A 57,671-nucleotide genomic window follows, 5' to 3' on the forward strand; every position below is an offset into this window, starting at 1 on the left:
CAATAACAGCCTCAGCAAGTTCAAAATAAACTCAGTGCGATAACGGGCTTCCCCGAACTGGCTTTTATCCAGTCAACTCACAGGTGTGATTCAGAAGTTGCCGCCACCTGCTTCTCATCACCGCAGGCTTTCTGTTGACGTAGGCTTCCTACTAGTCTGTTCTAAGTTTTTCTTTGTTGTTCTGTATATTAGACTCTTCCAAGCCAAGTGTCAATAAATTTGTCTGAAAAAATTATGATTTTTTCACTTATTCTGGCAAATCTTTGATTTCATCCAATTTACGCAAATGCCGAGCTTCAATTTCCTTAACCTTCTTAACGCGGCGAACGTATTTTTCCTGGTTTAAAAAGTCAGTCGTCATCCAAGTTTTCACGATTTCTTGTGCAATCGCTGAGCCAATAATTTTTCCGCCCAAACATAGCACGTTTGAATCATTGTGTTGACGTGATAGCTTAGCACAAAATGGATCTTGGCAAACACAAGCATCAATGCCATAAACCCGGTTGGCGATCATGGCTGAACCATAGCCAACCCCATCAATGAAAATTCCCCGGTCGGCTTCGCCGCGCGCAACCTTCAAGCTAGCTGGGTAAACAAAATCGGATAAATCAACGGAATCGCTGCTATAAGGACCCGCATCGATCACTTCATGACCCATTTCTTCCAATTCTTCTTTAATTTCTTTTTTCAATTCATAACCGGCATGATCGCCAGCAAGTACAATTTTCATTTTTTCTCTCGCTTTCCTTTTGCAACTAAGTCTTAGTCTACCACGATGCTAATGAATGCCCAACAGCAATTTAGCCTCGCGGCTCATCCGGTCAGTGGACCAAGCTGGATACCAGACTAGGTTAATATCAACGTGTTTAATTTCAGGAACGGTCAATAAGGCTTTGGTGATCGCCTTATTCAGGTAGTCCGACAAGGGGCAGCCCATGATGGTCAGAGTCATCGTTACCAAACAAATCCCGTCCTCATCTAAGTCAACATCATAAATTAACCCCAAATTGACAATATCAACTTGCAGCTCCGGATCAATTACGCTTCCTAAAGCAGCCATAATATCTGCTTGGATTTCTTTATTGTCGCGCATTAGTCCATCTCCTTGCCAAAAATTTTCATCCTGATTGCTTGCCCCGTTGGGGTTCCGGCTAGTCCGCCCAAACCAGTTTCGCGCAATTCGCGTGGCAAATTGCGTCCCACCTTATCCATTGCCGAAATGACTTCATCTGGTGGGATAATGCTAGTGCAGCCGGCTAAAGCCATGTCAGCCGCCACTAGCGCATTGGCGCTGCCAACCGCATTGCGATTGACACAAGGCACTTCCACTAATCCGGCAATCGGGTCACAAACCAGTCCTAATAAATTGCTGATGGCAAAAGCCATGGCGGTAGCACTTTGGCGGGGGCTGCCGCCAGCTGCTTCCACTGCAGCCGCTGCTCCCATGCCACTGGCACTGCCTACTTCAGCTTGACAGCCTCCAGAAGCACCGGCAATGCCGGCATTATTGGCAATAATCATGCCAAAACCGCCAGCCGTAAATAGAAACCGTACCATTTGCTCTTCATTCATTTTTAGACGTTTTTCCAACATGAATAAAACACCAGGCAAGGTTCCTGAAGAACCCGCAGTCGGCGTTGCACAAATCACGCCCATTGCTGCATTTACCTCATTGGTCGCAACTGCGTTTTGCACCGCCTGCATCATTATATCGCCTGACAAGGTATGTCCTTGCTCGCGGTAAGCCTTTATTTTAACAGCCTGTCCACCAGTCAGCCCCGTCATTGACTTAACGCCCTTTTCTCCGCGTTCAACCGCTGCTCGCATCGTTTCCAGGTTATGTTTCATCTTGTTCCAAACGTCCTCGCGGCTCATGCCGCTGGTTTGAACTTCATGTTCAATTACCAACTCTGAGATGGCTTTTCCGCTTTTCTCGGCGTCCTGGACTAATTCTTCAATTCGCTCATACATAGTTAGATACAAATAATTCCCGGGTAATTCCCCAATAAGTGCTTCTTGGTACCGGCATGCAAATAATTAATCAAATCAAATTCAAAAATCCGCCATGCCTGGTTTTCCACAACAACATTTTGCTTAAAAGGAGCATGCATTCGCAAGAATTCAGTTAGCTGCAAGCCCTTAATCTCTCGCCGTTCATCAGTCGTTTTAACTGGATATAAAATTATCGGCAATGGCCCTGTCGGCTTAATCGTTAAGTCGTAAAGCTTAATCTGACGGACTTCAATCACGCCTCCGCCAACGGAGCAGGCTGCTACTTCGACTTGCTGCTGGCCATCGGAGAGATTCAAAACAGCAGTGTTGGGATGACCAATTGGACTAGGTCCTGCTTCTTCCACAAAGCGGATGTCAATCCCCGCTTCTTTTGCCAGCTGGCGCGCAATCGGAACCCGGTCATCATCAGCAGGAAAATTCATAATGCCGGCCGCTATCGCATAATCTGTCCCATGTCCTTGGTGGGTCTGGGCAAAAGATTCATAATAGTGCACGACTACTCGCTTGGGTTGACCATTAAAAATCGTTCGCCCTGCTTTGCCAATAGCTACTGCTCCCGCAGTATGAGAGCTCGACGGTCCAATCATGATCGGACCGATAATATCAAATACGCTGCGATAATTCCCTGCCATTTTTCTCCTCCAACCTTTGCCATGTCGTAAGTATAAGCCAGAAGACCAAAATATCAAAGTGGTTCAAACGCTTTTTTGAAAAAACGTAACATAAAAAAACCTCATAGATAAGTCTATGAGGTTTTTTATTAGTTGGTTGAATTATTTGGTAATGTTTTTGGTCTGGCCCACAAAGAACTCGATCCGGCGGTGCAGGTTCGTAAATTCAACTGGGCAATAACCGCCAATTTCGCCATCCAGGTTAACTGGCAAAGGCTTATCAGCACTTTCACCGATCAATTCAACTTTCAAATTTTTCGTTTTGGTATAGATGATATTTGGATCATCAACGTGCCGGCCGTTTAATGCTAGGGCCATAAGTCGCAGCAGGTTGGCTGGGTCAGCTGGCTTAACAACAATTAATTGGAATAAACCATCCGACAATTGGGCATCTGGCATGATTTGTTCAAAGCCCCCAATGGAATTGGTCATTCCCAGCAGGAACATGGACAGCTTGCCTTCATAAACCCCTTCATCATAGGTCAACCGCATATGATTTTCGGTCAAATGTGGCAGCATCTCAGCTCCCTTGATTAAGTAGGCACTGTAACCCAAAGCAGACTTAATTTCCGATGGAACTCCGTAGGTAAGTTCAGTTAAAGAACCACCCGCTGCAATGTTGACAAAGTAATTGTCATGATCCTGAAAAGCAGCTTTACCAATATCCATCTTCAAAGTGTGCTGATCTAAAACTACGCGCGCCGCCTTAACGGGATCATCGCGCGGAATGCCCAAGGCCCGAGCGAAGTCATTGGTCGTGCCGGCCGGAATAATCGCTACTTTAGGCGGATTTTCTAAAAAGGCCAAGCCATTAACCACTTCGTTAATGGTCCCATCCCCACCAGCAGCAACAACTAGTTCAAAACCAGCTTCCGCAACCCGCGTGGCTTCATTTTTCGCACTATTTTCTTCAGGCGTGGTTCTAAAAGCACTAGCTTCATAGCCTGCTTGTTCTAACACATCCAAGATGTCAGCCACTGCTTTAGGCATTTGTTCGTGGCCGGATACAGGATTATAAATTAATCTTGCCTTGCGCGTCATTATCTTAACCTCTAACGACTTTGTAATTCCTTGTTGAGCAACTTGTTAACTACAACTGGGTTGGCCTTGCCGCGAGTTTGCTTCATAATTTGGCCAACTAAGAAACCGATTGCCCGGTCCTTACCATTCTTGAAGTCTTCAACAGATTGTGGATTATTGTCAACAACTTCTTTAACCATTGGTGCCAAAACAGATTCATCTGATAATTGAACCATGCCTTTAGCTTCAACAAATTCCTTTGGATCCGTGCCGTTTTCTACGGTTTCAGCAAAGACCTTCTTGGCAATCTTGGATGAAATCGTCCCATCCTTGATCAACTTGATCATCTTGGCCAAGTTTTCAGGAGTCAGCTTGATATCAGCAAGTTCAACCCGGTGATCGTTCAAGTAACCATTAACTTGCGTGTTCATCCAGTTGGCAGCCAAAGTTGGGTCAGCCCCAGCGGCTACTGCTCGGTCAAAGAAGTCGCTGCTTTCCTTGGTTTGCAGCAAAACGTTTGCGTCATATGGCTTAATGCCAAATTCGTTAACGTATTGGTCAAACCGTGCTTCGGCACTCTTTGGCAGACCAGCAGCAATTTCATCAATCCATTCCTGCTTAATGTGGTATGGCGCAATGTCTGGTTCTGGGAAGTAACGATAATCGGCATCGCCTTCCTTAACCCGTTCCAAGACCGTCTTACCAGTCGCTTCATCAAACCGTCTGGTTGACATTTGAACCCGGCCACCTGAGAGCAGGACTTGTTCTTGTCGCTTTTCTTCATAGGCCAAAGAACGACGAACGTGGTCAAATGAGTTCAAGTTCTTCATTTCGACCTTGGTTCCTAATTCTTTTTGACCGGCTGGGCGAATGGAAATGTTGGTGTCAACCCGCATTGACCCCTCTTCCATCTTAACGTCAGAAGCGCCCGTGAATTGAACGATCTTCCGCAATTTTTCGAGGTAGGCGTAACCTTCTTCAGGAGTTTCGATATCTGGTTCAGAAACTACTTCCAGTAGGGGAACGCCTTGCCGGTTCAAGTCGACATAGGAGAAACCATTGGTGCCGTGAGTGTTCTTACCGGCATCTTCTTCGATGTGCATTTCGTGGATTCCGATCCGCTTTTTCTTGCCACCGACTTCAATTTCAACATAACCATCATGAGCTAATGGTTGGAAGAATTGGGTAATCTGGTAAGCCTTTGGTGAGTCTGGGTAGTAGTAGTTCTTCCGGTCAAAGTGCGTAACTGGCGAAACCGTTGAGTGGGTAGCTAAAGCTACCATGATGCCCAAACGATAAACTTCCTTGTTAACCGTTGGCAAAACGCCAGGATAACCCCAGTCAATAACATTGGTTGCAGTGTTTGGCTTAGCCCCGTAAGTTACTGGTGATGGAGAGAAAATTTTACTCTTAGTCTTCAACTCAAAGTGGACTTCGAAGCCAATCGTTGATTTAAAATTCATTCAGTTAGTCCTCCATTCCAGCTGGTTTTTGTTCATAAAACTTGTTATTGCGTTCAACAAAGTCAGCAACCTTGAAGACGTTGCCTTCATCAAAACGCTTAGCCATAATTTGCAAACCGACTGGCATGCCATCTGACAAGCCGGCAGGAACGCTGGCTGCTGGCAAACCGGCCAAGTTAGCGGAAATGGTCAAAATGTCGTTGTTGTACATCTTAATTGGGTCAGAAATTTCTTCGCCAATTCCGAAGGCCGTTGTCGTCGTAGTTGGCCCAACAACCACGTCATTTTCTTCCCAAATCTTGTCAAAGTCTTGGCAAATCAAGGTTCTAACCTTGGAAGCTTGTCTGAAGTAAGCATCATATGAACCAGCTGACAAAGTAAATGAACCTAGCATGATCCGCCGCTTTACTTCATCGCCAAAGCCTTCTGACCGACTCTTTAGGTAGACATCCAACAAGTTCTTGGCATCCTTAGCCCGATAACCATAACGAATCCCATCAAACCGTTGCAAGTTAGATGAAGCTTCACTGGAAGCGATGATGTAGTAAGTAGGTACCACGTATTTGGTATGTGGCAAGGAAACTTCGTTGATAATTGCTCCAGCTGCCTTTAAAGCGTCAATTTGGCTTTGAACCGCAGCCTTGACGCCTTCATCAACGGCATCGCTCATGTATTCCTTTGGCACCGCTACGCGCAAGCCCTTGACGTCTTGGCCTAAAAACTTGGTGTAGTCAGGTACGGCCTTTTCGGAAACAGTTGAGTCGCGTTCGTCGTAACCAGCAATTACGTTCAACACTTCAGCTGAGTCCTTAACCCGCTTGCTCATAACGCCAATTTGGTCTAAGGAAGAACCAAAGGCAATCAAGCCCCACCGTGATACGCGGCCAAAAGTAGGCTTAATGCCAAAAATTCCGTTAAAAGCTGCTGGCTGACGAATTGAACCACCGGTATCAGAACCAAGGGCAGCAACTACTTGACCGCTGGCAACGGCAGCAGCAGAACCACCGGATGAACCACCAGGTACTTTGTCCAGATTCCATGGGTTGTGGGTTGCACCATAGTATGAGTGTTCAGTTGAAGAACCCATGGCAAATTCATCCATGTTCGTCTTACCCACAAAAACTGCTTGCGCCGCCTTTAATTTTTCAATAACTGTCGCGTCATAAACTGGCACAAAGTTGTCCAAAATGTGGCTGGCAGCGGTCGTCAACATCCCGTCGATCACAATATTATCCTTGATCCCAATCGGAATCCCGGCTAATTTGCTCTTCTTAAAGTCCAAATCAGCTGCTGGTTTAGCATCTTCATCCACCGTAATCCAGGCATTCAGCTTTTGGTCGGTTTGCTTGATGTTGGCAATGGTTTCTTTGGTTAAGTCCGTTGCTGACAATTCGCCAGCAGCAAGCTTTTTATTTAATGAGTCAATCGTTTCGTTTAAGTAATTCATTAATCGTTATCGTCCTTATCAATAATTACTGGAACCTTGATGAAGCCGTTAGCCTTTTCAGGTACATTCTTCATCATTACATCACGGTCAGTTGGCTTGGCAGGTACGTCTTCTCTGAAAGTCGTATCACGGTCAACAACTTGTACAGTTTCAGGCACGCCTTCAGTATCAACTTCCGCCAATTGGTGGGCCATATTGATAATGTCACCCATTTGACTGGTGAATTTGCTTAATTCTGCGTCATCGAATTCAAGCCGTGACAGATTTGCTACGTGCTTGATCATGTCTTCTGTGACTTTTTCCACTCTGTAATCCTCCTATTCGCCGCCATAAATATGAACATGGTAGGTACTGCTTGATGAATTTTTATAAACTACCGCCTCAGTATCATTGGCTGTGGCGATGGTGATTTCAACTGCCGGAGCAGCCGAAAGATACTTCTTGGCATCTTGCTGTACCAGCTGGGCAAAACTCTTAACTTGTTCATAGCCATAGAACTGAGTTGTAATTTGGATATTTTCTTGGACCAGCTTCTTATCTTCATACCGCAGTTTGCCAATGATCCCTGAAACATTCGGGAAGTAATTTTGGACGGCTGATTTGAAATTAGAAAAACTAGTCTCATCACTGCTGTTATAAGCTGATTCATCATCAACTGTCGGCAAAACTTGCCATTTTTGCGAAACAGTAGTCCATTTAGTTATTTTACTACTATTAGCACTTGCTGTCCCGTAAGCAATGAAAGTTCCTCCAACTAAGGAGTTTTTATCGGTCTTGGAGAAAATACCAATCGTGATTGGGATATTCTTCAATTTCTTCTTGGCCCGCAAACGCTTAACAATCGTGTTGGCATACTGCTTGCCGTAAGACAATTGTTCTGCCTTCGAAATCGACGTTTCATAAGTTGCGCCGTTAGTGGTCTTTTGGTAGTAGTCGGTTGAATTCATTGCTAACCCTAATGACATGCCGGCTAATTTATAGCTTTGACCCGATCCGGTCAGAAAGTCATTTTCTTCGATTTCTTCAAGTCTTACTGGGTTACGGGTGTTGGTTCCGGTTTTCCCATTATTTTTCGGATTCAAACCCGTCTTGTTGCTCTTGGAATAGCGTCCTAACCAATTGCCCACCGTCGTTGAATCCAGATATTGTCCTTCTTGGAAAACATAATTCTTAGGTGAGAATACCTTCTCGGAAATCTCAACCAGCCCCCGCTGGAATTCCCGTTCATCCACGGAGTTGTCATTATCGGTAGCCGTTAGACCTGAAATCTCACTAGTTAAATACTTGCCATTTTTCAAAAGGACAGTATAACCATTGGAATCCGTTCCCGTCGTTTGATAACGCTTGGTTTTGGTAGTTGTCGTGGTGGAATTGGAAGACAAGTCAGAATTTTTCAAATTCCCACAGGCGCTTAAAGTCAGCATAGCCCCTGCAATTGCTAAGATTTTGATGTATTTTTTCACGATCATGATCCCTTTTTACTCTATTTCGGCGATTGCCTCTTCCTCGGTCAAAAGCGGTATGCCCAGGCTTTGGGCTTTGGCATACTTTGACCCAGCATCGGCGCCATACACAACATAGTCGGTTTTCTTCGACACAGACCCCGTAACCTTAGCTCCCAAAGCTTGCAACTTCTTGGTAAATTCACTGCGGCTGTAATGTTCCAACTTGCCAGTCAAAACCACCGTTTTATCTTTAAAGAAATTATCAGGAGCTTCTGCCGGTTCCGGTTCACCCAAATATTCCATATTGACCCCAGCATCGACCAATTCTTGGATCAATTTCTGTGCTTCAGGCTGACTAAAGTAAGCGGTCAAGCTTTCAGCAATCGTTGTTCCTATTGTATCGATCGCAGCGATTTCTTGCACGCCTTGATCCATAATCTTAGGGAGATTTTTAAATTTCTGACTAATCAGCCGCGCAGCTTTAGCCCCAACGTGATCGATTCCTAAGCCGGTCAAAAGCAATTCTACCGAATTACCCTTGGACCGTTCAATTGCATTCAGCAAGTTGGAAATTGCCTTATCTTTGAAGTGATCAAGTTGGGCTAAATCATCGCTGGTCAAATAGTACAAATCAGCCACGTTATGAACCAGGTCCTTGGCAATCAGCTGCCGGACGATTTTAGGTCCTAAGCCCGCAATATTCATCGCCGGCCGAGAGGCAAAGTGAGTAATGCCTTCCTCAACCTGGGCAGGACAAGAAGGATTAATGCAGCGCAGGGCAACTTCGCCGTCGAGGTGGACCAGCTTTTGCCCACAAGATGGGCAGGTGGTAGGAATTTCATAAGGCACTGAACTAGCAGGCCGTTTAGCTAACACCACTTCTGAAATTTCAGGAATAATGTCACCAGCTTTATGCAATTTAACCGTATCGCCAAGCCGAACGTCCTTTTGTTTAAGCAGGTCGGGGTTATGCAAAACCGCCCGAGCCACAGTCGTGCCGGCTAATTCGACCGGATCCATGACGGCCGTTGGCGTTACCGCACCAGTTCGGCCGACCGTCCACACGATGTCTCTGACAATGGTTTCTTGTTCTTCTGGTGGGAATTTGTAAGCAATCTCCCAGCGCGGAACTTTGACCGTCGCCCCTAGCTGATTCTGCAGGGCCAAGTCGTCTACTTTGAGCACAATACCATCAATGCCATAAGGCAAACTGTTGCGCTTTTCAGTGTATTCATCGATAAAGGCGAAAATCTCCTCCATCGTCGCCAAGCGCCGACCGGTTTCATTAGTATGAAAGCCCAGTTTGGCCATAGCAGCAATTGCCTGGTGCTGACTGGTAATATCTTCTGGAGGATTGACCCAAGTGTAGATAAAGGTACTTAAAGAACGTTTTTTGGTTACTTTGGGATCTAATTGACGCAAACTTCCGGCAGCCGCATTTCGCGGATTGGCAAAATTGCTTAGTCCTTGTTCATCCCGTTCACGGTTCAATTTTAAAAAGGCATCCTTGCCCATGTAGCACTCGCCCCGAACCTCTGTAGTCAAAGGCTGCGGCAAAGTTTGGGGCACATCCTTAATGTATTTGACGTTAGCCGTGACGTCTTCGCCCACGGTTCCGTTGCCACGCGTCGAAGCGCGCACTAGCTTGCCTTCACGATATTCCAGCGAGAGCGATAAACCGTCAATTTTTAGCTCTACATTGTAAACCACCGGTTGACCAGCGAGCTTTTGCATCCGTTCGTCAAACTCACGCAATTCCGCTTTTGAGAAGACATCCCCCATTGAAAGCATCGGAATCTCATGCGTAACCTTGGTGAGTTCCGTATTTAAATCGCCCCCAACTCGCTGAGTAATGGAGTCAGGCGTAACTAATTGCGGAAATTGTTTTTCAAGTTCAACCAAACGCTGATAAGCTTGGTCATAAACATTATCTTCTACTTCTGGGCTGTCTTTCGTGTAATAAGCATCGGCCCATTCATCCAGCTGCTTGCGGAGCTTTTCAACCTCGCTTTGAGCTTGCTCTAGAGTTACGATTGCCATATTATTCCTCCCAAGATTGGGTTAAATCTTAGTAATTGGAGCAAAAGCTGCCAGAAGCCGCTTAATGCCCTTTTCTTTAAATGCAATATCCAGCTCCATATCTTCACCAGTGCCGCTAACCTTGGTAACTACGCCAACGCCCCAGGCCTTATGCTGAACCTGGTCGCCCACATGCCAGCCGTGTTTTTCGGCCCCCACGGCACCTTTGGCCTTTTTAGGCGTAAAGACTTCAGCCCGCGCCCGCTCTTCGCGTCGCGCAAACGGTGCATTCGTCCGTTTAAAGGCTGGGCCTAAAACGTTGCCGGCATTCGGATTGATCTGCTCTAAGTCATCAGGTGAAATTTCATCCAAGAAACGGGAAGGCGGATTATTTTGCATGCGCCCAAACATCATTCTCGAGTAGGCATTGGTCAAATATAGCTGCTCGCGGGCCCGAGTAATGCCCACGTAAGCTAACCGCCGTTCTTCTTCAAGCTGGTCTTCATCCATCATCGCCCGAGAAAGCGGGAAGAGGCCATCTTCCATGCCCACTAAAAAGACTACCGGAAATTCTAGACCTTTAGCAGCGTGCAGGGTCATCAAGGCCACTTGATTGCCATCGTCATTCAGATCATCTTGGTCGCTTAACAAAGAGACCTCTGCTAAAAAGTCACTCAAGGCAGAACTGGTTTCATCTTCAGGCTCATAATGGTCATCAAAGCGCTTAGTAACCGATAAGAATTCGTCCAGGTTTTCCAAACGGGTATCGGCTTCAATAGTATGTTCATTTTTCAGCGCCTCGGTGTAGCCGAAATCTTCCAAGATTTTTTCCGTTAAGCCCGTTACCGAATGGTCACGCGCAAAATCAATCGCATCGCCCAAATTATGACCGAACTCGCTCATTTTGGCGCCAGCTCGGGCATTGACGTTAGAAGAAGCCACATTCTTCAAGGCATCGAGCATGCTGAAGTGGTTTAAATCTGCAAACTGCAGCAAGCGTTCAACACTGGCAGCCCCAATTCCGCGTTTAGGCGTATTGATAATGCGGTTTAGGCTCATCGTATCGTTGGGATTAGCTACCAGTTTCAAATAGGCCATAATGTCCTTAATTTCTTTCCGGTCGTAGAACTTATGACCACCCACAATTTGGTAAGGGACATTAGCTTTAACAAAGCCTTCTTCGACGGTTCGGGACTGGGCATTAGTCCGGTAAAGAACCGCAAAATCGCGATATTGGCGTTGACCTTTTTCCACCGCTTCTTGGACTTTAGAAATAATAAAGTGGGCTTCATCATCGCCGCTTTGCGCTTGGTAATACACAATCTTCTGGCCATCGCCTTGGTCGGTCCACAAGTTTTTCGCCTTGCGGTTTTGATTGTTTTTAATTACCGAATTGGCCGCATTCAAAATATGGCCGGTCGAGCGGTAATTTTGTTCCAATTTAACCGTCTTGACCCCATCATGCTGGTAGTCGTTTTCAAAGTTCATGATATTTTCCATGTTGGCACCGCGCCAGCCGTAAATTGACTGGTCGGCATCCCCAACCACGCAAATATTCTTATGCTTATCAGCTAAAAGATGGGTTAATTCGTACTGGGCCTGGTTAGTATCCTGGTATTCGTCAACGAGGATATATTTGAACTTATCTTGATAGTAGTCTAAAACCTCGGCCTTAGTTTTCAACAAATGGAGGGCTTGCATGATGAGATCGTCAAAGTCCATAATCTCATCTCGTTTTAAGCGTCTTTGGTATTCATGATAAATTTCTGCTGCTTTTTTCTCATATGGAGAACTCGCACTAGCACTATATTCATCTGGATCCATCAAGTCGTTTTTGGCATTTGAGATGGCACTCAACATTCCCCGCGGATCAAACATCTTAGGGTTGATATTCAATTCTTTTTCGATATGTTTGACCAAAGTCAATTGTTCAGCTGAGTCCGCAATGGAAAAGTTGCGGCTGTAGCCGATCAAATCACCATTGCGCCGCAAAATCCGCACGCACAAAGCATGGAAAGTCGACATCCAGATATTGTCCGCACTCATTCCGAGTAATTGGTGTTCCCGTTCACGCATTTCGCTGGCAGCTTTATTGGTAAAAGTAATTGCCAAAATATTCCACGGAGCTACGCCGTTTTCTTCCACTAAGTAAGCAATTCTCCGCGTTAAAACCGAAGTCTTCCCACTTCCGGCTCCTGCTACCACTAAAAGCGGACCTTCAGTAGTTTGGACGGCTTCTTTTTGCTGGGGATTCAACCCAGATAAGATCGATTCTGTAGTCATTTAGCTTCCCTTCAAAAGTTTTTTTATAAAAAATACAGCGCTACTATTATAACAAATCGCACCCATCATCTACAGAAATGAGGGGTGCGAAAAATGTTATTTATCGTACTTGGATAAATTGTATTGTTCGATCAAATTAATCAGCTTGGTAGCATAGCTCGGGTCGGTGGCGTAGCTGTCCGTCACCAAAGCCTTGGCCTGCTGCTTGTAGGTTTTAGCTGCTAGCACATCCTTATATTGATCCTTGTTCCAACTAGTTCCTTGTTCAAATAAGCGAGCATGCGCCCTGATCGCTGCTTCATAAGAATCATATATTTGGAACCGGGCCTTGACGGTTACCCACTTGCCATTGGTGTATTCTTTGGTCGACATAACCGCGGAAGTATTGGGATTGGTGCCCTTTACGCCAAACAGGTTATTGTATTTTTGGGCTAACTGGCTTTGCCCATAATTGGATTCTAGGCAAGCTTGAGCAATCGTAATACTTGGCAGCAAACTATAAGACTTATCCACCTTTTGCGCGATTGGCCCAATTTTCTTAATAAAGGCCTTACGTTGCTTAATCCGTTTAATTTCAGCATCCCTTTTGGCTTCTTGGGCCTCGCGGATGGCCTCTTGCTGAAGAGCATATCGCCGGTAATAGTGAAAGCCGACAAAAGCAATTAAGCACACAAATAAGATGACAAAAACCTTGATTACCGTTTGCGTACTTTTGGGGATCTTCATGCGACGCTTTGCCATAAAAAACTTCTTTCTTTCGTTTCTAGTCAATCTAAATTTGAAAATAGCAGACTAGCCCGAGACTGTCAATGACATTTGAAAATGCTTACTAGTCCTTAAGCTTTTCCTTTACTCGGATAGTTAACGGCGGCAATACCAAACCGCTGACCAGGCCGCTAAAAATCGATTCAAGAATGCAGTTAAAGCCTAAAGCCACCAGCAAGATCCAAATCAAGGGCAAGTTAGAATCACTATATCCTAATGCCTGCAGCAATTTGGGATTGCCTGTAAAAAAGAGCGAGGTCGTGATAATTACCAACAAGGTGTTGACCAGCGAGGCGCTTACCCCCGTCAGCCAATAAAACTTTTTGGAGACTCGCTGCCCCACCCAGCCACTAATCCAGCCGGCAGCCAGCCGTGGCAAGAGGGCAATAACGGGATTTTGAAACAGCAACAAACTGACCAGGCTGCTGGGTCTGGTATAAGCATTGATCAAACTTAAAATTCCCCACACAAGGCCAAAACCGCACCCGGCCTTAGGCCCCATCAAGGTTGCATAGACAGCCACCGTTAACGGGATCGTGGTCACTTGCGGCAAGCCTGGCAGAATTTGAATATTGCCAATATTAGGGACTAAATCTTGCAGCAGCAAAATCCCTAAAAAGATGGCCGTAATGGTCAGGTTCAAGGTCTTATTACGTGTCATTATTTTCCTCTTCTGATTGATTTAAATAAAAAAAGAAGCCGCTGATGCGACTTCCTTGCTTAGTGCGGGCGAGAAGACTCGAACTTCCACGATCTAAAAGCGATCACAAGATCCTTAGTCTTGCGCGTCTGCCATTCCGCCACGCCCGCGCGACATTAATTATAATACCGCAGCTAGTATGCTTTAGCAAGCAATTTTTCTGCAAAATATTTTTGGATAAAAATATGAAACTTCACAAAATAGTCATACTTTGTTGATAGTATAATAAAGTCATTAGATTAATTATTGATAAATTCATGATCTAGTGCAAAAGTTTATGTGTGAGGATGAATTAGAATGAGAGTTAAAAATACGGAGTTGCAAAATCGCCGCATGCGCCAATATTTTGTTGACGCTGGTCGCGACGTCATTCGTGAAGATGGTATTAGCAATTTTACGATTCGTGCGGTAGCCAGAAAGGCAGGTTACAACAGTGCGACTAGCTATAACTATTTCAGGGATGCCAAACAATTATTAGCTGTCAGTCTGCTCCATTGCGTCCGGGATTACTTCAATGAGTATCTCAAAATTATTTCAGATACTTCAGTTTCGCGGGCTGCAATTTGGCTGCGGGCTTGGAAGTGTTTCGTTTCGCGAGCATTTAATGATCAAGAGGTGTACGAATATGTTTTCTATTCACCTGAATCAGATAATGTTCTTGCTGAGCTGCCTTTTTACTACAACATTTTCCCAGACGATGAGCTGCAACAAAATCCATTAGCAGATCGGGTTATGGGAACCACTGTTGAAAGCAGAAAGAAACTCGTTTTCCAAAGCATCATGGATGATTCCGAAGTTACTCCTGAACAAAAGCAAATTATCACTACCTTCTCTTATGCGCTTGAAATGGGTATGGGACGACAAGTGATCGTTGCAAAGAAGGATCCAGATGCAATGGCTAGAGAATTCTTGCAATTTATTCTTGAATTTGGTCTCGAACACTCCAACGTCAAAGAAAGCCACCAAGAAATTTGGAACCAAGCCTTTCCTGACGATCCTGACAACTATGATAATAAATAACTATAGTTTATAAAATACCCCATAGCATTTTGTCGGGTTGTGGGGTATTTTTATGAAAAAAACTCTTGTATGTAAAGGAGAACAGAGACATGAGAGGAAAGAATTCAGATCTGCAAAATCAACGCATTCGGCAGTATTTTCTGGATGCTGGTAAGGAAGTCATTGAGAAAAAAGGAATCACTGACTTTTCAACGCGGACTGTTGCCCAATTAGCTGGTTATACTAGTGCAACCACCTATAATTACTTTAGGGATGCCAAGCAATTATTATCACTGAGCTTGGTGCACGCGGTTGCGCCCTACTTTAAATCGGTCCAACAAACCCTTCGGGCGGATGAGCCGTCACATCTTACCTGGCTTAAGGTTTGGCGTAAGTATGCCGCCATTTCTTTCAAAGAACCTGAGATTTATCAATATGTATTCTTTTCTGAACACACCCACGAAGTTTTGCAAGAAACCAGCACCTACTACACGATATTCAATGATGACGCATTAGTTTCTGATCCTAATGCTGACAAGATTTTTGCCGATACGATTGAAGCTAGAGACGCTATTTGGAAAGGGCTCTTAGCTGACGCCAAAGTAGTAGCATCCGAAGAAGATTTAGATCATTTAATGATTTTCGTGCATGCGCTAGTTACCGGCATGGGGCAACAGATTATCGCCGAAGATAGTATCAAATATCAAGACCAGTTAAACTTATTCATGAACTACCTGATCGATTATCTGTTAGCTCACACCTCTATTAAAGAGTCTAAAGAAGAACTATTAAAACTTGCCATGGCTGACTAAGCAGGCATTTACTAAAAAAATTAATCCTACGAATAAAAGCGTTGAACCAACATTATTAAATGGGGCTCAACGCTTTTATGTTTGTTTTTATTTATGTTCAACTAAACGGAGTTTTCCCCGACATTGTCCACAAACATACTTGCGCACATTAAGGCGACGAACTCGTGGATAAACTTTTCCACAATTTGTGCAGCGATAAAGATAGTGGATGCTTTTTTTCTGTCTTAAGCCAATATCTGGGGCATAACGACTGCCTCCCACCTGGGCTAATAATAGCTTGAAATCGCGATCACGATGCTGGTAACCGCCACCGGTCAGGTGCAAATGATAGTGACACAATTCATGTTTGATAATGCCCAATAAATCCTCTGGGCGCTTCAAAAAATGAGCATTAATTTCAATATTGTGGTTGTCCATCCGATAACGGCCACCGGTAGTTCTCAGGCGCTTGTTAATAATTGCCCGATGCACAAACGGCCGGTGGAAATATTCTAACGAAACCTGCTCAATTAAGGCCTGCAGCTCTTTTTGGGTCATCGGCGAATCAGCTTTTCATAGCGAGCCGCACCTTGAGGAGTTGAAATTTGGCGCTTCAGCCAAACTACTAGATTATGTTTCCAGGACTTTTTACCGTTCATCCAAGTACCGGTAAATAAGTGGATCGTCTTTGATTGGGCACTGGGATTACACAATACCCCATCTGGATAAACATGCAGCCCATATTCCAGGTGTTGCTCAAAGTTGCCCTTTTTTAAGCCATACTTTTCCACAATTTCAGTGACCGACAAACTGTTGACCCCGGCCATTTGATTTTGACTATCAAATTTAAAATCAAGATTCTGATAGTAGTTCAGAATATCTTTCATGAACTGACTCCCAGCTTCGGCACCAAAAATGGCAGCAGATAAATAGTCGGCATTTTCAAAACCGATAAAAGCGGAATCCTGCAATAAATCATCGAGCTTATCCAACACGCGCACATCGGTATCTAAATAGATGCCGCCTTGTTCATACAACACTTTGGCTCTGACATAATCTGAGACAAAGGCCCATTTTTTAGCAGCATAAGCCTGTTCGATATAGCGATTTTCGTGCATATCAAAATTATCTTCATTCCATTCGATAATTTCATAGTCGGGCAATTTTTGTCGCCAGGTTGCCAGGCACTCTTTGATGACCTTGGATTTGGGATTATGACCTACCCAAATATAATGAATTTTCTTAGGAATCATGATGAACCCTTCCCTTTGCTTTTTGCAATAACACTTTTAAATCTTGATTCAAATCGAGTTTAAAGACAAACATCAGGCCGGTGTATACCGCAATCATGACCAGCGATTTAACCGTCATGTTGAAAAAGGCTGAAGGAATAAAGTTCGGCCAAATCAAGCCCACGATGAGGGTAAGCGCCGCAATCAAGACGTAGTATGGCACATCGTGGAAAGTGTAACGGAAATCAAAATATTGGCGCACAACGGCAACCCGCAATACTAAAACCACTACTTCGGTAACTAGAATGGCCACCATGGCACCACTGGCCCCAAAATCACGGTCTAAGAACCAGGATAAGGCAATTTCAATGATGGCCCCGACAACTACGGGGATGGCATATTCGCGATCTTTGCCGTTGGCCAGGGCAAACTGATTGGCAAACACCCCGCCGGTTGGGATCAAAACGATGGTTAGGGTGAACCAGAACATGAGCGAAGTCATGGGAAGATACTTTTCACCAAAGAAAAACGGCACAAACTGCTTGGTATTAGCCATGACGACTACCATAAACAATAGTCCCAACATGACCGTTGCTTCCAGGGATTTTTTCAGTACCGTTTTTTGCTCTTTGGCGCCTTGCGCTGCCATCTTGGGCATAATCACCAAAGAAATACTTGTAATGACCCCTAACAGCATGTTGGATATCCGCTGCGAATTGTCATAAAAAGAAACCTGGGTGGAAGTCGAAAGCCAGCCCAAAATTGGCTTATCCAGCGAGGTATAAATCTGGGTCGCAATCTGGGGAATCATTAAGGTCGCCATCGCCTTGGAAGTAGTTTTGAACTGATAAAAATGCCAAGTTGGCCGGCCCACGTAACGATGAATATCTAGCCAAAAAGCCAGCGAACCTAGCATGGTCGTAATTGACATGATTAAGAGATATTTCCACAAATCAGCTGGACTCTTAATCATGAGCAAAATTAAGACGATGCTGGTAAGCTTGACCAAGGTATTTTTTAAGACTACCCGGCCAAAATCAGCCAGCCCTTGGAAAAACCAAGAAATATCAAATTGGGATGAGATTAAAAACGGCACCATCAAAAGCAGCTGACTCCAATATTGGACTTTGAAGGCAACACAGACAAAAATCGTTAGTGCAATCGTGATGCAACCGGCAATTGCTTGATAGTACCACAAGCCCCAAAAGGCTTCCGTCAACTCTTGATCGGTCCCGAAGGTCCGCACTCGGGAAATAGTTCTTGAACCGATATAGGAAGTGGCCAAAATACACATCACCATTAAAAACTGCGTAGTATTGTTAACACTGGAGTAGATCCCATAAGTTTTTGGCCCCAATACCCGTGACAAATAAGGGACGGTAATCAAGGGGACGAGGACAATAAAAACTTGGTAGATCGCATTATAGAAAATATTTAAGAGCGTTCGCTTCACATTAAGGCCTCATCATATAATCGAATAAATTCTGGCAGTAGTCCCCCTCCACTTGTTGGGTTAACTGGCGCCAGCGCTTTCTTTCTGCCTGCCAATGGGCGGAATCCGGTTGATTAATTGCTGCCAGCACCTCAGCTTGGGAACCGGCTTTGATTCCTGGGGTAATCTCTGCGTATGGTCCCATTAATAGTCCTCGAGTTTTCTCGTACTGGTCCAAATAGTTATCAATAAAAATAATTGGCCGATCCAAGAGCAGATAATCAAAGTAAATCGAGGAGAAATCAGTCATCAAGAAATCAGTATCGCCCAAGAGTTCGTACAAGTCATAATCATGCTCATTTAGATAATCATTATTCAAAAAAGCAATATTGCTGTAATGACTGGCCAAATTATCAAATAGGCGCATCTCCCACGGATGCAGTTTGACAATCAAATAAGTGTTTTGCTCCTTGAGGGCCTGATTCAAAGCTGCTCCATCGAAATCAGCAAAAGCAAAGAAATTCCCAGCCTTAATCTGCTCCATAATATCTGCACTTTCCATCTCATAACGAAAAGTGGGCATATAAATGCCAATTTTGGCTTTAGGATCAACATTTTCTGCCTTAAACAAATCTTTTAAGAGCTCGTCTCTGCTAATAATTGGGTGTTTAAGGGCATCCAGACGAGGAAAACCAATTTTGCGGTATTTTCGGCTTTCGATTCCCATGCAGCTGGACATGAGAGTTTCATACCAGTCGCTCGACGAAGCTACACAGTCGGCCGTCGTATGCCACAGCTTTTCATTGCGTTGATTATCGCGCCGTTTAGTGTTATTGGCCATGGTCCCCATCCGCTTGAGCGGGACGCCATGCCATAATTGAATGTTGATTTGGTGTTTCTTGACCTTAAATGGTTGGTGGGTCGTAATAATCCAACGGGCGGAGGCAATCTCCTGCCAAGTAGCCCATGAAAGGTGTGAAGATGGCCATGGTTCTACTAAAACCGTCTTCATTTCAGGGTGGTTGAGCAGCATCCACTTGTAAAAGACATAGCCATTGGAGCCAGAACGACCGGCACCATTCAAAATAACTACTTTACTATCGACCATTCCGGTAAAAACACACAGGAATTTCATCCACCTTAAATAGCAGCGGAACAAGAAATTCTTCATCTAATCCCTCACATTCGTCTTATTATTTAGTCTATCTATATAGAATAACAAAAAAAGCCTGAGAGAACTCAGGCTTTAACGGGAAATTTATAAAATTTACTTTTTAACAGCTCGTTGGACTGCCTTAACAATTTCAACAATGATAATTAAGGAAACGCCAGCGGCTAAGACAACTAACCATTGTTCCCCATTCAATTCAGTGACATCGAAGAAACTAGTCATAAATGGCAATTCAACCGCAGCCATAATTAGGGCTGAAAGGACAATCGCACCATTAAACCATTTGTTGCTAAAGGTATGACTGCCGAAAATCGACCGGTGGATGTACTTGGAGTTGATCGCATGGAACAATTGAATCAAACCAAGGGTTAAGAAGGCCATCGTTAAGGCATCAGCATGTTGGAGTTTAGGACTGCCAACGTGCGGACCTACGTGCAAGCCAATCGTGTAAGCTCCCAATACCAAAGCACTTTCTAAAATCCCTTGGTAGATAATGCTGCTGGCAACGCCGCCACTAAAGAAGTTGGATTTCTTCCCCCGTGGCCGGCGCTTCATCACGCCATCTTCAACTGGTTCAACCCCCAAGGCAATTGCGGGCAGCGTATCAGTTACCAGGTTAATCCATAAAAGCTGAACTGGTTCCAAAATATCCCAGCCTAGCATAGTCATGACAAAGACGGTTAACACTTCACCGACGTTACAGCTCATCAGGTAGAGGATAGCTTTTTGAATGTTGGCAAAGACCTTCCGGCCTTGCTTGACGGCTTCAACAATCGTTGCGAAGTTGTCATCTGCTAAGACCATATCACTGGCCCCTTTGGAAACTTCCGTACCGGTAATTCCCATGCCGATTCCGATATCGGCTTGTTTCAAACTTGGAGCATCGTTCACTCCGTCACCAGTCATGGCCACAATCTTGTCATTGGCCTGCCAAGCCTTCACAATCCGAACCTTGTGTTCAGGTGAAACTCTGGCATAAACGCTATAATCAGACACATGCTTGATAAAGTAGTCGTTATCTAATTTATCAAGTTGGGCTCCCGTAATCACCCGTTCGTCATGTCCCGGTTCGACAATGCCCAAACGCTCAGCAATCGCTTGGGCAGTAACTTGGTGGTCACCAGTGATCATAATCGTGGTAATCCCGGCACCCTTAGCTTCAGCAACAGCTTGCTTGGCTTCTGGTCGTTCAGGGTCGATCATGCCGACTAAACCGGCAAAGATCAAATCTTGTTCGACATTATCAGTTGATGGATCATCATATGGTTGATCAACAATCTTATAAGCCAGACCCAAGACCCGGATAGCCTGCTTGGCAAGACTGCGGTTAACCTCTAACACATGTTGCTTGTCACTATCTGATAGTGAGACTACGCGTTTTAGCAATTCATCTGGAGCGCCCTTAACGGCAACGTAATATTGGTCGCCCATCTTATTAACGGTACTCATTAATTTACGCCCAGAATCAAATGGCACTTCTTGGACCCGCGGATATTTTGCTAAAAAGTCCTTAATTACCAAGTTATGGTCAATCCCATATTGAACCAGCGCGGTTTCAGTTGGGTCACCCAACAATTTGCCGCTTTCGTCAATAATCGTGTCGTTGGCTAAAACCATGGACATCAAAGCATGATTATCGGCACTAATGGCATCTTTGGCGGGGTGCAGCTTGTGTTCATAGTAAACTTGCTCCACCGTCATCTTATTCTGCGTCAACGTCCCCGTCTTATCAGAAGCGATAATGTCAGTAGCCCCTAAGGTTTCAACGGCTGGCAGCTTCCGCACGATTGCCCGGTGTTTGGCCATCGTCTGGGTACCCAAAGCTAAAATAATCGTTACAATTGCGGGCAAACCTTCAGGAATGGCAGCCACGGCTAAGGAAATAGCAACCAAGAACATATTGATAACTAAAGCATTGGTTGGCATAGTCCCTTGCTTAGTTAACAAACCAACTGCGAATACCACCACACAGATGACCAAGATCATGATGGTCAAAATCTTGCCCAATTGGTTCAGGTTTTCCTTTAATGGCGTACTGGTTTCATCAGCGGTGTTGATCATGTGAGCAATCTTACCCACTTCAGTGTTCATCCCGGTGCTGACCACGACCCCTTGGCCGCGTCCATAGGTGACGTTGGTACTTGAAAAGGCCATATTGACCCGGTCACCCAAAGCAACATCATCATCGGTCAGGGTATCAACTGATTTTTCCACTGGCACTGATTCACCAGTTAAAGCTGATTCTTCAATCTTTAAACTTTGCGAATCAATTAAGCGCAAGTCGGCTGGAATGACATCCCCGGCCTCCAGCATTACAATATCGCCAGGAACTACTTCTGGAGCAGGAATTTCAACCACTTTGCCATTTCGTTTAACATGGGCCGATGGCGTGGACATCTTTTTCAAAGCATCAATCGCCGCTTCAGAACGTGATTCTTGCACAACCCCTAAAATGGCGTTCAGCAAGACAACCACCATAATAATCGCGGCATCGCTCCATTCATTGGCAACTACCCCTGATAAGAAGGCAGCCACAATCAGGACAATGATCATGAAATCCTTAAACTGATCAATGAACCGACTGAATATAGTCTTCTTTTTAGCACCAGCCAATTGGTTGCGCCCGTATTTTTCCAGTCGCGCCTTGGCCTCTTGGTCGCTTAACCCGGATTGCAGCGAGGTGGATAATTCACTAGCTGTCTGGTCGGGGGTTTTATTATAGAATTTTTCCAATTTTTTACCTCCTGTAACAAAAAAGTGAGACCCAATATGCTCACGGCACATAAGTCTCACTAATTAAGACAAGCCCAGAAGTTTCCTTCGGCTGTTGAGCTTATCGCAATTTCTTGCTGTTACTCCCTTATGGTTATTCTTATTATAAAGCACTCTAGCGTTTCAGACAAGAACTAAACCAATATTTTTCATCGTTACGGATACTGAATGCAGCTACTTTTAGAATTGCTCCGAAAAAAATTTGGCTCCGATCAAGATAAATAAAACTGATAAAAAAAGGACTAAGCTTGTTCAAGTCTAATCCTTTTAAGAAGTTTATTGCTTGTAAAAATCATCAAAAATTGAAACTGGCAAATGACGCTTGTGCTTGCTCTTGTTCCACCAATTTTCAATTTTTTCAGCTGCTGCTTCGCTGACTTCCTTGCCTTCCAAGTAGTCATCGATGTCGTCGTAAGTTACCCCTAAAGCAACTTCATCCGGCAAAGCGGGACGATTATCTTCCAGATCGGCAGTTGGCTTTTTCAAGTATAAATGTTCTGGGCAGCCTAACTCCTTTAAGAGCATCTTGCCTTGGCGCTTGTCCAAACGGAAAATTGGCGTCAAATCAGCTGCTCCGTCGCCATACTTGGTGTAAAAACCAGTAATATTTTCAGCAGCGTGGTCAGTCCCGACTACTGCACCAGCATTAGCACCAGCAATCGCGTATTGCACGACCATCCGTTGACGGGCCTTAATGTTGCCTTTGTTAAAGTCAGTGATTTTCACACCGGTCTCCTCCAAAGTCTGCACTAAGGCATCCGTGCCCGCCTTGATATTAACCGTTAAGTCAACGTCGGGCTTTTGAAAGGCAACGGCATCTGCCGCATCGCTCGCATCAGCTTGTACGCCGTAAGGCAAACGCACTGCAATAAACTTGTAGTCTTGGTCGCCGGTTTCTTGGCGCATTTCGTCAATTGCCATTTGGCATAATTTACCCGTCAAAGTTGAGTCTTGACCACCAGAGATTCCCAAAACCAGTGACTTCAGACCCGGATTTGCCTGCAAATAACCCTTGATAAAGTCAATTGACTTGCGGATTTCCGCTTTCGGATCAATTTCCGGCAAAACGTGTTCGTAAGCGATAATTTCTTTTTGTAAAGGACGCATTATTCTTGACTTCTTTCCCTAATTTTAGTTCTGATTTCTTCAATCAGCTTGACTTTACTATCATACAATTCTTGCGATAAATCAACTGGATATTCTTGCGGATTTAAGCTGCGCTTATATTCATCCCACAAGCCATCCAGATTTTCCGCCGTTTGACGCTTGATCTCTTTGACATCAGGCAAATCATAAACCTGTTTGCCCGCCACAAAGATATCACGCAATAGCGGCCGGGCAGTGAAGTCCGTCACTACTTTATTAATATAGGTGTATTCTGGGTGGAACATGTATAAACTGTCCAGCTTGCGCGGGTCTTCAGTATCACGAGCGACCCAGTCACCCTCATTCTTTTTCTTAGTATTGGCAGAAATGCGCCAAACCTGCTTTTTGCCTGGAGTTGAAACTTTAATGACATTGCTGGAAATCTTCAAGGTGTCCCGCATCTTGCCATCGCTGCCTTCAATTGCCACGAGCTTATAAACGGCACCTAGAGCCGGTTGATCATAGGCCGTGATGTATTTGGTCCCGATGCCCCAGACATCGATTTTGGCGCCTTGCATCTTTAAACTAGTAATCGTATTTTCATCTAAGTCATTTGAGGCATAGATTTTGGCATTAGGGAAACCAGCCTCATCTAGTTGCTTGCGGACCCGCTTAGAAATATAAGCCATATCGCCCGAGTCGATCCGAACGCCTTGGAAATTGATCTTGTCGCCCATTTCCTTGGCGACTTTAATGGCAGTTGGTACGCCGCTTCTAATTGTGTCATAGGTGTCGACCAAAAAGACGCAATCACGGTGGGTTTCAGCATAGGCCTTGAAAGCTTCATATTCGCTGCCAAAGGCTTCTATCAAGGAGTGGGCGTGGGTACCAGAAGTCGGAATGCCAAACAGCTTGCCCGCCCGCACGTTACTGGTTGCATCAAAGCCGCCAATATAAGCAGCCCGGGTCCCCCACAAAGCCGCATCGGTTTCTTGCGCCCGCCGCGTACCAAATTCCATAATCAAGTCATCGCCAACAGCCAGGCGAATTCTGGCCGCCTTAGTCGCAAGCAAAGTATGGAAGTTGATAATGTTTAAAATTGCCGTTTCAACTAATTGGCACTGGGCTAGCGGCCCCTCAACTTGAACTAACGGCTCATTAGCAAAGACCAATTCGCCTTCACGCATTGACCGGATATTAAGCTTAAAATCAAGATTGCGCAGATAATCGATAAAATCATCGTCATAGTGCTCAGTTGCTTTTAAGTACGCCAAGTCGCTTTCTGTAAAGTGCAAACTGTTGATATAATGTACCACCCGCTCTAAGCCGGCAAAAACCGCAAAGCCGTTGCCGAAAGGCTCAGTCCGGTAATAACTTTCAAAAACAGCATTGCGGTCAGCAATGCCCTTCTTGAAATAGGTGTACATCATATTAATCTGATAGAGATCAGTATGCAGTACCAGCGAGTCGTCTGGATCGTATTCTTTATTCAACATTTTTTGATGTTCTAGTCCTTCTATGAATTAACGATAACGATTTTTTATCATTATATCATACCTCACCGAGCTGCCGATAAACCGCCATCATGTCTGCGAGCTGCTGGGCAACTGAAAAATGACTTGCCAAATACTCTTTTTCTCTTCGGGCCATGTCGGCCAAATCTTCGCTTGGGGTATTTGCGGCAATTTTTAGCTGCTCGGCCAAACTGTCAACATCCCCAACCTCGGCCACAAAGCCATACAAGCTGCTGGGGATCATTTGTTCATAATCGCCTACTTTGGTACTTAAAATCGGAACCAAATTATCGCTAGCCTCTAATAAAACCAGCGGAAAACTTTCCGAATAGCTCGAAAGAACCGCTAGGTCCATGCTGCGATACATGTGCATGATTTTTTTCTGACTTAAAAAGCCATGGAAAGTGACTTCTGGCCCCAGTCCCAGTTTTTTGGCGTAATCCTCGAGGTTTTCCAACTCGCTGCCGTTGCCAACGATATGGAGCCGGATCGACGTATCATCCAGACGCTTGATTGCCTCCAAGAGCAATTTTTGACCTTTAACTTTTTCCGTGCGGGCGACATTGATCACATTGAAATATTCATGAGAATATTTGGCAGGGATTTGGCTTTCGTCATGGTAAAAAATGCCGTTGTAAATCACATGCACGCGCTCAGCCGGAATCCCTACCTGATCCACCACCAAATGGTAAAAACGTTTGGTGATCGCAAACAAGCAATCGGCTTTTTTCAAGGCATGCAGATTTAATTTCGTAAAAATGCGTCCGATCGTGCCGCGTCCCGCAAAATCTAAAAAAGGATCGGAATGCACGGTAACGCACCACTTAGCCTTAATTTTTTTGTGAATTAAGGACAGATAAAGATTGGCCCGCGGACCATGGGTGTGGACAATATCGTAATTCCCGTCATTAATCACTTTGGCTAAGCGTTTAAAGGCCATGACATCCAGCCGACCCTTAGCTCCTAATACCAGTGGTTCAATGCCCGCCTGGCGAGCTGCTTGGGCAACTGGACCTTCACTTAAAACTAAGAGTTCGATCGGAGCCTTTTGTTTTTTCGCCTCAATCATTAAATTGACAATATGCGTGAGTCCGCCGCCACTTTCTAAGCCCGCATTAACGAATAAAATTTTCATGCTCGTTCTTCTTTTTTCTTTCTTTTTGCTTCTTGATAAGCTGCCCGGGCAAACTGCGGCAGCACCATCATCCGCCCAATTCTCGTCGGTTCAGTCACCAAGCGATAGAGCCATTCGATGTGGGCTTGCTGCATCCATCTGGGAGCCCGCTTTTTCTCCCCAGAAAACACGTCAAACGTGCCGCCAACGCCCATCATTAAAGCACCAGTCCCAGCTTCTTTCAAGGCTTTGATCAGCCGTTCTTGTTTGGGTGCACCTGTCCCAATAAATACCAAATCGGGCTGGGCCTTGTGAATACGGTTAACTACCACTTCAAATTGATTATCTTTAAAATAGCCGTCTTCGGCTGCCAGTAATTCAGCATGCGGATAATCGCGGCGAATGCGCCGGCCAGCTTCATGCACTACATGGGGCATGGACCCCAGCAGATACACGCGCAGGTGCTGCTGGTCAGCCAGCTTTAGCAGCCATAAAAACAGGTCATAGCCAGTTACCCGTTCTGGCAAGGGATGGCCCTGCCAGCGTGAAGCCAAAATAATGCCGGTACCATCTGGCGTGATATAATCAGCATCTTGTTGAATAATTTTTAAATATTCGGGATTTTCTTGCGCTGCCATGACAATTTCCGGATTGCCGGTCACGACAAAGGTTGGTTCGTGTTCTGCGATCCGTTTAGCAAAAATTTGATGAAATTGGTCAGTTGTCAAATTATCGAAAGCAACGCCTAATATCTTTACTTTATCCATAAATCCATCCTCAAATTGGTATTCTTTTTCTATTTTAGCAAAAACCAGCCTTTGAGCTGTGGCCAGTTTGAAGTTTTAACATTTCTTCAAATGTGCTATTCTTAATTCGTTAAGAATTTGCGAGGTCCTTTTATGAAAAAAGTTATCACATACGGCACCTTTGATCTGCTGCATTATGGGCATGTCCGGCTATTAAAGCGGGCCAAAGAATTAGGCGATTATTTAATCGTGGCTCTATCAACAGATGAATTCAACGAATTTAAAAAGCATAAAGAAGCATATAACAGTTATGCCGAACGCAAGTACATCTTGGAGGCAATCCGCTACGTTGACGAGGTTATCCCCGAAAACGACTGGGACCAAAAAATCAGCGATGTCCAAAAATACGACATCGATACCTTCGTCATGGGCGATGATTGGCGGGGCCAATTTGATTTTCTCAAGCCCTACTGCCAAGTTGTCTACTTGCCGCGAACTCCTGGGATTTCCACCAGCAAAATAAAATCTGACTTAAAATAAAAAGTGCTCCAGCTTATCCGTTCGATAAGTTGGAGCATTTTGCTTTACTTAGAAAAAGTAAATTCAAAGCGTTCAGCTACATAGCTGGCCCGAGTATATTCAAACGGGGTTCCGTCTGCTAGTTCGGTTACCTGGCGCCGCGTGATCAAAGCCTCGCCTTTTTTGCAGTTAAGCAAACGAGCATCATTTTCACTCGCCACAGCTGCCGAAATATATTCAGTCACCTGACCAATTTCGTATCCGCCCTTTTTTTCTAAAGTCCGGTATAAATGGGCCGAAATATCGTCCTTGGAAAAATCTTTTACCAAGTGGAAGGGAATCGTGACCACTTCTGAACAAATCGGTACGTCATCGGCATAGCGTATCCGCTCCATCCGCAAGACTTGTTCGCCTTTTTCCATTTGCAGACGTTCCTTCTCAGAAGAAGACGGCTGACTTACTTGGTAGGATAAAAGCTTGCTGGACGGATCTTGCCCATTAGCCCGAGTAATTTCCGTAAATGACATGACGCCGGACATTTTTTCTTGGACCTTTTGACTGGCAACATAAGTCCCGCTTCCCAAGCGGCGCTCCAATATGCCCTCATCTTCCAAAGTCTTGATTGCTTGGCGCAGAGTCATTCGCGAGACTCCAAACTTCTTGGCCAGTTGACGTTCAGCCGGAATCCGGTCGCCCACATGATAAACGCGACGTTCAATATCATGCTTGATTGAGTTATGGATTCTGATATACATCGGCTCTTCCATAATTGGCACCTCCACTGTGTGAAACTATCTCCATTATAATTCAGATTGGTCTATATTTCACTGAAAAAGGGTAAAAACTTTTCTAGCGCTTTTTAGCTGTCCACTTAATCCCAAAAATATTCACATTCAACGCTTTGGTACATTCGACTTCCAATTCATCCCGGTCGCTAGCCATAATACTGGTCCGGAGAACTGCCTCATCCCGCACCGTCAAAAGATCATTATTGCTGTTCAAAATCAAATTGCTGCCCTTAACCCGACTGTGGTCCAAGACTGCCAAGTAATAATCTGCCTGACCATCGCTAGCAAAACTGGTCCTCAGCAAATCTGCTTCGCTTTCTCCTTGGAATTCGGCATGGGCGTAGACGCTGCAGCCGGTCATGGTAATTTTGGCTTGTTGATCAGCTATTAACTCTTGCGTTTCTGTATTTTGCCAAATGCTGCGACTTTCCTGACTCAAGGCGGCCGTGCCGGCTATTTGACAAGAAACGACATTAGCATAGGTTTCGCCGCTGATAAAAAAGGCATCGCTGGCCTTGCTAGTGATCCGGGTTTGCAAAAGATTTTCCCATACCCGACCAGCGGTAGTTAATTGCTCAACCTGACTATTATTAATGTCTAGTTCAATATCGCAATCAGGATAAGCAAATAGCCGTCCCGCAATCTGCGAATTGTTAATGATGGCGGTCCCTTGACCATGAATCCCGATGCTTGGCAGCAAACCAGCTTTAGGGTTAACTACTTGCGTATCATTCATTTCCAAGCGAAAGTCTGCCGTATCATTAACCTCGATTTTGCCAAAAAGCTTGACCGAATATAATTCTACGGTACTCTTGCCATCAATTACCAAAGCCCCTTGATGATCATGCGGCCCGCGGATAATCGTACTGCGCAGCGACAAGTAGCTATCAGCCGTCGCCGGCAATTGCAGGTTGGGTTCTGCCTTCACCGTGTTTAGCGTCAAATTGTCCAAGTTGACATAACGACTGTCCGCTGACAATTTAAGCGACCCCAAAAGCACCGTTTCTTCTGGTGCATTTCCGGTTCCCTTAATCGTTACATCGGCAAGATTTAAATCATTAGGCACTTCATAGTAGCCCGGTGTCAACAACAGCAAGTCATCGCCTCGGAGATCCTTCAACGCCTGTCTCCAGGTAAGCGCATGGCTGCCGACTTTAACGATTCTTGGCATAGCCTCTTCCTTCCTAATAAAAACTAGTATCTATTCTAACCGATTCCCCAGCAAAAGCCTAAAATTTGCTTTCTAATGCAAAATAAACTTTTAGAATAAAAAAAGAAACGCCTTCGATCGAAGACGTCTTTTTCGGGTTGGGTGTTCGTAAGAACAATTGGGTTAGCTGGATTCGAACCAGCGCATGATGGTACCAAAAACCATTGCCTTACCACTTGGCTATAACCCAATCAATGGAGGAGGGTGGATTCGAACCGCCGAACTCAGAGAGAACGGTTTTACAGACCGTCGCGTTTAGCCACTTCGCTACTCCTCCGTTGCACTCTTAATATATTAACGAAAGGGACAAGAAAAAGCAAGCATATTTTTCAATAAAGCCTAAAAACTTTGTGTAAAAAATTACAAGCTAATTGCTAGTAAGCGGATTAATTTTATGGTAATATTTACCTTGTAAAAAATAATATTTGTAATTTTATGGAGGAATTACCATATGAAGAAATTAAGCGCAACTAAGTTAACCAAGGAACAACAAGAATTTTTCACTAGCCACTTGGCATATTTGGCAACTGTTGACAAGGACGGCAACCCACAAGTTGGTCCTAAGGCATCAATGACTGTTTTGGATGACGGCCACCTGCAATACCTTGAAAAGACGCAAGCTCACGCATACGAAAACTTGAAGAACGGTTCAAAGGCTGCTGTTGTTGTTGCTGACGTTCCTACCCACACTAACGTACGGGTAGTTGGTACTGCTCACGTTCATGAAGATGACGACTACCGTGCAAAGGTTTTGGAAGGCTCAGGCTTCCCTAACGCATACGTAGTAGTAATCGACATCGAAGAAATCTACGAATAAAAAATTAAACAAGTAAACTAAAAGGACCGGATACCAATAGGTGTCTGGTCCTTTTTACTTATTTAGTCTGCAAGTAAGCCCGCAGCCGCTTCACGCCTTCTTCAATTTGAGCAACGCTAACAGCGTAAGAGAAACGCAGATAGCCGGCTCCGCCCTTGGCGAAAAACGACCCGGCCGTAACGGCAACTTTAGCTTGTTCAGCTAGTTCATAAATCAATTTGGTATCATCCTGCTCTAGACCGGCGGGAATTTTGGCAAAGATGTAGAAAGCTCCTTCAGGTTTAACGCAGTCAAAGCCCAGTTTGGTTAATTCCTGATACAAATAGTCTCGGCGCTTTTTGAACTCTGCTTTCATTGGCACGGCATCATCCTGACCATGGGCAAAGGCTTCTTGCGCTGCATCCTGCATCGGTGTTGGTTCACTAGTCGTGATCATTTGATGCAGCTTTAAAACTTGATGAGCAACTTCTTTTGGCGCACAAACCACCCCAATACGGTAACCCGTCATCGCCCAAGACTTAGACACCCCGGTCAGCAAGATGACCTGGTCACGCAAAGATTTGACCATTGAGGTGTGGGGATGCTCATACGACAATTCACTATAAATTTCATCGCACAAGGCAAAGATCGGTTTGTCCCGAATTACGTCAGCCAGTTGGTCAAGTTCTTCCTGGCTATAACAAACCCCGGTTGGATTATTAGGATAATTCAAAACCACCGCCCGAACGCGCTCGCCGTATTCATCAAGCACTCCTTGCAGAGCTTGGGGCGTTAATTTAAAGCCAGTTTTTGACGTATCAAGCTGCACTACTTCTGCTCCCAGCATCTTAGCATCCGAAATATATAAAGGAAAGGCTGGCGTTGGCACCACCACGACGTCGCCAGGATTCAAAATAGCCAGCAAAGCATCATAAATCCCTTCAGTTACGCCATTTGTAACCACAACTTCATCAGGAGCATAGTGCTGGTCATAGCGTTGTGCCAAAAAATCACTAGCTGCCTGGCGCAAGCCCAAAGTCCCGGCACTTGGTGCATAGTGGGAATGGTTCTGCGCAATCGCATTTTTAGCTGCCGTCTTGATATGATCAGGAGTATTAAAATCTGGCTCTCCAATCGTAAAACTAACAATTCCGGGTATTTTAGCCGCATAAGCTGAGAACGAAAGAATGGCACCATCTTTTTGTTCTACTAGGCCTTTGCGCATGTATTTGGTCATCTCAACCATAGTATTCCTCCTGCCTCTCTGCGTCATTTTTAACCATTATATAATAATCTATTGAAGAAATCATTAAAAAAAGGCCATCAAGCTTAAAGCTTGGTGGTCTTTAATTTTATTATCTGCGCTTACGTCTGCGTTCAAAGCCAATTCCTAGCAGTCCTAATAGCATGCTTAAAATACCTACTGAAGCAGCAGCATTATTTTCACCAGTTTGCGGCAATTCATTTTGCCCCTCGCTTTGGCTTGGCTGTTTGCTTGTGCTTGTGGCATTAGCACGTCCATTGTCCTTTGGTTGAGGTTTAGCTGGCTGCTTTGGTGTCGGTGCTGGCTTGGCTGGCTTGATAGCACTGTAAGTTACATCAATAATTTCATTTTCAGCATCACTAGTTACCTTTTCGGCTTTAACGACCTTGATGCTTGCCTGGTAGCCTGAAATCGTTGGCACAATTATGCTTGCCCATTGACTATTTTCACTGGTCCAAGCAGTGTAGGTGTCTTCCTTGGTTACCAAGTCAGTCGTCTTAGTCCGCGTAAAGACTACGGTCTGCTTGATTTCCTTGACACTGCCATTAGGTTGGTGCAGGCGAATTGTCCGCGTGATTGTCTTAGTCTCTTGGGCACTTTCCGTCTTATGCGTCAAATTGAAGCTTACAGTCTGGTCTACACCTGCATCAGTATCAAACTTAGTTGGCAAGCTGCCAGCTTCCACCTTGTAGCCTAAGCTTTCAAGGTAGGCAATCAGCTTTTGCCGAGCTTGACTTGCTTCAGCTGGAATTGTACCGTTGCTAGTTCCCGTGAAACTGGTCGTAATGCCGGATTTAGTTAAATCAACGCTTTGACCAGTTGTTTCATCCGTTGCTATGAACTTCAAGTTTTGCGCTTGAGCAGTATAACCCACGTTGACTGTTTGATCTTCCATCTCTGGCGTTACTTCTTGGCCATTTACTTCGTTTTGACTAGCGGTGTAACCAGGAATTGCCGGAACATCATAAGCATCCCAACGAGAATTTTCACTGGTCCAAGCAGTATATGCACTTTCCTTAGTTACCAGATCAGTCGTCTTAGTCCGCGTAAATTTAACCGGTTGAGTGATGGTCTTAGTTCTGCCATCTGGACTCGTGATCTTGATCGTCCGCGTGATTGTCTTAGTTTCTTGTGCGCTTTCAGTCTTATGCGTCAAATTGAAGCTTAAAGTCTGGTCAACCGCCGTATCAGTATCAAACTTGCTTGGCAAGCTGCCGGCTTCCACCTTGTAGCCTAAGCTTTCAAGATAGTCAATCAGCTTTTGCCGAGCCTGACTTGCTTCGGCTGGAATCGTACCGTTGCTGTTTCCTGCAAAACTGGTCGTAATGCCGGACTTAGTCAAATCAATCGTTTGGCCAGTTGTTTGATCAGTTGCTATAAACTTCAAGTTTTGTGCTTGTGCAGCATAGTCAATGTCAATAGTTTGATCTTCCATCTCTGGCGTTACTTCTTGACCATTTACTTCGTTTTGACTAGCGGTGTAACCAGGAATCGTTGGAACATTGACACTTGTCCATTGACTGTTGCCACTAGTCCATTCAGTATACGTACTTTCCTTGGTTACCAGATCAGTGGTCTTGGTCCGCGTAAACTTAACAGGTTGAGTGATGGTCTTAGTTCTGCCATCCGGATCAGTAACATTGATCGTCCGCGTGATTGTCTTAGTCTCTTGCGCGCTTTCCGTCTTATGCGTCAAATTGAAGCTTACAGTCTGGTCAACTGCCGTATCAGTATCAAACTTACTTGGCAAGCTGCCGGCTTCCACCTTGTAGCCTAAGCTTTCAAGATAGTCAATCAGCTTTTGCCGAGCTTGACTGGCTTCAGCTGGAATTACACCGTTGCTGTTTCCTGCAAAACTGGTCGTAATGCCGGACTTAGTCAAATCAATCGTTTGACCAGTTGTTTCATCCGTTGCTATGAACTTCAAGTTTTGCGTTTGAGCAGCATAGTCAATGTCAATAGTTTGATCTTCCATCTCTGGCGCTACTTCTTGGCCATTTACCACGTTTTGACTAGCCTTATATCCAGGAATTACCGGAACATCGTAAACATCCCAAAGGGCATTTTCACTAGTCCACGCACTATAAGTTACCTCACCAGTTACGGCATTAACTATCGCATTGCGCGTATATTTAACAGTTTGCGTAATCGCCTTAGTGGTCCCATCCGGATCAGTAACATTGATTGTCCGCGTGATTACTCTGTTCAAGTCACTTTCGCCGACGCCTTCAGGATAATTTTGCTTAGTCCCTGAAATCTTATCAACACTAGTCTTTGGATCATCTGCCGATACCGGAATTATCCGAGCCTTAACCGTTACCTTGACTGTTTGATCAGTCTTGTCGTCATGATCATAAGTCGTTGGAATCGTGCTAGTTGAAACTATATCGTAGCCCAAGCCTTCGTAGTAGGCAGTCAGGTCCTTCAAGTTATCACTCAGTTTGGTTCCAACACTGCTGTCAGAATCGCCAGTGAAATTGGTGGTAATTCCGCTGCCATTGGCGTTGAGGGTGTTGCCATCAGCATCTTTAACCACGATAGCCAATTTTTGGGTATTCGGTGTATACGTGATCGCAACCGTGCTGTTGCTGTCAGAAGCAGCGACACTCTTAGCATCAACTGAACTTTGACTTGGAGTGTAGCCTGCAACTGCTTCTGGTGTGTACTTATCCCAGATATTATCTCCACTAGTCCATTCAGAGTAGCTGACTTCGCCAGTTACCGCATCGACCGTTGCCGTTCTAGCGTAATTTACCGGCTGCGTTACCGTCTCCGTTGTTCCATCTGGATAAGTAATCGTAATTGTCCGAGTAATCGTCTTGTTCAAGTCGCTTGCGCTTACTCCTGATGGGTAGTTTACCTTTGTCCCATCAATTGGATCACTTGTGGTCTTCGGATTATCAGCTGTCACAGTTACGGTCTTATGCTTCAAAACTAAGTTAATGACTTGATCAACCGCATCATCAGTATCATATTTTTCAGGAACGCTGCCACTTGAAACTAACTCATAACCCAATCCTTCATAGTATGAAATCAAGCTGCTTAAACTGCTGCTTGGTTCAGTACCAACATTGCCATTGGAATTACCAGTGAAGCTAGTTGGAATTTCACTTGGAGCAGTCAAAGTTTTACCAGTTGTCTGATCAGTAATTGCAATTGTCAGCTGTTGCGGATTAGCAGCATAGGTAATATTAACAACTGCATCCCGATCGCTGGCTGTAACTGTCTGAGCTTCCACAACGCTTTGGCTAGGTGTATAACCACTAATTGCTTCTGGGTTATAGACTTCCCAAGTGTTGCTATCACTAGCAAGTTTCCAATCACCATAAGTAATTGCGGCAGGATCAACGGCGTCAAAGCTGGCATTTCTTTGGTACTTCACAACTTGGGTGATTGTGGTGGTATTGCCATCAGGGTCTGTGACATTGATCGTTCGCGTAATGGTCTTATTCAAATCACTTTCAGCTACGCCCTCTGGATACGACTTGCTGGTGCCATCAATAGTATCAGTCGTAGTCTTAGGATTGCCTGGTTCAACGGTAATCGTCCGGTGAGCCATATGAATAGTAACGACTTGCTCAGTTTTATCGTCGTCATCATAAGATTTTGGAGCTGAATCAGCCTTAACCAAAGTGTAGCCTTGGCTTTCATAGTATGAAATCAGCTTAGCCATATTTTCACTGACGTCATCTTGAACCGCTCCGTCAGTTACACCGCTAAAGCTTGATTGGGCGCCATCAGCTGCAGCATCCAAAGCCTTGCCAGTGGTATCATCAACTACTTGAATTACTAATGTTTGGGCATCAGCTGAGTAGTCAATTACCACACTGGCATCACTATCGGTTACAGCCACTTGCTTGGCACTGATTTTTCCTGGCAAAGCTGTATAGCCAGTGACAGTTGGGGCATTATATTCATCCCAAGTATCATCACTATTTTCTGCCGTCCAGCTTCCATAAGTAATTTCGCCGGTTACCGCATCGACAACTGCATGACGAGTGTAAGTTACTGGCTGCGTGATGGTAATGGCCGTCGCATTTGGCAAGTTTACCTTGATAGTCCGCGTGATCGTCTTATTCAAATCACTTTCAGCAACGCCCTTTGGATAAGTTTGGCTGGTGCCATCAATTGGATCGTCAGGATTCTTTGGATCATTGGCCTCCACAGTTACGTACTTATGTTTCAAAACCAAGCTTACTGTTTGGTCAGTAGCATCATCAGTATCGTAATTGGCAGGAAGATCGCTTTGGCTTGCAACTTCATAGCCTTTAGCCTCGTAGTAACTAATTAATTGATCAAGACTAGTCTTCACGCTAGCAGGAACCTTGCCATCCGATTCACCAGTGAAATCAGTTGTAACGCCACTGGCACTTGGATCAAGCGTACTGCCCGTAGTAGTATCACTGACCTGAATTTGCAGCTTCTGCTGGTCTGGAGTATAGGTAATTACCAGGCTTTCGTCGCCATCGTCGACTGAAACCGTCTTGCTTGCAACTGAATTCTGACTTGGCGTATAGCCGGCCAGCTTTTCAGGAGCATAGCTGTTCCAAATGTTGTTGGAACTAATCCATGAAGAATAGCTAACTGCTTTAGTTACCACATCAACTGTAGCAGTTCTGGTATAGGTAACCGGCTGCGTAATTGTTTGGCTAGTACCGTCTGGTTTGATAACCGTGATCGTTCTGGTAATCGTCTTGCTCAATTCAGTCTTGGTTAAACCAGCTGGATAAGTTTGGCTAGTACCATCAATGGTGGTACCTGCATCCTTTGGATCATCAGCAGTAACTGTTACTAGCTTATGCTGCAAGACCAGATTTACTTTCTGATCAGTTGCGTCATCATCGTCATAAGTAGTTGGCACGGAGTCGGTTGAGTACACTTCATAGCCAAGTTCAGCATAGTATTGTTGCAACTTTGCCAAACTGTGGTCAACACTGGCAGTATCAATTGCAGAATTGGAGTCGCCAACGAACTTGACTTTAATGTCGCTGGCTGTTGGATCTAGCGTTTCACCAGTCGTCTTATCGGTTACGACCACGTCCAAGTTCTGAGGATCGGCATAGTAGTAAATATCTACGCTCGCATCGCTGTCGGTCACAGCGACGATCTTCTCACTAACTGGTGAAGAACTGTCAGCCGTGTAGCCAGAAATAACAGGAGCGGTGTAGCTCTTCCAAACATTACCCTGGCTAGAAACTGTCCATGCGCCGTAAGTAACCTGCTGCGTTACCGCATCGACTTCAGCCTTTCTCGCATAGCTGACTGTCTGGGTAACGATTTCCTCAGAACCGTTTGGTTTGTGAACGGTAATCGTTCTGGTAATGCTCTTATTTAAATCAGTTTCAGCAACCCCAGCTGGGTAGTTTACTTCGGTTCCAGGGATGGTGTCGGTGGTGGTCTTCCCATCAGTTGGCTCAACGGTTACTAGTTTATGAGCAAAGTAAACCTTGATTACCTGTTCAGTCTCATCATCAGCATCGTAGTCAGCCGGAACGTTGTCTTGTTCAACTAAAGTGTAACCCTGCTTTTCGTAGTAGGAAATCAGTTCAGCAACACTCTCAGCTACTGCGCTGGAAACTGCAGTATCGCTATAGCCACTGAAATTGTTGGTAATCCCGTCAACGTTAGCAGCCAGCTCCGCGCTATTTTTATCCTTATCATACAGTTTGATCGTTAAATGCTGAACATTTGGCTTGTAGGTGATTTCAACCGTTGCATCCTTATCTTCAGCAGTCACAGTTTGGGCTTCATACTTAGTTGGAACGGCTGTGTAACCATCAATCGTTTTAGCATCATATTCATCCCAAGTTGGGTCCACACTGGTCCAGGCGTTATAAGTTACTGCGCCGGTGACTGCATCAACAACGGCTGATCTGGTAAAGACAGCATCTTGAACTACCCGGCCGGTAGTTTTATCAGGATAGTAAATGTTGATGGTCCGCGTAACCGTCCGATTCAGATCCGTCTTGGCAACGCCGTTTGGATAAGTCTGGCTAGTGCCGTCAATAGTCGTACCTTGATTCTTAGGATCATCTGCTGTTACTGTGACCAGCTTGTGTTTCAGCTTCAAGTTAACAACTTGGTCTACTGCATCCGCCGTATCATACAAAGTTGGTACGCTGTCGGCACTTACGACTTCGTAGCCTAACTGTTCATAGTAAGCAATCAGCTGCTTAAAGTCGCTAGTTACGCTGGCATCAACTGTCGCATTTGAAGTACCAGTAAAGTGGCTGGTAATGCCGCTTGCAGTTGGATCCAAACTCTTATTAGTCGTCTCATCAGTTACAGCAAAATGCAGGTACTGGTTATGAGCAGTGTACTTCAAGGTAATGCTGCTGTCAGCATCAGCACTCGATACCGTAACTTCTGGTGCCGATTCAGCCGTATAGCCGGCCAGCGGTTCAGGCGTATAAGCAGCCCAAGTATTGTTATCCGTCGTCCAGCTGCTGTAGCCGGTAATTTTACCAGTAACGGTATCAACAGTAGCCGTTCTGGTGTACTTGACCGCTTGCGTTAGCGTCTTCGTTGTCCCATCAGGATATGCAACGGTAATGGTCCGCGTAATGGTTTTATTCAAATCATTTTCGCCGACACCATCAGGATACTTGGTGCTAGTGCCATCAATAGTGTCCGAACTAGTCTTAGGATCGCTCGGTTCAACGGTGACGCTTCCGTGTTTCAAAGTTACAGTTACGGTTTGATTAGTTGCATCATCTGTATCATAAGTGTCCGGAATTGCCGATATTGCTACATAGTCATAACCTAAACCAGCATAGTAAGTCTTTAAGGCTGCAATTGCTGATTTTACCTTATCGGTATCAACCGCACCATTACTTGTCCCGGCAAAACTTGAAGTGTAATTTGCTGGAATCGTCAGATCAGAACCAGTCGTTTGATCATGTACTTTCAAGACAAGTTCTTGTGGATCAGCAGTATAGGTGATATCAGCAGTCTCATCCTTATCAGTTACGGCTACCTTTTTGCTATCAACTGAGCCTGAAACATGGGCAGTATAGCCTGCAAAACTTGGAACAGTGTAGGCATCCCAAGTGCCATCACTCGACGTCCAATCGCTATAAGCAACCGCCTTGGTCACAGCATCAACAGTGGCAGTTCTAGTGTACTTGACCTCTTGGGTGACAACTTGCGCAGAACCACCGGGTACATGAACCGTAATCGTTCTGGTGATCGTCTTGTTCAGATCATTTTCACTAACACCGCTCGGATAAGTCTGCTCAGTACCATCAATGGTAGTCCCCTCATCCTTTGGTGCATCAGGCGTAACGGTAACCTTTTGGTGATTAAGCGTTAAGGTGACGTATTGCGGCGTCGCATCAGTCGTTGCGGCGAGGTTATCGGTTGAATCAAATTCTAAACTCGACAAGCTTGCCAGCAGACTTGCAAAGTCTTCATCCTTAATCGTGTAGCCTTTGGCCTTGTAGTACTGCAGCAATGTTGCCAAAGACGACTTCATGGTTGCAACCTGGCTATCAGTCAAGCTGGCACCAGTTGTTCCATCATAGGAAGCAGTTACCCCAGGAAGGTCCAGTGAAAGTTCTTCATTTTCCTTATCGCCATCAACCACTTTCAGCAAGTATTGTTGGTAGTCTGCTACATAAGTGACATTAACCGTCGTATCAGCAGTAGCTGAAGTTACAGTTTCAGCTGCTACTGCAGAAGCATTGTCAACTTCGCTGCTGGTGGTGCCATCGCTGGTTACGGTCTTAATAGTGTAGCCGGTCTTCGGCGTCAAAGCATATTCACTCCAAGAGCCGGTACTCCACGAGCCATAAGTTACCGCGCCAGTTACTGCATCAACAGTTGCTTGACGGGTTAATTTAACTGTTTGCTTTTCCGTCTCAGTACTGCCGTCAGGATAAGTGATGTTGATCGTCCGCGTAATTGTCTTGTTCAGATCATCTGCGGCAACGCCATCCGGATACTTTTGCTTGGTATCAGGAATCTGGTCGCTAGGAGTCTTAGGTGCATCTGGAGTAACGGTGACAAGCTTGTGCGTCAAAGTTATCGTTACAGTTTGGTTGGCAGCATCATCTGTATCATAAGTGCTTGGAATGTCTGTATTTGACTCGTAAACGTACCCCAAACCTGCATAGTAAGTCTTCAGCGCTGCAATTGCCGACTTAACCTTGTCAGTATCAACTGCGCCATTACTCGTTCCGGCAAAACTTGAAGTGTAATCTGCTGGAATCGTCAGATCAGTATTTGTGGTTTGGTCATGAACTTTCAGATCAAGCACTTGCGGGTCAGCAGTATAGGTTACTGTTTCGGCAATATCAAGATTATTATCAAAGTTGGCATTATTAACAGTAACCGTTTGGGCAGCAACTGTAGCTGCACTTGGAGTATATCCTGTAAGTGCTTGAGACGTAACGGCCGCAAAAGTATAGCTAGCTGGATTCCAAGAACTATCATCCCAAGTTGTCGTATTAGTTACTAAATCAGTTGTCCCGGTTTCAGTGTAAGTCTGAGAAGCAGTAATATCATCAAAGGCTTTTGCGCCATTTTCATAAACATAATGAATTGTTCGCGTTACTGTCTTATTCCGACTAGCCTCCTGGGTGGCATGGCTATAGTTCAGGACAATGGTTTGCGGACTGCTGTCGGTTGTGGCAGCACCATTTTGCGTGGCATCAAAATTAAGACTTGCTAAAGCAAAATCACTATCGGTATAGGTCTTGTCGCCAAAAGTGATGGAATCAAGCTGGTAATGCAGTCCTGCCAGATAATTTTTAATCTTGGTAAGGGCGTCACTTAACCCATCGGCGGTTGATAAAGCAGCATTGGTCTTGCCGTTGAATACCGTAGTGTATTCAGCTGGAATCGTGATCGAGCTTGATGCGGTATTATCATGAGCTGAAATCTTTACTTCCTGATTATCTGCTTCATAAGTCAATGCCGTTACAACCGTCTGCGTTGTATCAGCTGCAAATGACACAGTAAACGAACCGGCCCCAGCGGCAGTTTCATTAGTTAAGTGGTAACCATTGAGGTTGCTAACCGCACTTAATTCACTCTCAGTCAGTCCTGGTACATTGGCAATGGTGATCGTCCCATCGTCAATTTGCCGTAACTTCATATGAATTACCAGAAGCATCAACAGCAGTATAAGTGATGGCACCAGTAATCTTGTTGACCGACTTAGTTACGATAAGACTAGTACTGCCAGTTGTAGGATCCTTTAAAGTCTGTTGGTCATTCTTGTAGGTAAACTGTCGCTGAACCGTTTGGGTCGTTTCGGTCGTTCCCTGTTCCAGGACGTAAACTACCGTATCGCCATCAAAATAGTATCGAACAGTTGAACCAAATGCAGCCTCACTATTTGTTTCGTCATCAGTCCAGGTTTTTTCACCATTTTTAATCGTGGTGTTGCTAGTACTAAAGACATAGCCTTGGTCAATCAGAGCTTGAATCTTGGCTTGATCAGAACTACTGAATCCATTCAGGTTTTCTGGAAAATCAGTAGTTTTCATGGTGGTAGTACCATCGGCATATCTCTTGGTGTAGTCTAAATCGACAGTATGGGTTTGACCATCAGCATCAACATATTGTAAGGCCGTCTTAATGGTGGAAGTTCCGGCAATCGCAATACTTGAACTGGTGGTTGCCGCATTAGTTACGCCATTTGCATACATTGCCGCCTTCAAGGTAGCTGTCTTGCCACCATCGGCACCTAAACTAGGATCTATTCCCTTAAATACATAAATACTCGACAGTGTGCCTTGGGCTACCGTCCCCACGTCGATGGCAACGCTCTTAATTGTGCTCCAGTCGCTTACCTGATCAGCTGTTACCCAAGTTGAGCTATCACCGGTATTTGGTTGTGAATTCAGGCTAACGACTTTAGTTGAATAATAAACTGTCCCACTAGCAGCAGTAATTGCCCCAGTTAATTGGTAGTTAATGTTAGTTGGCAGGTTGACAACTACGACAATATTCTGGGCATCAGTATTGGTACTATTTTTAATGCCAATTTCGTAGTCCATAGCCGTTGAGCCCTTGTCATCAGAATTGCCATTAGTTGCAAAAACTCCACCTTGAGTATTACCACTTGCTTGGGCAACTGGTGAGAGAGAACTCATTGAGCTTACAGAAAAGCTATAGTTGCCCACTAAGTAAGTATTACTATCCGCATGACCCTCAGTATATTTACTATCAAAAGTGCTTTGATCACTAGCTAGACCATTAGACATCTTGGTATGCGGACTATAAATATAGACTTGCCCAGGGTAGCTGCCATTATCTGCTAACGCAGAGATTGCCACAAACATCGAATTAGTGGCATTTGAGTGGGTATTAAACTTAAACTGCGTACCAGTGTAATCAATTTTGATTACTTCGCGCCCATTCACCCAAAAAGTTGAAATAGTTGGATCGCCCTGCAGCCATTGATTTTTCCCAGTATATGAGGCATGTTGCGGCAAAACATAATAAAAAATTGGTTCATATACATAGCTAGTCGTATCTGATGAATTGCCTGTGGTATATACCGCAATTTGCCCAGATGCTTGATGCGTCCAAAGTCGCAAACTAGTAACTGGTTCGGCCGCAACGGTCTGAGTCCCGCTAAGCGTTCCGTTAATGCCAGTAGAATTACTAATCCAAGTTATCTTGGTGGTTAATTTATCATCGCTTTTTACCGCTGTACCATCATCATAGTTTGCAGCTAGATCACCATAGACATAGAAATATCCACTTCCGCCAGAAGCAATTTCACTTGGTTTAAACTCAGCCGTGCGAATTGCGCTAGAACCACTAGCTTTAATTGTTTCCCCAGAAGCAGCACTTCCTGTTGATGTAGTTCCGTCGGCATAAGTCAGCGTATATTGCCAAGTAGTCGATCGATTATTGTCGGTTGTCTTTTCGGGTATTTTAATACTAGTAGCATCAAAACCACTTGGAAGATTAATGGTGATAGCCGAATCAGTTAGGTTATAAATACTCCTATTAGTAATAAAAATCTGGTTTAAATATTCATGCTCATCGTCTTTCAACAAGATGCTATTATCGTCATGGGCACCGTTAACTGAAAAACCAACATTACCAACATTAGTAGAGTCCTTGGCTAGCAAGGTTTCTGAAAACTTTGGTCCGTTAAAGGTAACTGTAGTTCCCTTGGCATCAATTTTTTGAACCATAACTATATTGGAAGCAGCCGTTAAAGTCGTATCTTGTTCCGGCTGGTCAGTGAGATATGACCCAACCAGCTTATAACCAGCATAATCATCATTTGAATTATTCTGATTACCTGCACCCTTAGGGACAGTGATGATGATGTCAGCTCCTGTAGCAGCTTGGGTAATTGTCGTCCCATCAGTAAAGTTATTTGCAGTGTTAGTTGCAGTTTCATCTAACTTAAAGGAATCAGGAACTGGAACAGTAATCGTTGTTCCATAGTTATCAGCTGAATTTACCCGATTACTAGGATAGGAAGTTGTGTCACTAACCCCGTTAGCTTCATTTATGTTCAAAGTATAAGTATAATCAGTATTTGTCTTAACACCGGTTAAACTACTTGGTGACCGTGTGATTTTTGGCGAAGCTCCTGGAGTAATAGTGGCAGTAAAAGTCTTGGTTGTTGTTCCAATTGAATTGCCCGCACTATCAGTCCCACTAAGCGTCATTGCCACTTCATGAGTACCAATATCTGGCATTGGCGTTGGCTGTAAAGTATAGTTGCTTTGATCTCCAATAGTTGCGTGTAGGGTATATGTTCCATTCGAAGTAGCAGAAAATGCCATCACCCAAGTAGAGGAATTTGATTCATCGCTTATTACCCCTCCATCAGCAGAACTATCATGTGAAGTGATACGGTAGGCCGAGCCTTTGGGAAAGGCTACTTTGATTTTGTCTCCAGCCTTAAGGGTAACATGGACAACTACTTCAATATCGGTATTTAAACCATCGTTCCCAACAGTAGTTTGACTCAAAGTCATAGAAGAGTCAGTAATTCTAGTATTAGATTCTGTTTCTTCTGTACTACTGTTATCCGTACTGTCTGCACTTGCAGCTAAGGCACTAACGCTACTATCTAAACTAGAAGTGTCGGAACTAGTGGTTGAACTGGTACTATTGCTGGTTTCTGAGCTCTTTTCCGAGTCTGCAGTAGTACTGTTTGCAGCACTACTAGTTGAATCACTAGAAGTTGACTTAGCGGTGGTTGCATCACTTGCTACTGAAGTGTCAGAACTAGCAGCACTAGTGCTACTTGAACTATTTGCAGTTGTAGTATCAGAACTAGACACACTACTGCTGCTTGAACTGCTTTCAACTGAAGCATCTGAACTAGTGGTACTCTCTGCACTTGAACTGCTTGAACTACTTGATGTAGAACTACTTGAACTTGACTCCGAACTAGTGGTGTTTGTAGTATCGGTTGCTGCGTGTGTTGTGTCGACCTGACCGTAGGTCATGAAAAGTGTCGAAAGCAAAACCGATGTAACTCCAATAGTCAGTTTGCGGATACTAAACCGCTGCTTAGAGTCATAATCACGCTTTTTCATACTATTAACTCCCTAAAAACAAAAAAATAAAAGATGATACTTATCAATAAATTAGCCACAAAAAGGATAAGCACAAAACGTTGACAGGCGTTTAGCTTTTTTTGCACATCAATTCTTCTAATTTACCTATCTTATTAATATTATACAACTATTTTACATTACTAATATTTTTATATATGGATATGCCATAAGGGAATAATAATTGCCCATCAAAAAAGCCATTCTAGCTTTTCAGCTAAAATGACTTTTCTTTATCAGTTAACCCTAAGCAGATTAATTAGTCTTTTTCTTTCTGAAGAAAAGAACTACTGCTAAAGCTACTAAGATAATACCAACAATTGCAATGCCAGCACGTTCACCGGTTTGTGGCAAACTGTTGTCAGTTGATGAACCTTTACCAGATTGGCTTGGGGTTACGTTGCCGCTGTCGCCACCCTTGCGGTTCTTGTCAGGGGTTACGTTACCGTTGTCGCCGCCCTTATGCTTCTCATCTGGAGTAGTAGGCTTGTTTGGCTTTTCTTCGTCGCCTTGCTCAACTACCACAGTTTGTGCCTTGTCATTTTCATCGTGGTGTTCTGCAGTTGGGTTCTTTGGCAATTCGCCGTTCTTGTCGTTTGATACGTTAGTGCCTTCTGGGTACAAGTATTCAAATACTACGTACTTGTGACCAGCAGTTAATGTAACGTTACCAAAGCTAATTTCTTGACTGCCTGAGTAGTTGTCCTTATCAGCAGTTACAGTTGCATCTGCTTGAGCTACTACCTTGTTGCCGTCTGAAACATCAACCAAACGACCAACAAGTTTGTATGAACCCTTAGCCAAGTTACGCAATTCAACGTGGTCAGTTACAGTAGTTGATACTGTATCATCGCTAGTTGAAATTACCGCTTCTTGACTGTCGCTAGCTGAAGTCTTACCAGCAGTTACTGTAGTCTTGATTTCTGGCTTGTTTTCAGCAGGCTTTTCAGTCTTGTTAACTACAACTGTTTGTGCCTTGTCACTTGGATTTTCGTGGCTTGCAGTTGGGTTCTTTGGCAATTCGCCATTCTTGTCGTTTGGTACGTTAGTGCCTTCTGGGTACAAGTATTCAAATACTACGTACTTGTGACCAGCAGTTAACGTAACGTTACCAAAGTCAATTTCTTGACTGCCTGAGTAGTTGTCCTTATCAGCAGTTACAGTTGCATCTGCTTGAGCTACTACCTTGTTGCCATCTGAAACATCAACCAAACGACCAACAAGTTTGTATGAACCCTTAGCCAAGTTACGCAATTCAACGTGGTCAGTTACAGTAGTTGATACTGTATCATCGCTAGTTGAAATTACCGCTTCTTGACTGTCGCTAGCTGAAGTCTTACCAGCAGTTACCGTAGTCTTGATTTCTGGCTTGTTTTCAGTTGGCTTAACAGTCTTCTTAACCACAACTGTTTGTGCCTTGTCACTTGGATTGGTGTGACTTGCAGTTGGGTTTGATGGCACTTGACTATTCTTGTCGCCAGGAAGGTTGGTGCCTTCTGAGTACAAGTATTCAAATACTACGTACTTGTGGCCAGCCGTCAAAGCAACGCTACCAAAGTTAATATCTTTGATTGAGCTTGACTTGTCAGCGTCTGCTGAAACATCAGTACTTGCTTGCGCAACTACCTTGTTGCCATCAGTTACATCAACCAAACGACCCAATAACTTGTATGAGCCCTTAGCCAAGTTACTCAATTCAACATGGTCAGTTACTGCAGTAGTTACTTGATCTTCAGTAGTTGAGATGACTGCTTCTTGGCTGTCGCTAGCTGAAGTCTTATCAGCAGTTACTATCGTCTTGATTGATGGAACAACCGTATCCTTTGGCTTGTTGGTTACGATGTAGCCACCCTTGCCATCGGAAGCTACTACATAGTTGTAGTTTGAAGTCTTTTCAACAACATCGTAGGTATTAGTGTTACCACTAGCATCGAATTTCTTCAAGCCAGTGAATTCACCCTTCCAGTTGTTGCCAGCGTTTAAAGTGATAGTCTTGCCAGTTTCCTTGCCGTTTTCACGCAATTCAATGACAGCTTCTTCACCTTTAGCGCCATCTGCCCATCTCTTTTCAACCGGAACTGAAACAGTTGCAGTTGATGGTGAGTTGGTGATCGTGTAACCGTTAGTAGCATCACCAGATACTACATAGTTAAAGTTAGAAGTGATTTCCTTAACGGTGTATTTAATAGCATTGCCGTTTGAATCCTTCTTAGCTAATTCGTTAAATGAACTAGTCCAGTTGTTGGCTTCACTTAAAACAACAGTCGTGCGAGTTGCTTGACCGTTAGCGTAAAGCTCAACTACTGCGCTTTCACCCTTAGCACCGTCAGCCCACTTCTTGGTTACCTTGACTGAAGTGGTTTCCTTTTCAGGAGTGACGTTCTTAGGTGAGTTAGTTACTACGAATCCGCCCTTGCCGTCTTTTTCTACAGTGTAATTGTAGTTTGAGGTCTTTTCAGTGACTGCGTAGGTGATTTCCTTACCATTAGAATCGTACTTCTTAAGGTTAGTAAATTCGCCCTTCCAGTCATTCTTTTCATTCAAGGTGATCTTCTTGTCAGTTTCCTTGCCGTTTTCGGTCAAGACAATGACTGCTTCTTCACCCTTAGCGCCATCTGCCCACTTCTTGGTTACCTTAACTGAAGTGGTTTCTTCGGCTGGCTTTTCGTTCTTCTTAACAACAACCGTTTGTGCTTTGTCCTTTGGATTTTCGTGACTTGCATTAGGGTTCTTTGGCAATTCGCCATTCTTGTCGCTAGGAAGCTTAGTGTCACCTGAGTACAAGTATTCAAATACTACGTACGTGTGACCAGGAAGCAATTCTACCTTACCAAAGTCAATGTCCTTAGTTGAACTTGACTTGTCAGCATCTGCTGAAACATCAGTACTTGCTTGTGCAACTACCTTGTTGCCATCAGTTACATCAACCAGACGACCCAAGAGCTTGTATGAGCCCTTAGCCAAGTTAGTCAATTCAACGTGGTCAGTTACAGTGGTTGATACTGAATCATCGCTAGTTGAAATTACCGCTTCTTGACTTTCGTTAGCTGAGGTTGTACCTGCAGTTACTGTCGTCTTGATTGATGGGATAATAGTGTCCTTTGGCCAGTTGGTTACTACGTAACCACCCTTGCCATCAGAAGTTACTACATACTTGTAGTTTGAAGTCTTTTCAATGACTGAGTAAGTGATTTCCTTACCGTTGGAATCGTACTTCTTAAGGTTAGTAAATTCGCCCTTCCAGTCATTCTTTTCATTCAAGGTGATCTTCTTGTCAGTTTCCTTGCCGTTTTCGGTCAAGACAATGACTGCTTCTTCACCCTTAGCTCCATCTGCCCACTTCTTTACAACTGGAACTGAAACAGTAGCAGTTGATGGTGAGTTGGTAATCGTGAAGCCATTTTCTGCATCACCAGTAATCTTGTAATCGTAGTTAGAAGTTAATTCCTTAACGGTGTACTTAATTGCATTACCGTCTTTATCCTTCTTAGCTAAGTTGTCAAATGAACTAGTCCAGTTGTTGCCTTCGTTCAAAGTTACCTTCTTGCCAGTAGCCTTGTCGTTAGCGTACAACTCAACTTCTGCACTTTCACCCTTAGCACCGTCAGTCCACTTCTTAGTTACCTTAACTGAAGTAGTGTCTTCGGCTGGCTTTTCAGATTCAGTAGTAAATGCCTGTGCCTTGTCATTAGCGTCTTGGTGTTTTACAACATGTTGCGTTGCTTGGCCATCGTCGCCTTTGACAATCTTATTAGTTGAAGTAGCCGTTTCAAATACTACGTATTTAGCGCCTGCTTCTAACTTAACTTGACCAAAGTCAACTGAAGTTTGGCCGTTGGCAGCTTCTGCAGTGAACTTGTTTGAAGCTTCTGCCACTTGGGTGGTAGAACCGTCATTATTCACTTTCATCAATTGACCATGCAGAGTGTATTCTGAACCGGCAATCAAACCAGTGTAGTCAACCGTGTCGACAACTTGCTTAGTGCCAGCAGCAACACTTGCAGATTCAGACGCTGATGACTTAGTGCCGTCAACTGAAACAGTGGTTTGCAGCTTAGCATCCTTGCCAGTTGGCAATTCTTCACCAACTACAATCGTTTCAGCTTGATCATCTTTATTAGCATGGTTGATATCATGAGCTACCACGTCAGTACCATCAGTACCGCCTTGAACGAACTTATCAGTTGAAGTTGCCCGTTCAAAAGCAACATACTTGTAACCTTCTTCTAGGTTAACCGTACCAAAGTCAATATCAACTGTGCCGCTAGCTTCAGTGATCTTTTGTTCTTGTGAAGCTTGCTTTACATTAGTTACATTGCCATCCTTATCAATCTTTACCAGCGTACCAGTAAATTTGTAAGTATGACCTGGGAATAACCGTGTCAGTTACATTGTGGTCGCCTGCAGTCCTTGTCAAAGCTACTGACTTAGAGTCATCAACTTGACCAGTTGCATCTTGACCTAAAGTTGCTGATTTATCATCAGCCTTAATTGTAGTGTGCAATTGTGCTAATGAGCCGTCAACTGCTTTCACTGCAATTGTTTGAGCCTTATCATCATTACTTGCGTGAGATACTAAAGCTCCGGTTGGAACATCTTTATCTAGGCCAGGTGTTGTTACATCAGTGCCCTTGTAAAGATATTCGTAGACAACATATTTCTTGCCAGCTTCAAGTTTTACGCCCTTGAAGTTAACTTGAGCAGTTCCATCTGCCTTAGCTGGGGTAACCTTTTGTGTTGCTTCTGCTACAGGAGTTGCAGTGGTTTTACCAGAAGCATCAGTGGTTACTTCCATTAACCGACCAAGAAGCGTGTAGTCTGATTTAGCAGTTAAGCCGGTGTAATCAACATTATCAATTACATCGTGCGTACCTTCGCTTAAAGCTAAAGCAGAGCTGTCGCTAGCTTTGTCATCACCAACTTGAACAGTGGTGTGCAAAGTCATTTCATCTTGTGGCGTAATCGTGACACCAGCATAGCTAGTTTGCTCCTGTGGCGTCAGTTCAAGAACAGTTTGTGAGTACTCAGAGCCGATAGCGTTTGCGTTATCGCCTTTACCCGTTTGAGCACCAACAAATTCACGAACTACCCAGTGTCCAGTTGCTGAATCTTGGTACATTTCGTTACTGTTCATGTACGCTGTACCAACTACCTTATTAGTACCAACCTTGGTGAAGGCGACTGATGATGGAATCTGGTTCTCATCAGCTGTGCTTACTGAAAGAACCACTTCATCAGGGTAGTTGCCACTCTTGAAGGTAACTTTAGAGGTAACTTTGGTGTCAGTGATATCAGCTGAACTTAAAACATCCTTGCCATCCTTAGTAGCTGATTTAACAGTTACTGACTTTGGCATGTTTAAAGTTAAGCTGCTTGCGTTGTCAGTGTTAAACAATTTAACAGTAACGTTAGTCTTGCCATTGTTGCGGCTAACATCAGTAGTCTTGGTCTTGATCTCGTTTTGAGTATTTGGATTCTTCAAAGACCCATTTGCTCTAGCAGCTTCAACATATGCTACTAAGAGTCGAGCAATCCCGCGACCGCCTTCAGTTCTGTCAGACTCTTCCTTAAAGCCAAGAGCTCCGTTGTTAGTTGCCCCGCCTTGGAACAAGTCCATACCGCCAATTGGCCAGCCTTGAATGTACTTCAAAAGTGCATATTCAACACCCAAGATACCAACATGCGCCATGTCGTACATTCTCTCGCCTGTCAAGTCTGGCAAAGTTTTACTATTACCAGCTTGAATATCAGTTTGAACTGGAATCAATTCTTGGGAATCAGTCCCAGCCGCAATTGTTTGCGGTTGACCATTCTTGGTGGTGATCTTGTAGAGCATGTCACGAACTTGACCCTTGGTTAAGTTCGGGTCAAAAGCAGACTTAGCATCAGGGTTTTGCAAATTGCCACTCATCAGCTCATTGTATTCTGCCCGAATGTTCTTGTACATCTCGGTAAACGTTGGCCGATCGTAACTATCAGTTTCGATTCCGTTCATGCCAGCATTTTGTAAAACCGTACCCAACAAGTAACCTACTTCACTACCATTGTAAAATTGCGCTTGTGGTGAAAGTGAAAGTGGTTCTTGGTAATAGATGGAGTTTTGTCTTGGGACTTGGGCAGATGGGTTAATACACCAGTACCACTTGTACCTACCGTTATCTTGTTTTACCGGTGTTAAGAAAACCGTTGCCGTTTGAGTTGCATCGAGGTATTGGCTATTTAACGTTTTACCCCGTTCAGTATTTGGGTTAAACCGATAAGATGGGTTAATGTTTCGGTCCATTCCCATAAAAACAGTAGGAGCTGGGACACCGCCGTTTTGTAAGTTTGGATCAATAAATGACATATTGGTGTCAGTTACATAACGACTAACTCCAGCCACCTTTGCCGTGTCGCCAGCTGGAACAATTTCTGTATGGCGAACATAGAATAATCTCGTTGAGCCACCATCGCTAGCTTCTAAGGCCATTTGTAAACGACGAGCTTCAGAAGCACCGTATGTTTTAGTAACATATCCGTCAACTGTATCTGTACCCGTCGTATCGAAACCAGCCTTTAAGGCTTGTTCGTCATTCTTGGCGAAAACAGCGTTGCCGCGCATTGCCTTACCTAAAGAACGCACGTCAACTTTGCTAGAACTGCCGGAATGAGGCGTGTATGTAGAGCCAACATTAGCTTGCTGGCGCCCACTCATCCATTCATAAGTAGGGTACGGAGCTGACCCCGCAGCTGACTCCGCAGCTTGTACCGAACTACCTATTCCGGGCAGCAGTCCTAGGAACATTGAACCAACCAAAGCAGAAACCGTCAGGTTTCGCCACACATGCTTTGGATGGAACTTCCTAGCAAGTTTCATCATATTCACATCCCTCTAAAAGTTTTTCGGGGGAAAATCCCCTCCAACACACATTTGAGCCGCACACGCTCAAAATTTCATTGCGGAATCGCCACGTTCGCTCTTTCACAGATTAAAAGCACTTTCTGCAACTAAATTTCACGCACACATCATGAAAAAAATAGTTAAGCGATACTCCCGCCAATTCCATAATCATTATATATTGAAAGCTTCCACTAATTCAACATTATGATATATAAAAGTTCTGAAATCTTTGATTTTTCAGTTGTTGCATGTGATCTTTTTAAAATTTGTTTGTTATTTTTACCTTTTTAAAAACCTTATATTTGTCAAGTTTTTCAATTTGCGTAATTGTATAAAAAAAGAGAACCAAATATTTGGCTCTCTATTATAAAGTCGCTATTTTATTCACTAACTACAAGTTTATAAATGAAAAGACAACTTGTAAAAAACATACTAAAAACCCAGGAAATTATTTTTCCACCTATTTCAATCGCTTAGCCAATAAATAATCTGTCTGCGAATCTTCCCCTACCTGAAAAATATGCGCAGCTTCTTGAACAAAGCCATGCTTTTGATAAAAGCTTTGGGCAGGCAGATTCTTCTCATATACTCCCAGCCACAAGTAATCCTTTTGTTCTTTAACCGCCAAGTTTTCAGCATAATCCAAGAGGAGGTTGCCTAACCCATGATGTTGAAATTGGGGAAGCAAATAAATCCGTTCAACTTCCAAAGCGTTGGGCTTGAAGCGCTCTGTTTGTGCATCCCCGACGTTGACCTTCAGATATCCCGCTGTTTCGCCATCAACCTCAAGAAAGAAAAAACGACTATCTGGGTTGTTCAGCTCAGCAGCAAGCTTATCGATTGCGTAGCTTTCGCGTAAAAATTTCTCCATATCATCAGGTGCCGTATATGGGTCGAAAGTTGTTTTAAAAGTGATTCGAGCTATCTTTTGCAAAACCGGTAAATCTGTTTGGTTTATTGGGCGAATTTTAGTTTTCATATTTCTTCCTAAAAAATCAAAAATAAAATTATGTTTTCTCTGTTGACACACAAAAACAAAAAGGTCGGACCTCAGTCCGACCTTACATTATTGGGTTAGCTGGATTCGAACCAGCGCATGATGGTACCAAAAACCATTGCCTTACCACTTGGCTATAACCCATCCACTTGTGAGCTTTTACTTGTCGCTCAACGTTTATTATAATACCTAAAAATAGGATGGACGTCAAATGGTTTTAGCAAAAAAATGCAGTTTTTTCTAAATTTTTTTGCCTGGCCAAACGTATGAGTCAAAAGTTACCTTTTGTCCATCGCTGGTCAGCTTGGCTACCCCGCAGTTATTGAAGTCAAAAAATCGGGCATCTTGACAAGTAGCGCGAATATAGCTGCTCAAGGTATCGCCATGACCAACAATCAAAATCCGCTCACCATCCTGAGCGTCTCTTTGAATCCTCATCATCGCTCTTTTGATCCTCGCAGTCGCTGCCTGACGGCTTTCCATTGGCGGCTGCAATAATTTAGCAATGGGATACCACCAAATTCCTCGGCCTTCGGCAAAACCGTAATTGCGCTCTTTCAAATTCTTCAAGCGCTTATACGGTACTCCCTGCCCTAAAATTATTTCCAAGGTATCGCTGGTACGTTCCTGGGTTGAACAATATGCATGATCAAACTCCAAGGAATGTTGGGCAAAGTAATCCCGTACCGCCAAAGCCTGCTTTTTTCCTCGTTCAGTCAAAGGTGAATCTGAACTGCCTTGCATTCGGTGCTGCTGATTAAACAAAGTTTCACCATGGCGCACCAAATAAAGTTCAATTGCCATTATGCTAGTCCTTCTGCTGGCCAACCAGTTTCAATAAAGCTTGCTTTTTCAGGATTATCATCTGCATATTCGAGACGGGCATAAGCTGCATTACGGAAACCTGGAAAAGCTGTTTCACCGGTAGCAAACCGTAAATAACGGGCCAAGATCTCACCATGTCCTGCAACTAGTGCCGTTTCGCCATCTTCCATTCGGTCCAAAATAAAACTGACCGCCCGGCTCATCCGCACAACCGTATCTTCAGGAGCTTCCATGGTTTCAATCGTATTTGCCCCACCATTATTCCAAGGCAGCAAGTACTCATCATCGCCCTCATAAATGCCGTAATCTCTTTCCCGCAAGTCTTTCAATCTAACGTATGGCATTTGCGGTACTAAAATTTCCAAAGTATCAACTGCCCGTTCCTGCGTTGAAGAATAGGCATATTGGAATTTTAAGCCGGCTTGCTTAAAGTATTCCCGCGTCTTTACTACTTGCCGAATCCCTAAGTCAGTCAAAGGCGAATCGCAGCGTCCTTGTACCTTATGGTGAAAGTTAAAAAAAGTTTGTCCGTGTCTTACTAAATAGATTGTTTTGGTCATGTGTCTTCCTATAAAAATTATGGCTTAAAGCTAAGGTTATATTGCTTGCTCTTAACTACAAATCTTGGAACTGAAATATAGTGTAATGAATAGACTTTGCCTACCCGTGAAACACTGAAACCATAGTAGTTCCAATCGCCATCGTGACTTGAGCCTTGAGTATTGAACAAGTCTCCGGCATGGCCCCATTCACGGTAGTAAGCCTGCTTTTTGGCATATTTGTCGCTAGAAGCAGTATAGCCAAAGACCATTTGCTTAATGCCGAAGTAGATGGATTTCTTCAACTGCGTCATCGTCATCTTATATTGATTGCTCTTGAAGCCAGCCATATCTTCAACATAATTGTCATTTAAGTTCAAGCCATTTTTCTTGGATGCTCGAACAATTCCGGCAGTATAGTGGGATTGTTGCGCAATTCCGCGCTTATGTTTGGTATATTCCTTAGCAATATCACTAGCTAGCTTCTCAGTTCCCTTTGAGTATTTCCATGGCTTGAGACCCAATTTAGCTCTGGCCTGGTTAATCATATCTAGGGAAAACTTAGCCAGTTCGGTTCTTTGTTTGCTAGTCAGCTTATCCGGTCTAACCTTGGTTTTATTATCCTTTTTCTTAGCGTATTTCTTATTTGAGCTAAAAGTGTTTTCTTTAACGCCCTTCATTGACGCCTTGATAAAAGTTTTCGACGGCTTCCCCTGGTAGGCCTTTAATAAAGCAGCCCGGGTATAGCCTTTAGGCAAAGTAAACTTGACCCCGGTAGTTGACTTATATTTATAAGCCTTCGCTGCCACGGTTTGGGCATTGCTGGTAGGCATGACTGCCATCATCGGTAATGCCAAACTCGCTGCTAACAGCAAGGTTAAAATTCGTTTCTTCATCATTATCCCTTCCTCAATTTCATGAGTTATATATCTTTCCTACCTTAATTAAACCCATTGTTCGCCAAAAGCGCAAGATTTTTCGCATAGAAAAAAGGCTTCCTGACGGAAGTCTTTTTAACTACTCAGTTTTTAACAAACTTATTTTTAGTACCAACCGTTTGCTTCCCAGAATGCCTTAGCAGCAGTCCATGAACCGTAACGAGCTAATACGTAAGCATTGGCAACCTTTTCTTGGTTAGCTGCAGAGTAGTCACCATTCAAAAGTGACTTAGAAAGTTGGTACTTACCATAGTAGTTACCGTTTGAGGCAGTGTATGAACCGCCTGATTCCTTGTTAGCAATCCAAGCCTTAGCAGCTGCTTCAGAAGAGCTTGATGAGCTGGTGGTAGTAGTGGTCGTGGTTGAAGTTGAGCTGTAGCTCTTGGTTGAGCTGTAGCTAGTAGTTGAACTGTAGCTCTTTGAAGAGTTGTTTGAGTTTGAGTTGTTGTAGTTGTTGTTCTTAGCAGCAGTGTAGTTGCTGTTTGCTAAAGCCTTGGTTGAAGTGTACCAACCAACTACAACTTCGCTACCCTTAACCCATTGGTTTTTACCCAAGTCGTACCAAGTAGCACCATTATATGAAACAGTCTTGATAACCTTCCAGTGTGAGTTGGCCTTCAAAGTTTGACCAGTAGCAACTGGGTTAACATAACTGTTGTAGACGTTAATGTAGCCTTGTGCGTTAGTTCTTACAGTTACAACGTTTGAGTTTTGAGTAGTAGTTGCGGCGTGAACCGTGTTGTTATTTACAGTGTTTAAAGTGGCTGCGCCTGCCAAAGTAAATGCGGCAACAGCAAGTGACTTAACGATAATAGACTTAAATTTCAAAAGAATTCTCTCCTTAATCGATTTTTCGTATTTAATAGAAATCCAGATTTTTGAATTTCGTTCTTTCGATGTCATATCCAATTGACAAGTCTTATAGTACAGGGTGAAAATTTCAGAGGAGTAACAGAATAATCACGGAGATATTAAAGAATATTACTTCAGAGGGCAAATATTGTAATCTGGTGTAATACTTTGTAATATTTGCTCAATCCGTGTAATATTTTGTCACATTGTAAGATTGTTGAAGCTATTTCAGTTTTTTGATCCTAGATTGGAGAAAAAAAAGCAAATTTGCGAGAATTATTGTCACAGCTTTTATGCTTATATATAGAAGAAACTCGAAAAATCAGCTTTTTCTTTACTCGCTATGTCATTTTGGGGGCTTGACGTTTTATCATTTGGCAAGAAAAAAACGCCTAGCCCGAAAGGCTAGACGCTCTTTGTAGTATCCTGATGCCAATTATTGGAATCGAACCAACGACCTTCTCTTTACGAGGGAGATGCTCTACCGACTGAGCTAAATTGGCAAATTGCAACATAAACAATATACCAGATCAGCGAAACAGTTTCAACAATTTGACCAAAGAAAAGGCTATCATGATATTTTTAGTTTACCAAACACTTGTTAAAGGCTAAAATGTGAGTTGATGTTGAAATAAAATGAGGTATTAAACATGAAAATTTTAGTCATCGGCGGCGCCGGTTATATCGGCTCCCACGCAGTTAAGCGTTTAGTTGCTGACGGCAACGACGTGGTTGTCTTGGATTCACTTTTTACTGGTCACCGCAAGGCCGTGGATCCAAAGGCTAAGTTCTACCAAGGTGATCTATTAGACACCTTCTTAGTTGGCAAGATTTTAGAGGAAGAAAAGATCGAAGCCGTAATGCACTTTGCCGCTTATTCATTGGTTCCTGAATCAGTTAAGAAGCCATTGAAGTACTACGAAAACAATGTTTCCGGCATGATTTCATTATTGAAGGCAATGGACTTTGCTAAAGTTAAGTACTTGATCTTCTCATCAAGTGCTGCAACTTACGGCATTCCGAAGACTTTGCCAATTACTGAAGACACTCCGCTTGATCCAATCAACCCATATGGCGAAACCAAGATGATGATGGAAAAGATCATGCACTGGGCTGATAAGGCTGACGGCATTAAGTCAATTGCACTTCGCTACTTCAACGTTGGTGGTGCTGCTGGCGAAATCGGTGAAGACCATGATCCAGAAACTCACTTGATCCCTAACATCTTAAAGAGCGTTAACGATCAAAAGCAACCATTGACGATCTTCGGTGACGACTACGACACTAAAGACGGTACCAACGTCCGTGACTACGTCCAAGTGGAAGACTTGGTTGATGCCCACGTTTTGGCCTTGAAGCACTTATTGGCAACCAACAAGTCAGATATCTTTAACTTAGGTACTGCTCACGGTTATTCCAACTTAGAAATCGTTGAAGCAGCTAAGAAAGTTACCGGCATCGACATCCCTTATACGATTGGGCCTCGTCGTGGCGGTGACCCTGATTCATTGGTAGCCAACTCTGACAAAGCTCGTAAGATTTTGGGCTGGAAGCCAAAGCACGAAAGTGCCGAAGAAGTTATCGCAACTGCCTGGGAATGGCACAAGAATCACCCAGCTGGTTTTGACGATTAATTACTAGATTGATCAATTTTGAGCAAGTTTGTTGAAATAACAGGCTTGCTTTTTTTGTTGCTTTTTATCTTTGTAAAAAAATTCCCTCAAATTACTAAATTCACTATTTGTACTTAAACTTTTGTGTTAACATAATTACTGTAAAGCATGAAAGCGCTTAGATATTAGTCCTGAAACAAGGAGGATTCAATTTTATGAGTACAAAAGAACGCTATTCTCAAGCAGAACTTAGAAAAGCAAATCCAATGTTTAGCCGGGTAAGATCAACTATTGAAACGGCTTTTTACGGCAACAATGTGCATGAAGTCACAAGTGTGGCTGAAGCTTACAACTTAGCTAAAAAACAACCTGGAGTCATTGTTACCGACTTACCAATCTTGCATACGGCTGAACTTGGTTTGCCAAAAGGAGCAACCCAATTAGTATACAACCATGGTAAAATCTTAGGCCGGACTGCTAGTGCACGGCACTTTGTCGATGACCCAGATGAAGATGCTGAAGCTTTAGCTGGCAACCTGCGCGAAGACATTTACGCCGGTCACGAGCAAAAATACTTAAAGGCAACCGTTTTAGTTGGCCTTGACCCATCCTTCACGGTTAAAGCTCACGTTATGATGCCAGAAGATCAAGCGTTCAACCTGTTATCATACATTTTGAACTTCCACTTCTTTGACGATGAAGCCGAAAAGATGTACAAGGAAAGCAAGTTCTACAACGAACCTGACATCTACTTCTACTTCGACCCGAATGTTACTGACCCAGACTATCCTAAGGGCTTAGGCGTCTTTGACGCTCCGCATAACTGTGCTGCTGTCTTCAGCTTGCGTTACTTCGGCGAACTGAAGAAGGGTACTTTGACTTTAGCTTGGGCAATGGCTCACCGGAACGGCTACACTGCTTGCCACGGTGGTGAAAAGAGCTTCCACTTCACTGACAAGCCTGATAAAGTATTTGCCTTCTATGGCCTGTCAGGTTCAGGCAAGTCAACTCTGACTCACGCAACTCATGGCGGCAAGTATGATATCACGGTTTTGCACGACGATGCCTTCATCATCTCGCGGGAAAATGGTTCTTCAGTCGCACTTGAACCATCATACTTCGACAAGACTCACGACTACCCTGCAGGTCACCACGAAACCAAGTACTACACCACGGTCATGAACTGTGATGTAACTTTAGATGAAGATGGCAAGAAGGTTTTGGTAAC

General features: G+C 44.0%; 40 protein-coding genes, 5 tRNA genes, 1 pseudogene and 1 other annotated feature (2 of these 47 running past the window's edge). Of the genes and pseudogenes, 6 read left to right on the plus strand and 40 right to left on the minus strand.

Going from position 1 to position 57,671, the window contains the following annotated elements; translation table 11 throughout:
- Nucleotides 1-173: a binding site (T-box leader), on the minus strand; it reaches 46 nt to the left of the window's first position.
- Between the two features lie 74 nt (nucleotides 174-247).
- From rpiB to KI210_RS01080, 14 genes are all read right to left on the minus strand, one after another.
- Nucleotides 248-730, minus strand: a complete 483-nt coding sequence (gene rpiB, locus KI210_RS01015) for a ribose 5-phosphate isomerase B (RefSeq protein WP_212780031.1) — start codon at nucleotides 728-730, stop codon at nucleotides 248-250.
- Nucleotides 731-778: 48 nt separating this feature from the next.
- Nucleotides 779-1,093 (minus strand): metal-sulfur cluster assembly factor, encoded by a 315-nt coding sequence (locus tag KI210_RS01020; protein ID WP_212780032.1) that lies wholly within the window; start codon nucleotides 1,091-1,093, stop codon nucleotides 779-781.
- Complete coding sequence (gene sdaAA / locus KI210_RS01025) at nucleotides 1,093-1,971, minus strand: L-serine ammonia-lyase, iron-sulfur-dependent, subunit alpha (RefSeq protein ID WP_212780033.1); 879 nt, start codon at nucleotides 1,969-1,971, stop codon at nucleotides 1,093-1,095. Before sdaAA ends, KI210_RS01020 begins: the two co-directional genes overlap by 1 nt.
- A 2-nt stretch (nucleotides 1,972-1,973) precedes the next feature.
- Complete coding sequence (locus tag KI210_RS01030) at nucleotides 1,974-2,645, minus strand: serine dehydratase beta chain (RefSeq protein WP_212780034.1); 672 nt, start codon at nucleotides 2,643-2,645, stop codon at nucleotides 1,974-1,976.
- A gap of 141 nt (nucleotides 2,646-2,786) precedes the next feature.
- Nucleotides 2,787-3,725 (minus strand): diacylglycerol kinase family lipid kinase, encoded by a 939-nt coding sequence (locus tag KI210_RS01035; RefSeq protein ID WP_212780035.1) that lies wholly within the window; start codon nucleotides 3,723-3,725, stop codon nucleotides 2,787-2,789.
- Nucleotides 3,726-3,736: 11 nt separating this feature from the next.
- Nucleotides 3,737-5,167 (minus strand): Asp-tRNA(Asn)/Glu-tRNA(Gln) amidotransferase subunit GatB, encoded by a 1,431-nt coding sequence (gene gatB, locus KI210_RS01040; RefSeq protein ID WP_212780036.1) that lies wholly within the window; start codon nucleotides 5,165-5,167, stop codon nucleotides 3,737-3,739.
- A 4-nt stretch (nucleotides 5,168-5,171) separates the two neighbouring features.
- Nucleotides 5,172-6,614 (minus strand): Asp-tRNA(Asn)/Glu-tRNA(Gln) amidotransferase subunit GatA, encoded by a 1,443-nt coding sequence (gatA, locus tag KI210_RS01045; protein WP_212780037.1) that lies wholly within the window; start codon nucleotides 6,612-6,614, stop codon nucleotides 5,172-5,174.
- Nucleotides 6,614-6,898, minus strand: a complete 285-nt coding sequence (gene gatC / locus KI210_RS01050; RefSeq protein ID WP_212780083.1) for an Asp-tRNA(Asn)/Glu-tRNA(Gln) amidotransferase subunit GatC — start codon at nucleotides 6,896-6,898, stop codon at nucleotides 6,614-6,616. Before gatC ends, gatA begins: the two co-directional genes overlap by 1 nt.
- Before the next feature lie 33 nt (nucleotides 6,899-6,931).
- Nucleotides 6,932-8,077: a CamS family sex pheromone protein gene (locus tag KI210_RS01055; RefSeq protein ID WP_212780084.1), complete on the minus strand. Its 1,146-nt coding sequence runs from the start codon at nucleotides 8,075-8,077 to the stop codon at nucleotides 6,932-6,934.
- Nucleotides 8,078-8,092: 15 nt separating this feature from the next.
- A complete protein-coding gene (ligA, locus tag KI210_RS01060; RefSeq protein ID WP_212780038.1) occupies nucleotides 8,093-10,099 on the minus strand; it encodes an NAD-dependent DNA ligase LigA in 2,007 nt (668 codons plus the stop codon).
- A 21-nt stretch (nucleotides 10,100-10,120) separates the two neighbouring features.
- Nucleotides 10,121-12,361 carry a DNA helicase PcrA gene (gene pcrA / locus KI210_RS01065; RefSeq protein ID WP_212780039.1) on the minus strand — a complete coding sequence of 747 codons (2,241 nt, stop codon included), beginning with the start codon at nucleotides 12,359-12,361 and terminating at the stop codon, nucleotides 10,121-10,123.
- Nucleotides 12,362-12,457: 96 nt separating this feature from the next.
- Nucleotides 12,458-13,102, minus strand: coding sequence for a glycoside hydrolase family 73 protein (locus tag KI210_RS01070; RefSeq protein WP_212780040.1), 645 nt, complete (start codon nucleotides 13,100-13,102; stop codon nucleotides 12,458-12,460).
- A gap of 88 nt (nucleotides 13,103-13,190) precedes the next feature.
- A complete protein-coding gene (locus KI210_RS01075; RefSeq protein WP_212780041.1) occupies nucleotides 13,191-13,787 on the minus strand; it encodes an ECF transporter S component in 597 nt (198 codons plus the stop codon).
- A gap of 63 nt (nucleotides 13,788-13,850) precedes the next feature.
- Nucleotides 13,851-13,936: transfer RNA gene (locus KI210_RS01080), tRNA-Leu, on the minus strand.
- A 187-nt stretch (nucleotides 13,937-14,123) separates the two neighbouring features.
- Between KI210_RS01080 and KI210_RS01085 the strand changes: the two genes are divergently transcribed.
- Together KI210_RS01085 and KI210_RS01090 are read left to right on the plus strand one after the other, a co-directional pair.
- Nucleotides 14,124-14,846, plus strand: a complete 723-nt coding sequence (locus tag KI210_RS01085; RefSeq protein ID WP_212780042.1) for a TetR family transcriptional regulator — start codon at nucleotides 14,124-14,126, stop codon at nucleotides 14,844-14,846.
- An 89-nt stretch (nucleotides 14,847-14,935) separates the two neighbouring features.
- Complete coding sequence (locus tag KI210_RS01090; protein WP_212780043.1) at nucleotides 14,936-15,637, plus strand: TetR/AcrR family transcriptional regulator; 702 nt, start codon at nucleotides 14,936-14,938, stop codon at nucleotides 15,635-15,637.
- Nucleotides 15,638-15,724: 87 nt separating this feature from the next.
- On the opposite strand, the gene KI210_RS01095 is transcribed toward KI210_RS01090, so the two are convergent.
- From KI210_RS01095 to KI210_RS01135, 9 genes are all read right to left on the minus strand, one after another.
- The gene (locus tag KI210_RS01095) at nucleotides 15,725-16,174 is read right to left on the minus strand and encodes a SprT family protein (RefSeq protein WP_212780044.1); all 450 of its coding nucleotides are present in this window, start codon (nucleotides 16,172-16,174) and stop codon (nucleotides 15,725-15,727) included.
- Complete coding sequence (locus KI210_RS01100; RefSeq protein ID WP_212780045.1) at nucleotides 16,171-16,869, minus strand: glycosyltransferase family 32 protein; 699 nt, start codon at nucleotides 16,867-16,869, stop codon at nucleotides 16,171-16,173. The genes KI210_RS01095 and KI210_RS01100 overlap by 4 nt, the downstream gene beginning before the upstream one ends.
- On the minus strand, nucleotides 16,859-18,301 hold the full coding sequence (locus tag KI210_RS01105) for an oligosaccharide flippase family protein (protein WP_212780046.1): 1,443 nt from the start codon (nucleotides 18,299-18,301) through the stop codon (nucleotides 16,859-16,861). Before KI210_RS01105 ends, KI210_RS01100 begins: the two co-directional genes overlap by 11 nt.
- A gap of 1 nt (nucleotide 18,302) precedes the next feature.
- Entirely contained in the window at nucleotides 18,303-19,451 is a 1,149-nt protein-coding gene (locus tag KI210_RS01110; RefSeq protein ID WP_212780047.1) for a CDP-glycerol glycerophosphotransferase family protein, read from the minus strand.
- A gap of 96 nt (nucleotides 19,452-19,547) precedes the next feature.
- The gene (locus tag KI210_RS01115) at nucleotides 19,548-22,235 is read right to left on the minus strand and encodes a calcium-translocating P-type ATPase, PMCA-type (protein WP_212780048.1); all 2,688 of its coding nucleotides are present in this window, start codon (nucleotides 22,233-22,235) and stop codon (nucleotides 19,548-19,550) included.
- Between the two features lie 264 nt (nucleotides 22,236-22,499).
- Nucleotides 22,500-23,330 carry an NAD(+) synthase gene (nadE, locus tag KI210_RS01120; protein WP_212780049.1) on the minus strand — a complete coding sequence of 277 codons (831 nt, stop codon included), beginning with the start codon at nucleotides 23,328-23,330 and terminating at the stop codon, nucleotides 22,500-22,502.
- Complete coding sequence (locus KI210_RS01125) at nucleotides 23,330-24,805, minus strand: nicotinate phosphoribosyltransferase (RefSeq protein ID WP_212780050.1); 1,476 nt, start codon at nucleotides 24,803-24,805, stop codon at nucleotides 23,330-23,332. Before KI210_RS01125 ends, nadE begins: the two co-directional genes overlap by 1 nt.
- Nucleotides 24,806-24,860: 55 nt before the next feature.
- Nucleotides 24,861-25,958 (minus strand): glycosyltransferase, encoded by a 1,098-nt coding sequence (locus KI210_RS01130; RefSeq protein ID WP_212780051.1) that lies wholly within the window; start codon nucleotides 25,956-25,958, stop codon nucleotides 24,861-24,863.
- The gene (locus KI210_RS01135) at nucleotides 25,955-26,704 is read right to left on the minus strand and encodes a WecB/TagA/CpsF family glycosyltransferase (protein WP_212780052.1); all 750 of its coding nucleotides are present in this window, start codon (nucleotides 26,702-26,704) and stop codon (nucleotides 25,955-25,957) included. Before KI210_RS01135 ends, KI210_RS01130 begins: the two co-directional genes overlap by 4 nt.
- 132 nt (nucleotides 26,705-26,836) lie before the next feature.
- On the opposite strand from KI210_RS01135, the gene tagD reads away from it, so the two are divergent.
- Nucleotides 26,837-27,223, plus strand: a complete 387-nt coding sequence (gene tagD, locus KI210_RS01140; RefSeq protein WP_212780053.1) for a glycerol-3-phosphate cytidylyltransferase — start codon at nucleotides 26,837-26,839, stop codon at nucleotides 27,221-27,223.
- Between the two features lie 44 nt (nucleotides 27,224-27,267).
- Here tagD and KI210_RS01145 read toward each other — a convergent pair whose 3' ends face one another.
- The 4 genes from KI210_RS01145 to KI210_RS01160 all read right to left on the minus strand — a co-directional run bounded on the left by KI210_RS01145 (nucleotide 27,268) and on the right by KI210_RS01160 (nucleotide 29,477).
- Nucleotides 27,268-27,969: a GntR family transcriptional regulator gene (locus tag KI210_RS01145; RefSeq protein ID WP_212780054.1), complete on the minus strand. Its 702-nt coding sequence runs from the start codon at nucleotides 27,967-27,969 to the stop codon at nucleotides 27,268-27,270.
- A gap of 82 nt (nucleotides 27,970-28,051) precedes the next feature.
- Nucleotides 28,052-29,161, minus strand: a complete 1,110-nt coding sequence (locus KI210_RS01150; RefSeq protein WP_212780055.1) for a hypothetical protein — start codon at nucleotides 29,159-29,161, stop codon at nucleotides 28,052-28,054.
- A gap of 157 nt (nucleotides 29,162-29,318) precedes the next feature.
- A tRNA-Gln gene (locus KI210_RS01155) sits at nucleotides 29,319-29,390 on the minus strand.
- A 5-nt stretch (nucleotides 29,391-29,395) separates the two neighbouring features.
- Nucleotides 29,396-29,477: transfer RNA gene (locus tag KI210_RS01160), tRNA-Tyr, on the minus strand.
- A gap of 174 nt (nucleotides 29,478-29,651) precedes the next feature.
- On the opposite strand from KI210_RS01160, the gene KI210_RS01165 reads away from it, so the two are divergent.
- On the plus strand, nucleotides 29,652-30,017 hold the full coding sequence (locus KI210_RS01165) for a pyridoxamine 5'-phosphate oxidase family protein (RefSeq protein WP_212780056.1): 366 nt from the start codon (nucleotides 29,652-29,654) through the stop codon (nucleotides 30,015-30,017).
- Nucleotides 30,018-30,075: 58 nt separating this feature from the next.
- Here KI210_RS01165 and KI210_RS01170 read toward each other — a convergent pair whose 3' ends face one another.
- The 13 genes and pseudogenes from KI210_RS01170 to KI210_RS01225 form a co-directional block, all read right to left on the minus strand.
- Complete coding sequence (locus KI210_RS01170) at nucleotides 30,076-31,242, minus strand: aminotransferase class I/II-fold pyridoxal phosphate-dependent enzyme (protein WP_212780057.1); 1,167 nt, start codon at nucleotides 31,240-31,242, stop codon at nucleotides 30,076-30,078.
- A gap of 109 nt (nucleotides 31,243-31,351) precedes the next feature.
- Nucleotides 31,352-40,357, minus strand: a complete 9,006-nt coding sequence (locus tag KI210_RS01175) for a mucin-binding protein (protein ID WP_212780058.1) — start codon at nucleotides 40,355-40,357, stop codon at nucleotides 31,352-31,354.
- Nucleotides 40,338-43,781, minus strand: coding sequence for a YSIRK-type signal peptide-containing protein (locus KI210_RS01180; RefSeq protein ID WP_212780059.1), 3,444 nt, complete (start codon nucleotides 43,779-43,781; stop codon nucleotides 40,338-40,340). The genes KI210_RS01175 and KI210_RS01180 overlap by 20 nt, the downstream gene beginning before the upstream one ends.
- A 273-nt stretch (nucleotides 43,782-44,054) precedes the next feature.
- Nucleotides 44,055-47,945, minus strand: coding sequence for a Cna B-type domain-containing protein (locus tag KI210_RS01185; RefSeq protein ID WP_212780060.1), 3,891 nt, complete (start codon nucleotides 47,943-47,945; stop codon nucleotides 44,055-44,057).
- Nucleotides 47,946-48,185, minus strand: a pseudogene (locus KI210_RS09145) (hypothetical protein); the annotation flags it as partial.
- Nucleotides 48,127-50,658: a VaFE repeat-containing surface-anchored protein gene (locus KI210_RS01190; protein ID WP_212780061.1), complete on the minus strand. Its 2,532-nt coding sequence runs from the start codon at nucleotides 50,656-50,658 to the stop codon at nucleotides 48,127-48,129. The gene KI210_RS01190 and the pseudogene KI210_RS09145, both read right to left, overlap by 59 nt.
- A gap of 481 nt (nucleotides 50,659-51,139) precedes the next feature.
- Nucleotides 51,140-51,658: a GNAT family N-acetyltransferase gene (locus KI210_RS01195; protein WP_212780062.1), complete on the minus strand. Its 519-nt coding sequence runs from the start codon at nucleotides 51,656-51,658 to the stop codon at nucleotides 51,140-51,142.
- Nucleotides 51,659-51,748: 90 nt separating this feature from the next.
- Nucleotides 51,749-51,820, minus strand: a tRNA-Gln gene (locus tag KI210_RS01200).
- 96 nt (nucleotides 51,821-51,916) lie between these two features.
- Complete coding sequence (locus KI210_RS01205) at nucleotides 51,917-52,480, minus strand: histidine phosphatase family protein (protein ID WP_212780063.1); 564 nt, start codon at nucleotides 52,478-52,480, stop codon at nucleotides 51,917-51,919.
- A complete protein-coding gene (locus KI210_RS01210) occupies nucleotides 52,480-53,061 on the minus strand; it encodes a histidine phosphatase family protein (RefSeq protein ID WP_212780064.1) in 582 nt (193 codons plus the stop codon). The genes KI210_RS01205 and KI210_RS01210 overlap by 1 nt, the downstream gene beginning before the upstream one ends.
- A 17-nt stretch (nucleotides 53,062-53,078) precedes the next feature.
- Nucleotides 53,079-53,936: an SEC10/PgrA surface exclusion domain-containing protein gene (locus tag KI210_RS01215; protein ID WP_212780065.1), complete on the minus strand. Its 858-nt coding sequence runs from the start codon at nucleotides 53,934-53,936 to the stop codon at nucleotides 53,079-53,081.
- A gap of 147 nt (nucleotides 53,937-54,083) precedes the next feature.
- Nucleotides 54,084-54,806, minus strand: coding sequence for an aggregation-promoting factor (gene apf / locus KI210_RS01220; protein WP_212780066.1), 723 nt, complete (start codon nucleotides 54,804-54,806; stop codon nucleotides 54,084-54,086).
- A 454-nt stretch (nucleotides 54,807-55,260) separates the two neighbouring features.
- A tRNA-Thr gene (locus KI210_RS01225) sits at nucleotides 55,261-55,333 on the minus strand.
- Nucleotides 55,334-55,480: 147 nt separating this feature from the next.
- On the opposite strand from KI210_RS01225, the gene galE reads away from it, so the two are divergent.
- The gene (gene galE / locus KI210_RS01230) at nucleotides 55,481-56,464 is read left to right on the plus strand and encodes a UDP-glucose 4-epimerase GalE (RefSeq protein WP_212780067.1); all 984 of its coding nucleotides are present in this window, start codon (nucleotides 55,481-55,483) and stop codon (nucleotides 56,462-56,464) included.
- A 194-nt stretch (nucleotides 56,465-56,658) separates the two neighbouring features.
- On the plus strand, nucleotides 56,659-57,671 hold the 5' portion of the coding sequence (locus tag KI210_RS01235) for a phosphoenolpyruvate carboxykinase (ATP) (RefSeq protein ID WP_212780068.1). It continues 637 nt past the right edge of the window; 1,013 of the gene's 1,650 nt are visible here — the first part of the coding sequence; its start codon is at nucleotides 56,659-56,661; its stop codon lies beyond the right edge, outside the window.

The sequence above is a fragment of the Lactobacillus corticis genome (assembly GCF_018327645.1).
Lineage (GTDB): Bacteria > Bacillota > Bacilli > Lactobacillales > Lactobacillaceae > Lactobacillus > Lactobacillus corticis.

Excerpts from the sequence above, each read along its gene's own strand:
- galE (WP_212780067.1), top strand. The coding sequence starts at position 55,481 with ATGAAAATTTTAGTCATCGGCGGCGCCGGTTATATCGGCTCCCACGCA.
- KI210_RS01145 (WP_212780054.1), bottom strand. The coding sequence starts at position 27,969 with ATGGAAGAGCCGATGTATATCAGAATCCATAACTCAATCAAGCATGAT.
- KI210_RS01020 (WP_212780032.1), bottom strand. The coding sequence starts at position 1,093 with ATGCGCGACAATAAAGAAATCCAAGCAGATATTATGGCTGCTTTAGGA.
- KI210_RS01210 (WP_212780064.1), bottom strand. The coding sequence starts at position 53,061 with ATGACCAAAACAATCTATTTAGTAAGACACGGACAAACTTTTTTTAAC.
- pcrA (WP_212780039.1), bottom strand. The coding sequence starts at position 12,361 with ATGACTACAGAATCGATCTTATCTGGGTTGAATCCCCAGCAAAAAGAA.
- KI210_RS01195 (WP_212780062.1), bottom strand. The coding sequence starts at position 51,658 with ATGAAAACTAAAATTCGCCCAATAAACCAAACAGATTTACCGGTTTTG.
- KI210_RS01135 (WP_212780052.1), bottom strand. The coding sequence starts at position 26,704 with ATGGATAAAGTAAAGATATTAGGCGTTGCTTTCGATAATTTGACAACT.
- KI210_RS01170 (WP_212780057.1), bottom strand. The coding sequence starts at position 31,242 with ATGGTTGAGATGACCAAATACATGCGCAAAGGCCTAGTAGAACAAAAA.
- KI210_RS01190 (WP_212780061.1), bottom strand. The coding sequence starts at position 50,658 with ATGATGAAACTTGCTAGGAAGTTCCATCCAAAGCATGTGTGGCGAAAC.
- gatA (WP_212780037.1), bottom strand. The coding sequence starts at position 6,614 with ATGAATTACTTAAACGAAACGATTGACTCATTAAATAAAAAGCTTGCT.
- nadE (WP_212780049.1), bottom strand. The coding sequence starts at position 23,330 with ATGCGTCCTTTACAAAAAGAAATTATCGCTTACGAACACGTTTTGCCG.
- KI210_RS01165 (WP_212780056.1), top strand. The coding sequence starts at position 29,652 with ATGAAGAAATTAAGCGCAACTAAGTTAACCAAGGAACAACAAGAATTT.
- ligA (WP_212780038.1), bottom strand. The coding sequence starts at position 10,099 with ATGGCAATCGTAACTCTAGAGCAAGCTCAAAGCGAGGTTGAAAAGCTC.
- KI210_RS01070 (WP_212780040.1), bottom strand. The coding sequence starts at position 13,102 with ATGGCAAAGCGTCGCATGAAGATCCCCAAAAGTACGCAAACGGTAATC.
- KI210_RS01100 (WP_212780045.1), bottom strand. The coding sequence starts at position 16,869 with ATGATTCCTAAGAAAATTCATTATATTTGGGTAGGTCATAATCCCAAA.
- gatC (WP_212780083.1), bottom strand. The coding sequence starts at position 6,898 with ATGATCAAGCACGTAGCAAATCTGTCACGGCTTGAATTCGATGACGCA.
- KI210_RS01075 (WP_212780041.1), bottom strand. The coding sequence starts at position 13,787 with ATGACACGTAATAAGACCTTGAACCTGACCATTACGGCCATCTTTTTA.
- sdaAA (WP_212780033.1), bottom strand. The coding sequence starts at position 1,971 with ATGTATGAGCGAATTGAAGAATTAGTCCAGGACGCCGAGAAAAGCGGA.
- KI210_RS01030 (WP_212780034.1), bottom strand. The coding sequence starts at position 2,645 with ATGGCAGGGAATTATCGCAGCGTATTTGATATTATCGGTCCGATCATG.
- KI210_RS01150 (WP_212780055.1), bottom strand. The coding sequence starts at position 29,161 with ATGCCAAGAATCGTTAAAGTCGGCAGCCATGCGCTTACCTGGAGACAG.
- gatB (WP_212780036.1), bottom strand. The coding sequence starts at position 5,167 with ATGAATTTTAAATCAACGATTGGCTTCGAAGTCCACTTTGAGTTGAAG.
- KI210_RS01085 (WP_212780042.1), top strand. The coding sequence starts at position 14,124 with ATGAGAGTTAAAAATACGGAGTTGCAAAATCGCCGCATGCGCCAATAT.
- KI210_RS01180 (WP_212780059.1), bottom strand. The coding sequence starts at position 43,781 with ATGAAAAAGCGTGATTATGACTCTAAGCAGCGGTTTAGTATCCGCAAA.
- KI210_RS01175 (WP_212780058.1), bottom strand. The coding sequence starts at position 40,357 with ATGAAGTTACGGCAAATTGACGATGGGACGATCACCATTGCCAATGTA.
- KI210_RS01130 (WP_212780051.1), bottom strand. The coding sequence starts at position 25,958 with ATGAAAATTTTATTCGTTAATGCGGGCTTAGAAAGTGGCGGCGGACTC.
- KI210_RS01125 (WP_212780050.1), bottom strand. The coding sequence starts at position 24,805 with ATGTTGAATAAAGAATACGATCCAGACGACTCGCTGGTACTGCATACT.
- KI210_RS01115 (WP_212780048.1), bottom strand. The coding sequence starts at position 22,235 with ATGTGCCGTGAGCATATTGGGTCTCACTTTTTTGTTACAGGAGGTAAA.
- KI210_RS01090 (WP_212780043.1), top strand. The coding sequence starts at position 14,936 with ATGAGAGGAAAGAATTCAGATCTGCAAAATCAACGCATTCGGCAGTAT.
- rpiB (WP_212780031.1), bottom strand. The coding sequence starts at position 730 with ATGAAAATTGTACTTGCTGGCGATCATGCCGGTTATGAATTGAAAAAA.
- KI210_RS01035 (WP_212780035.1), bottom strand. The coding sequence starts at position 3,725 with ATGACGCGCAAGGCAAGATTAATTTATAATCCTGTATCCGGCCACGAA.
- KI210_RS01215 (WP_212780065.1), bottom strand. The coding sequence starts at position 53,936 with ATGAAGAAACGAATTTTAACCTTGCTGTTAGCAGCGAGTTTGGCATTA.
- KI210_RS01205 (WP_212780063.1), bottom strand. The coding sequence starts at position 52,480 with ATGGCAATTGAACTTTATTTGGTGCGCCATGGTGAAACTTTGTTTAAT.
- tagD (WP_212780053.1), top strand. The coding sequence starts at position 26,837 with ATGAAAAAAGTTATCACATACGGCACCTTTGATCTGCTGCATTATGGG.
- KI210_RS01110 (WP_212780047.1), bottom strand. The coding sequence starts at position 19,451 with ATGAAGAATTTCTTGTTCCGCTGCTATTTAAGGTGGATGAAATTCCTG.
- KI210_RS01095 (WP_212780044.1), bottom strand. The coding sequence starts at position 16,174 with ATGACCCAAAAAGAGCTGCAGGCCTTAATTGAGCAGGTTTCGTTAGAA.